At 69.4% G+C, this 41,809-nt stretch carries 36 protein-coding genes and 3 pseudogenes; 15 read left to right on the forward strand and 24 right to left on the reverse strand.

The window, feature by feature from the left end; all coding sequences use genetic code 11:
• Positions 1-1,007: 1,007 nt before the first annotated feature.
• On the reverse strand, positions 1,008-1,790 hold the full coding sequence (locus LBC97_06980; GenBank protein ID MDR2565793.1) for a hypothetical protein: 783 nt from the start codon (positions 1,788-1,790) through the stop codon (positions 1,008-1,010).
• 562 nt (positions 1,791-2,352) lie between these two features.
• On the opposite strand from LBC97_06980, the gene LBC97_06985 reads away from it, so the two are divergent.
• The 6 genes from LBC97_06985 to LBC97_07010 all read left to right on the forward strand — a co-directional run bounded on the left by LBC97_06985 (position 2,353) and on the right by LBC97_07010 (position 7,498).
• Complete coding sequence (locus LBC97_06985) at positions 2,353-3,186, forward strand: DeoR/GlpR family DNA-binding transcription regulator (protein ID MDR2565794.1); 834 nt, start codon at positions 2,353-2,355, stop codon at positions 3,184-3,186.
• 9 nt (positions 3,187-3,195) lie between these two features.
• Positions 3,196-4,428 carry a galactose-1-phosphate uridylyltransferase gene (gene galT, locus LBC97_06990; protein ID MDR2565795.1) on the forward strand — a complete coding sequence of 411 codons (1,233 nt, stop codon included), beginning with the start codon at positions 3,196-3,198 and terminating at the stop codon, positions 4,426-4,428.
• Positions 4,425-5,771, forward strand: a complete 1,347-nt coding sequence (locus LBC97_06995; GenBank protein ID MDR2565796.1) for a galactokinase — start codon at positions 4,425-4,427, stop codon at positions 5,769-5,771. Before galT ends, LBC97_06995 begins: the two co-directional genes overlap by 4 nt.
• A 583-nt stretch (positions 5,772-6,354) precedes the next feature.
• A complete protein-coding gene (locus LBC97_07000) occupies positions 6,355-6,753 on the forward strand; it encodes an ACT domain-containing protein (protein ID MDR2565797.1) in 399 nt (132 codons plus the stop codon).
• A gap of 65 nt (positions 6,754-6,818) precedes the next feature.
• A complete protein-coding gene (locus tag LBC97_07005) occupies positions 6,819-7,067 on the forward strand; it encodes an antitoxin (protein MDR2565798.1) in 249 nt (82 codons plus the stop codon).
• On the forward strand, positions 7,067-7,498 hold the full coding sequence (locus LBC97_07010; protein ID MDR2565799.1) for a hypothetical protein: 432 nt from the start codon (positions 7,067-7,069) through the stop codon (positions 7,496-7,498). Before LBC97_07005 ends, LBC97_07010 begins: the two co-directional genes overlap by 1 nt.
• Positions 7,499-7,833: 335 nt before the next feature.
• Here LBC97_07010 and LBC97_07015 read toward each other — a convergent pair whose 3' ends face one another.
• The 5 genes from LBC97_07015 to LBC97_07035 all read right to left on the reverse strand — a co-directional run bounded on the left by LBC97_07015 (position 7,834) and on the right by LBC97_07035 (position 11,778).
• Positions 7,834-9,066, reverse strand: coding sequence for a HipA domain-containing protein (locus tag LBC97_07015; protein MDR2565800.1), 1,233 nt, complete (start codon positions 9,064-9,066; stop codon positions 7,834-7,836).
• On the reverse strand, positions 9,063-9,365 hold the full coding sequence (locus LBC97_07020; GenBank protein ID MDR2565801.1) for a helix-turn-helix domain-containing protein: 303 nt from the start codon (positions 9,363-9,365) through the stop codon (positions 9,063-9,065). Before LBC97_07020 ends, LBC97_07015 begins: the two co-directional genes overlap by 4 nt.
• 357 nt (positions 9,366-9,722) lie before the next feature.
• Entirely contained in the window at positions 9,723-10,208 is a 486-nt protein-coding gene (locus LBC97_07025; GenBank protein MDR2565802.1) for a GNAT family N-acetyltransferase, read from the reverse strand.
• Complete coding sequence (locus LBC97_07030; protein ID MDR2565803.1) at positions 10,208-10,480, reverse strand: DUF1778 domain-containing protein; 273 nt, start codon at positions 10,478-10,480, stop codon at positions 10,208-10,210. Before LBC97_07030 ends, LBC97_07025 begins: the two co-directional genes overlap by 1 nt.
• Before the next feature lie 101 nt (positions 10,481-10,581).
• Positions 10,582-11,778 carry a hypothetical protein gene (locus LBC97_07035; protein ID MDR2565804.1) on the reverse strand — a complete coding sequence of 399 codons (1,197 nt, stop codon included), beginning with the start codon at positions 11,776-11,778 and terminating at the stop codon, positions 10,582-10,584.
• A gap of 531 nt (positions 11,779-12,309) precedes the next feature.
• Between LBC97_07035 and LBC97_07040 the strand changes: the two genes are divergently transcribed.
• The 5 genes from LBC97_07040 to LBC97_07060 are packed head-to-tail and all read left to right on the forward strand — an operon-like array spanning position 12,310 to position 20,702.
• On the forward strand, positions 12,310-14,133 hold the full coding sequence (locus tag LBC97_07040) for an SWIM zinc finger family protein (GenBank protein ID MDR2565805.1): 1,824 nt from the start codon (positions 12,310-12,312) through the stop codon (positions 14,131-14,133).
• The gene (locus LBC97_07045; protein ID MDR2565806.1) at positions 14,130-15,695 is read left to right on the forward strand and encodes a DUF5691 domain-containing protein; all 1,566 of its coding nucleotides are present in this window, start codon (positions 14,130-14,132) and stop codon (positions 15,693-15,695) included. The genes LBC97_07040 and LBC97_07045 overlap by 4 nt, the downstream gene beginning before the upstream one ends.
• Positions 15,692-16,771, forward strand: coding sequence for an AAA family ATPase (locus tag LBC97_07050; protein MDR2565807.1), 1,080 nt, complete (start codon positions 15,692-15,694; stop codon positions 16,769-16,771). The genes LBC97_07045 and LBC97_07050 overlap by 4 nt, the downstream gene beginning before the upstream one ends.
• A gap of 3 nt (positions 16,772-16,774) precedes the next feature.
• The gene (locus tag LBC97_07055; GenBank protein ID MDR2565808.1) at positions 16,775-19,333 is read left to right on the forward strand and encodes a DUF5682 family protein; all 2,559 of its coding nucleotides are present in this window, start codon (positions 16,775-16,777) and stop codon (positions 19,331-19,333) included.
• Positions 19,326-20,702, forward strand: coding sequence for a VWA domain-containing protein (locus LBC97_07060; GenBank protein ID MDR2565809.1), 1,377 nt, complete (start codon positions 19,326-19,328; stop codon positions 20,700-20,702). Before LBC97_07055 ends, LBC97_07060 begins: the two co-directional genes overlap by 8 nt.
• 223 nt (positions 20,703-20,925) lie before the next feature.
• Here the strand turns inward: LBC97_07060 and LBC97_07065 are convergent, their stop codons facing one another.
• The 5 genes from LBC97_07065 to LBC97_07085 are packed head-to-tail and all read right to left on the reverse strand — an operon-like array spanning position 20,926 to position 26,046.
• A complete protein-coding gene (locus tag LBC97_07065; protein MDR2565810.1) occupies positions 20,926-21,744 on the reverse strand; it encodes an endonuclease/exonuclease/phosphatase family protein in 819 nt (272 codons plus the stop codon).
• Between the two features lie 54 nt (positions 21,745-21,798).
• A complete protein-coding gene (locus tag LBC97_07070; GenBank protein MDR2565811.1) occupies positions 21,799-22,938 on the reverse strand; it encodes an ABC transporter permease in 1,140 nt (379 codons plus the stop codon).
• Entirely contained in the window at positions 22,935-23,846 is a 912-nt protein-coding gene (locus LBC97_07075) for an ATP-binding cassette domain-containing protein (GenBank protein ID MDR2565812.1), read from the reverse strand. Before LBC97_07075 ends, LBC97_07070 begins: the two co-directional genes overlap by 4 nt.
• A gap of 53 nt (positions 23,847-23,899) precedes the next feature.
• Positions 23,900-24,787 carry a bifunctional methylenetetrahydrofolate dehydrogenase/methenyltetrahydrofolate cyclohydrolase gene (locus LBC97_07080; GenBank protein MDR2565813.1) on the reverse strand — a complete coding sequence of 296 codons (888 nt, stop codon included), beginning with the start codon at positions 24,785-24,787 and terminating at the stop codon, positions 23,900-23,902.
• The gene (locus LBC97_07085) at positions 24,784-26,046 is read right to left on the reverse strand and encodes a serine hydroxymethyltransferase (GenBank protein MDR2565814.1); all 1,263 of its coding nucleotides are present in this window, start codon (positions 26,044-26,046) and stop codon (positions 24,784-24,786) included. The genes LBC97_07080 and LBC97_07085 overlap by 4 nt, the downstream gene beginning before the upstream one ends.
• 366 nt (positions 26,047-26,412) lie before the next feature.
• Between LBC97_07085 and LBC97_07090 the strand changes: the two genes are divergently transcribed.
• Positions 26,413-26,850, forward strand: coding sequence for a hypothetical protein (locus LBC97_07090; protein MDR2565815.1), 438 nt, complete (start codon positions 26,413-26,415; stop codon positions 26,848-26,850).
• A 486-nt stretch (positions 26,851-27,336) separates the two neighbouring features.
• Complete coding sequence (locus tag LBC97_07095) at positions 27,337-28,371, forward strand: aldo/keto reductase (GenBank protein MDR2565816.1); 1,035 nt, start codon at positions 27,337-27,339, stop codon at positions 28,369-28,371.
• Positions 28,372-28,429: 58 nt separating this feature from the next.
• On the opposite strand, the gene LBC97_07100 is transcribed toward LBC97_07095, so the two are convergent.
• The 5 genes and pseudogenes from LBC97_07100 to infC form a co-directional block, all read right to left on the reverse strand.
• The gene (locus LBC97_07100) at positions 28,430-29,827 is read right to left on the reverse strand and encodes an Ig-like domain-containing protein (protein MDR2565817.1); all 1,398 of its coding nucleotides are present in this window, start codon (positions 29,825-29,827) and stop codon (positions 28,430-28,432) included.
• Positions 29,828-30,270: 443 nt separating this feature from the next.
• Positions 30,271-31,197, reverse strand: coding sequence for an RNA methyltransferase (locus LBC97_07105; GenBank protein MDR2565818.1), 927 nt, complete (start codon positions 31,195-31,197; stop codon positions 30,271-30,273).
• Between the two features lie 36 nt (positions 31,198-31,233).
• Positions 31,234-31,617 (reverse strand): 50S ribosomal protein L20, encoded by a 384-nt coding sequence (rplT, locus tag LBC97_07110; GenBank protein ID MDR2565819.1) that lies wholly within the window; start codon positions 31,615-31,617, stop codon positions 31,234-31,236.
• A gap of 27 nt (positions 31,618-31,644) precedes the next feature.
• Positions 31,645-31,839, reverse strand: a complete 195-nt coding sequence (rpmI, locus tag LBC97_07115; protein MDR2565820.1) for a 50S ribosomal protein L35 — start codon at positions 31,837-31,839, stop codon at positions 31,645-31,647.
• Between the two features lie 733 nt (positions 31,840-32,572).
• Positions 32,573-33,211, reverse strand: a pseudogene (infC, locus tag LBC97_07120) (translation initiation factor IF-3).
• Between the two features lie 697 nt (positions 33,212-33,908).
• On the opposite strand from infC, the gene LBC97_07125 reads away from it, so the two are divergent.
• Complete coding sequence (locus tag LBC97_07125; GenBank protein MDR2565821.1) at positions 33,909-34,343, forward strand: hypothetical protein; 435 nt, start codon at positions 33,909-33,911, stop codon at positions 34,341-34,343.
• 108 nt (positions 34,344-34,451) lie between these two features.
• Here LBC97_07125 and priA read toward each other — a convergent pair whose 3' ends face one another.
• The 8 genes and pseudogenes from priA to LBC97_07165 form a co-directional block, all read right to left on the reverse strand.
• Complete coding sequence (gene priA / locus LBC97_07130; GenBank protein MDR2565822.1) at positions 34,452-35,183, reverse strand: bifunctional 1-(5-phosphoribosyl)-5-((5-phosphoribosylamino)methylideneamino)imidazole-4-carboxamide isomerase/phosphoribosylanthranilate isomerase PriA; 732 nt, start codon at positions 35,181-35,183, stop codon at positions 34,452-34,454.
• A pseudogene (locus tag LBC97_07135) lies at positions 35,180-35,314 on the reverse strand (imidazole glycerol phosphate synthase subunit HisH). Before LBC97_07135 ends, priA begins: the two are co-directional and overlap by 4 nt.
• 210 nt (positions 35,315-35,524) lie before the next feature.
• Positions 35,525-35,974: pseudogene (gene hisH / locus LBC97_07140) on the reverse strand (imidazole glycerol phosphate synthase subunit HisH).
• Positions 35,971-36,780: a hypothetical protein gene (locus LBC97_07145; protein ID MDR2565823.1), complete on the reverse strand. Its 810-nt coding sequence runs from the start codon at positions 36,778-36,780 to the stop codon at positions 35,971-35,973. The pseudogene hisH and the gene LBC97_07145 overlap by 4 nt, the downstream one beginning before the upstream one ends.
• Positions 36,777-37,376: an imidazoleglycerol-phosphate dehydratase HisB gene (hisB, locus tag LBC97_07150; protein ID MDR2565824.1), complete on the reverse strand. Its 600-nt coding sequence runs from the start codon at positions 37,374-37,376 to the stop codon at positions 36,777-36,779. Before hisB ends, LBC97_07145 begins: the two co-directional genes overlap by 4 nt.
• Positions 37,373-38,470, reverse strand: coding sequence for a histidinol-phosphate transaminase (locus LBC97_07155; GenBank protein ID MDR2565825.1), 1,098 nt, complete (start codon positions 38,468-38,470; stop codon positions 37,373-37,375). Before LBC97_07155 ends, hisB begins: the two co-directional genes overlap by 4 nt.
• On the reverse strand, positions 38,467-39,960 hold the full coding sequence (hisD, locus tag LBC97_07160; GenBank protein MDR2565826.1) for a histidinol dehydrogenase: 1,494 nt from the start codon (positions 39,958-39,960) through the stop codon (positions 38,467-38,469). Before hisD ends, LBC97_07155 begins: the two co-directional genes overlap by 4 nt.
• 95 nt (positions 39,961-40,055) lie before the next feature.
• Positions 40,056-40,565 (reverse strand): hypothetical protein, encoded by a 510-nt coding sequence (locus LBC97_07165; protein MDR2565827.1) that lies wholly within the window; start codon positions 40,563-40,565, stop codon positions 40,056-40,058.
• Between the two features lie 738 nt (positions 40,566-41,303).
• Here LBC97_07165 and LBC97_07170 point away from each other — a divergent pair.
• On the forward strand, positions 41,304-41,809 hold a 506-nt coding region (locus tag LBC97_07170; protein MDR2565828.1), incomplete at its 3' end, for a hypothetical protein.

The raw sequence follows: 41,809 nt of genomic DNA on the forward strand, positions 1-41,809 counted from the left end.
CCAACCGCACCAGCACAATCCGCCGCCTCGAGGCTCTCGCGCAACCCCTCAGCCCCGCCCCTGCCGCCCACTGAGCGACTCCCCACCCCGCCAACCGCGCCAGCACGATCCGCCGCGCCGAAGCCCTCGGCCCCGCCCCGGCTGCCAACCGGGCAGCTCCCCGACGCGCCAACCCCGCCACCAAAGGCCGCCGCACTGAAACTCTCGCGCAAGGCCTCGCCGCCAGCCAGTCCCACCGGGCCCGCCAAAGGCAGGGCCGCAGCCGTCACCGCGCCCACGAGAACGCCCCGCAAACGGCCGCCAAGACGCAGCACTCGGCTTCCTCAAGCCAACCTTGAGACCTGCTAACAAGCCGCATGCTCATACACATATATTACTCCCACGCAGCCTCGGCGTCAATACTCCGAACCAAGAAACCCGGCCCGAAAAGGAGACCCTTCCGAGCCCTCCCGCAGCACGGCCCGAGGAGGGGCCAAAGGGTGACCAGACGGCATCGGCGGACATGTCAACAACCTAAACCAAACCTCTGACAACGAAATGACCAGCCAAAACGCCCCACAACGGAAGCGTCGACGCACGCCACGACCAACCGCACGCCCACCCGCCCCAAGGCCCGCCACACAGTTTGATGCCGACCGGGCGCACAATCCCGACGCGCGGCCTGCCCCACCGCCGCACCAACGAGGAGGCGGCTCCATGAGGGAACCAAAGCACGCCGACGGCCACGGCAGCCAACCTATTCCCCAGGTCTGACAACGAAATGACCAGCCAAAACGCCGCGCCACAGGGTCCCGCGAGTCAGGCGGCGACGCCTCCAAACAGCCCGGCAAGCCCGGCAAGCCCGGCAAGCCCGGCCAGCGCGGCGCGAACCGGCCCAGGGGGCACAAGGGCACAGGGGCTAGACGGGGCCAGTTGCCCCGCTCGGCTCCAAAGCCAGGGAGGCTTGTGCAGCCGATGCAGGAGCTAGACGGGCCAGCTGCCCCGCCCAGCGCCTGATCAGAGCCCGTTCAGCGCTCGTCGGCGGTCAGTTCAAGCACCCCGCGAACCAGCATCAGGCCGCAGCCCGCCAGCATCCCGACCATGGTGACCGCCATCGCGGCAAGCCAAGGCCCCGTCAACGCGATGACCAGCCCCAGCACTCCAGAGCAGACGAGCACAGCCACGCCGGCCCAATACAACCCCGCCCAGTACAGCCCGGATGAATGCCGCCCCGCCCAACGGAGCCCAGCCGACCCCGCCTGGGCGAACCGCCAGTCGTACCCCCGCCGCCTCAGGAAAGCCCCGCTCCCCAGGGCGCCGCAGACCACCGCCCAAGCGGCGCCCGCCGCCATCCAGTTCCCCATGGGGACGGAACGCCCCGCGAACTCGCGCAGCAGGCCCACGTGCATGGCGGACAGCAGCGGCGCGAGCCCGATCAGCGCCCAACTCATTGCGCGCGGCCCACGCGGGCCGCCGGTCAGGAACGACCGCGCGGAGCCCTCCGCGCCGCCGCCCACCGCCACCACCACGCAGAACACTACGACCAGCGACAAGAGCAGCACCGGCAACACCGAGACCATGACCGCCTTCGGCACAACAGTGGCGCCGTGGCCCGCCGCCGCCGCACGCGTCACGATCCGGGTCGGCAAGGTCCCCCATTGAACAACCGACTGCCACACCATGAAGCCGAACCCGGCCACCGCCACGACCAGCCCGGGCACCAAGCCCCGCAAGCGGTCCGCCGCTCCGCTCACCGCGCGCCCCCAAATGGCGCCCCGGCCGTCCGTTCCCGCAGGCGCGAGCCATCGCACACGCAGCCCCTTCATCGAATCCCCCGTTTCCGCTAGAGCTGGCACGTCCCCCGACTTGTGGCTTGGAACGTCCCGCCAGTCTACGCAAGCTACCTGCCCACGGCCGCGCGCCGGCCCGCTTTCCCGCCAGCCGACGCGGGCGACGTCGCCGGCCCCAACGCGACAACCACCGCCGATGCCGACCCCCAACACCCGCACCAACTCGCCAACCGGTCGCCGCCGACCCGCATTTGCAACCCGCCGATACCGACCGGCCCGAACGGTCCAGCCCCCGCGCCCGACCGCCACCCACAACCGGCCTCCCGCCGATGCCGACACCCCGACACCCGCGCCAACTCGCCAACCAGCCGCCCCCGACCCGCATTTGCCGTCCGCCGATGCCGACCCGCCCGCCCCCGCTTCCCAGGCCACCTCCAGCCGGGCAGGCCCCGGATTGGGCTTCTCGCAAGGCAGTCGGTGCCCTACCCCGTGCCCGGTGGAACCACGCCGCGACGGTATCGGACCACAGGCCGCGCGGTTCCCCAATGTGCGATTTTGGTGGGTTCTGTGTTATCCTGTGCGAGTGAGCGCATTGTTGGCCGCGCAGCGCCAGACTCGCATTCTGGACCGGCTGCGGGCCGCCGGGGCGGTCAGGGTGGCGGATCTCACCTCCGAACTGGGCGTCAGCGAGATGACGGTCCGGCGGGACATCGACCAACTGGCGGCCTGGGGGCTGTGCCGCAAGGTCCACGGCGGCGCCTGCCTGAACGCCAGCACCTCGGAGGAGCCGGGCTTCGCGGCCAAATCGGGCGCCAATTTGGAGGCGAAACGGGCGATCGGGCGCGCGGCGGCGGCGCTTGTGCGCCCGGGCCAGGCGGTCGGCATCGGCGGCGGCACCACCACCTACTGGGTGGCTGTCGAACTGGCCCGGCGGCCGGACATAGGCCAGATCACGGTGGTGACCAACTCGCTCCCGGCGGCTGAGGCGCTGGATGACGCCACCCCCGAAGCCCTCCTGGCCACACGCGGCGCCGCCAGGCCCGAAGCCGGGACCGCCGGCGGCCAGGTCATCCTGACCGGCGGGGTCCGCACACCCTCGCAGGCGCTGGTCGGCCCCATCGCGGACCTCAGCCTCAGCCAGCTACGCCTCGACTGGCTCTTCCTGGGCGTCCACGGGCTAGACCCCGAGGCGGGCCTGACCACCCCCAACCTGGCCGAGGCCGCGACGGACCGCGCCTTCATGAAAGCGGCCCGTGCGACCGTGGTCACAGCGGACGCCTCCAAATGGGACGCCACCGCGCTGGCCCAGATCGCGCCGCTGGCGCGGATCACCCACCTAGTCACCGACGCCACCCCAGGGCGAGAAGCCGCCACAGCCGTCAAGCGGCACCACATTGACCTGACCATTGCGACTTGAAAGACAACCATGAGCATCCGCATCACGCCCACCCACCTGGCCGACGGCCGCGAGTTCTTCTATTTCGACGATTCCCCCGGCTACGCCTCGGGGGACAAGACCAGGCGCTTGGACGACCCGCGCCCGCTGGCCGACCGCACGCAGCCGTTCACGGACCCGGCGACCGGCCTGACGGTCAACCCAACCGCGCCGGAAATGCGCCTCGACATGCTCACGGGCGAATGGATCCCAATGGCGTCGAACCGCATGAACCGGACGTTCCAGCCGGCCGCCGACTCGTGCCCGCTCTGCCCCGCGCAGCCCGGCTCGTTCTACCAGGACGGCGAGATCCCGGACATCGACTATGACGTGGTGGTCTTTGAAAACCGCTTCCCCTCGTACTGGCGGCTGCCCGGCGAAGGCGTCCACGCCGAGCGGCTCCAGGACGGCCAAGGGCTCTGGCGCCAGCGCCCGGCGGCGGGCCGGTGCGAGGTGATCTGCTTCTCCCCGTACCACACCGGCCAGGTGGCGACGGTGGGCCCGACCCGCATGCGGACCATCATCGAGGCTTGGGCCGTCCGCACCGACGCGTTGCAGAAGATGGACGGCATCTCGCAGGTCTACCCCTTCGAGAACCGCGGCCCGGAGATCGGCGTCACCCTGCCGCATCCGCACGGGCAGATCTACGGATACCCGAACATCACGCCCAAGACCGAGGCGATGCTCCGCCAAGCCGCCGCCTACGAACACGCGACCGGCCGCCATCTGCTCGCTGACACGGTAGCGGCGGAGGCGTCCGGGCCTCGCGTGGTGGCGGAAACCGAGCATTGGGTCGCCTACGTGCCGTACGCCGCCCGCTGGCCGGTGGAAATGCATTTGGCCCCGCGCGCCGACCACCTTGACCTGCCGTCCCTGACCGCGCCGGAACGCGACGACCTGGCGGTCCTCTACCCCCGCTTGCTGCGCGGACTGGACCGCTTCTTCCTGGACGAGGACGGCAACCCGATCCCCCTCCCGTACATCTCCGGCTGGCACCAGGCGCCAACCGACCCGGCCGTCCGCCGCCTGGGCCGTCTGCACCTCCAGTTGTTCTCGATCCGCCGCGCGCCCGGCAAGCTCAAGTACCTGGCCGGGTCCGAATCCGGCATGGGCGCCTGGATTTCCGACACCACGCCGGAGCGGATCGCCGACCGGTTGCGCGCCGCGTTGGCCGAGTCGGACGCGCTCGCCCAGGCCAGCCGGCCCGAAGGCCGTCAGCCATGAGCGACCCGCGCTTCTTCGAGGCTTGGAGCCCCGCCGAAGGGGCCGCCCGCGCGGATCAGGGGTTCCGCGCCCGGTTCGGCTCCGCGCCCGCCGGCGTTTGGGCCGCCCCCGGCCGCGTCAACCTGATCGGCGAGCACACCGACTACAACGGCGGCCTCTCGCTGCCCATCGCGCTCCCCCACCGCACCTACTTCGCGGCCTCCCCCTCCGGCTCCGACAACGCCCGGCTCACCTCCGCCCAAGCCGCCGATGCCGTCTTCGAGATTCCCATGGCCCGTGTTGCCCCCGGCGCCGTCAAGGGTTGGGGCGCCTACGCCGTGGGCGTCCTGTGGGCGCTCCGCCTCCGCGACCTGCCAGCCCCCGCCCTGACCGGCCACGTCGATTCGTGCGTGCCGCTGGGTGCGGGGCTGTCGTCATCGGCGGCGTTGGAGGCGGCCGTCGCCTTGGCGGCGACCGACTTGGGCGGCGGGTCCGGCGCCGGGTCGGTGGTTGACGGCGTTGTGTCTTCCGCCGGTTTTGGAGGCTTGCCCGATGCCGTGGGGGCGGTTGACGGCATCGGCGGCGTTGGGGTCTTCGCCGCCCGGAGCCTTGGCGGTGCGGGCGGGCCTGCTGGCGGCGAACGCGCGCGGCGGGCAATTCTGGCCGCGGCCTGCGTGGATGCCGAGAACCGGATCGCGGGCGCGCCGACCGGCGGGATGGACCAGGCGGCGGCGCTGCTTGCGGCGGAGGGCCACGCGCTGCTGGTCGACTCGACCAGCGGGGCGAGTGAACTGGTCCCGTTCGACCTGGCGGCGGCCGGGCTGGAACTGCTGGTGATCGACACCCGCGCCAAGCACGCGCTGGTGGACGGCCAGTACGGCGAGCGCCGGGCGACCTGCGAGCGGGCGGCCGCGGTCTTGGGCGTGGAGAATCTGGGCCAACTGCCGGTGGCGGAACTCCCCGAGGCGATAGCGCGCTTGGGCGGAGCGGACGCGGTGGCGGCGCGGCGGGTCAGGCATGTTGTCACGGAAATCGACCGGACCAGGCAATTCGTGGGGGCGCTGCGGGCCGGTGAACTGGCGTTGACGGGCCCGCTGATGGACGGGTCGCACGCTTCCCTGCGGGACGATTACGAGGTGTCCGCCCCGGAGTTGGACTTGGCGGTGGCGGCCGCCCGCCAGGCGGGCGCGCTGGGCGCGCGAATGACGGGCGGGGGATTCGGGGGCTCGGCCATAGCACTGGTCCGGCGGAGCGAATCTGCGACTGTGGCCGCCGCCGTGGCGGCGTCCTTCGCGCGGGCGGGCTGGAAAACGCCGGTGTTCCTGCTGGCCGACCCGGCTGGCCCGGCCGAGCGTTTGCTGTAACCGGCCCGTTTTCGAATCGCCGCCCTCGCATCCGTGCGGGCGTAGCCGCTCCCCGCTCCCGCGCCGCCGAGAGGCGGAATCTGTGCCGCCGGTTCGTCGACTGGTGGGTTTCGTGCCACTCCGACGCCCAGTGGCGGATTTTGTTACACCCCTTTCGCCCAGTGGCGGATTGTGTCCGGGCCGGTTGACGTTTGCGCTGGTCAGAAGGGCGGGCCGAACCGAAAGGGGGACATTATCCGCCACTCGACGCGCCGGAAGGCCCCGGACGGCACAGGAAACGCCATTCGACGTGTTCTGCGGCACAAAATCCACCAGTCGCCGTCCAGTGGCGGATCCTGTCACACCCCTTTCGCCCAGTGGCGGATTCTGTGCCGCTGGCCCCAAGACTGGCGGATGCTGTGCCGCGCAGCCCGCCGAGTGGACGATTCTGTACGGGCTTCCCGATCACCCAGGCCAGCCCGCGCAAGGCACCGCCAGACTTGAAGCGGATTCCTTCGAGGAATGAGCAAGGGCACGGTGTTCTTGCGGGAAGACGCGGCCGGTTCGGGCGAGCGTTTGCTGTGGCCGCATTAAGATTGATGGCATGGAGGCAACGGAGCTGGAAGTCCTGCCGGGACGTTTTTCGATCGTCAAATTGCCGAGTGTGGCCCATGCCGCCATTTTGATTGGGCAGCCTGCGTCCCACCCCGCGTTCCTCGCCATCACGGACAAGGAAATCTCACTGGTCTGCCCCTCGGCGGCGGTGCCGCGCACCGCCGTGGCCCGCGACGACGGCTGGTCTTTGATGCGCCTGCCCGGCGAGTGGGATTTCCGAGTGGTCGGCGTCCTGTCAGCGCTCACCACCATCCTGGCCGAGGCGAAAGTCCCTGTCTTCACCGTCTCCACCTTTGACACCGACTACCTGCTGGTGAAATCCGTCAACTTGGAGCGCGCCGCCCGGGCGCTGAATCAAAGCGGCGTGTCGGTCCACCTCCCAGCCTGATCCGGAACTGTCGCCAACCCAAGGTTGCAGCCGCCTCACGATGCGTGATGCGTTATGCTTGATGCGTGAGAACAACGCTCACGATCGATGACGATGTGCTTGCGGCCGCGAAGGAAATCGCCCACGCCGAGCGCCGAGCCACCGGGGCAGTCCTGTCAGACCTCGCCAGGGGTCAACTCTTGGCACGCAATTCCGGGGGCAACACCGGGCTTGCCCTGCAACCCGGTCCTTTGGGCTTCCCTGTCCTGCCCTCGCGTGGCGGGATTGTGACGAATCAGGACGTGGCCAAACTGCGTGATGAACTGGGCATTTGATGGCGGTCCTCTTGGATGTCAGCGCGCTCATCGCGTTGCTTGACCCCGATCACGCCTCCCACCAGACCGTCAACGACTGGATGGCGATCAACTCCCTCGAACGCTGGGCCAGTTGCCCAATCACCGAAAACGGATATGTCCGGATCGTTTCCCAGCCCAGCTACCCGCATCCCCTCACAATCGGTCTCGCCTTGGCGGCCCTGACCGCCGCGCGCAATTCGCCTCGCCACGAGTTCTGGCCTTGCGACATATCCGTGGCCGACGCGCAAAGAGTTGACACGTCTTTGGTGCTCGGCCCGGCCCAGGTCACAGACACGTACCTCCTGGCGCTCGCGGTCGCGAGACGCGGACGCTTCGTGACTCTGGACAGACGTGCGTCGTTGGCCGCCGTTCCCGGCGCCACGCGGACCAGTGTCGTGCTCCTTGCCTGACAGGCCGCAAGGCGTGGCTCTAACTGACCCTCGCGGCCACAGTCTTCTTCCTGGTCCTAACTCCTGCCACTGGCCTTAGTACGTACTTTGGCGGTCGCGTTGGCGGTCGCGTCGAGGATCCCTTGCGCTTCTCTAATGGTGGGTGGCTGGCCTGAGGCTGGCTGGCCGGGACGCGGCAGACGTGTTCGGGGACGTCGAGTGTGGCACGACAGGTGATCAATGTGGGCCCCTTCGGGGGAAGACGGACGGTAACAAGACCAGCTTCCCGATGGGGGGCCCGCATCCGGTCACGCCACGCCGCGAACCAGCAGGTCAACCCTCCCGATCAAACACGGTCAAAGGGCGCGAAGCGCGGCTGCACCGGCAGTGAAAACAGCCGCGAACCGGTCGCGGCTCTCTGAATCCAGACCGTGCATGGTCGCTGCGGCAACCCATCGGGCAGACGCGGCGGCGACCTCCCGCGCCGTGACGCGGGCCTGTTCAGCGGTTAGGCCGAAGGCCTGGGCGTGCTCCAAGAGCGCGGCGGCGCTGCCCGAAGTGTCGAGGGCACCGCCTATCGGCGTGACCCGCGGCTGGCGCGAATCCGGGGTGGGGTTGATGTCGAACGCCGGCGCCAGCCTCCACCCGGTCCCAGCCCGGAGCAGACCCATGTTCCTGAGGTGGTCATCCGTGTTGTGGACGGCGACCGTGAAGGCGATGCGCCGCCACAGCTCCGCCAAGTCCCGCGACGGGTCCGCGCTGAGGCGGCCCAACGCCTCGGCGACGTCCAGGTAGTCGGCCTGGGCGGCATCGTCCACCGGCACCGCCGTCAACGCGCTGATGTACGGAACGCGGCGGCTGCCCTCCCGGTCGAAGCGGCGGGACAGGAGGACCGAGCGGTCCGCCACGCGCGCTAGGCGTGTCTCGGGGACCTCTATTCCGGCCTCGGCGGCCAGCGCCAGTCCCACCGCTTCCCACGCCATCACGTCCCAGCGGTCGTGCGAATGGGGGAACTTGGCGATCAGCAGATCCCGCCCGTCGCTCACCGCGGCTTTGGGCCGGGCCCCGCCCAGGGAAGCGCTGCCAGCGCTTAGCAGCGCTTTCACCGCATCCTCGGCATCTTCTCCCGTCTGGGTCGCTTGGTCTGCGGCGCGCAACAGCTTGGGCAGTTCGACCAGTTTCGGCACCTGCCGGGCCGGGTGCTGAAACGCGCCGCCCAGGGTGAGCGCGAAGCGGAGGGCCCCCTGGCGGGTAGCGTCCGAGACGCCCAGCAGATAGTCCTGGTCGGTCAAGCGCCGGGTGGCGCGGCCCCCCTTGCGCGCGACGGCGGCCTCCCGCTTATCGATGAGCATCCTGCCCCAGCGGTCCGGCGCCGCGTCGAGCAGCGCGCGGGGCAGCGGCCCGGCGGAAGGCCAAGAGCCAGCCATGAGCGGGATCGCAGGGTCGATCGAGTAAGCGTCAGAGCGTGCCAGGTACGCGGGCTCGTAGCCCAAGACACTGGTCAACCGCCCGCGGCGAACCGAGGTGTAAACAGTGGCTGCCTTCACGTCGCCGCCGCTCGCCGCCAGATAGACGTGTACCTCGGTCATCGGCGCACCCGCTTCGGAAGCGACTGGTCTGCGCGGGCGCGGCCCAGGTCCGTCTCGTACGGGTCCGTCGCAAGCACGATGCCGTCCAGCACTCCCAGCCCCGAGGCCACCGAGAGCACCGCGCCCAGGCTCACCCCCAGGTCGCCGCGCTCCAAACGCCCGAGCGTGCCGCGCGCTATGCCGGCTCTGTCCGCCACCTGCTCGGCGGTCAGGCCGAGCAGCTTCCGCCAGGTGGCGAGTTGCTGCCCAATGTCGCCGGCGGCCTCTCTGACCATGCGGGTGGGCGGGCGCGAGCTCATGGCTGGCTCCTGTCTTAGAGTGCGAATTTACGACCACAGTACCGCTTTAGGAGCGAAATATCGACCCTTGGCGCGGATGGGCGGGGCCTGCGGTCAGAACGCGCGGAGCCCCTCCAGTGCGCGAGGCGGCGCCCCGTCTTGGGTCAGCTTCTCGGGCTCGGGCTCGGGCTTGGGCGGGGCTGTGGCCTGCGGGTTTGCGTTGTTCTGGGGTGTTTTGGGGGCATTAATCTTGGGGTGTGAGACCGCATATTCGGACGGTGAGGACCGCGTCGAGCGCTCGTGCGGTGCAGATCGTGTGGTCCAAGCCGCGGCGCGGCAGGGGCGTATTCGGGCGGAGGAGCCCGCAGAACGCGGGAATCAGTCCAAGCCCAGCGTGCGACGCAGGTCCGGCAGCGTGGCCACGCAGGTGAACCGCCCGCCCATGGCGAACTGGAAACCCAGGCGCTCGCAGAGCGCCGCCGCGCGGTCATTCCTCGCGTGGATCAGCACCGCCCTGACTCCGATCTGGCTGCCCGCCGCCACGGCCCGCCGGACGGCATCGCGAACCAACGACGAGCCGACCCCGATCCCCTGGTAATTCGCGTCAACGGCCAACCGAGCCAGCACGACCACGGGGACCCTGCCCGGCATGTCGCCGGGCTCGACGGACCCGGCCGCCAGAGCGTAGTAACCCGCCAGTTCGCCGGTCCGGGCCGCGGTGGAGACAAAAGTGCGGCTCGCGCCACGCGCGTCGTTGGCCAGGGCCCGCTCGCGCAGCCACGCGTCAAGCTCCGGATCCCCGCAGCTGAAGCCAGCCGTAACATCCGATGGCCGAATTGGCCGGGGTGCCGCGAACGCCGTCATCAAGACACCGATGGCTGTTCCATGAACTCGCGCAGACCTGGCAAGACACGGGCCGGATGGTCGATCGCCTCGTTGAACGCCGCCCATTCATCGGGACTGAGCACTATCCTCTGCCTGTCCGCGAGGACCTGTTCGGCCCGGTCGACCAGGGCAGACACGGAGAACTCAGTCAGCGTTTGGTCGCCCGTCTGGGCAGCGCGTTCGATCAATTGCTTCTGGCGTTTGGTCAGACGCACCGCCAGACGCTCGTCTTTAAGGGCCGCGGTCGACATGGCGCTAGTGTACGCCTGAGCGAACCACACTTCCATTGCGCCAAGTTGCGGCCGGCGCCGCCGATAGTTGATCTGCGAGCCGCGTCCGTTCGCGAGGCCCCTCAGGAGTGTTCAGCCAAGAATCGTTGCATGCTCTCCTCCATCCGGTCGAGTTCCGCCTGGTGCTCAGATATGAACTCGGTCTGGCGGTCTTTCAACGCGGCCGCGTAGCGTTCCACGTAACCAGTCTCTTGACGGCAAACAAAATCGGCTGCCGCGATATCCCGTTCGGCTTGCGACCCGACCAAAGACTGCTGGACCTCGGGGATGTCTTCGCCGTAGTAGGTCCGCCCCACCTCCATTATGAACAATTCACCGTCCGGGCCTGTCGACACCGCGACCTCGAACGCGGTCCGCGGAACGGCATATTTCACATCGACTAAGTATTTAGAAAAGACCTCGCCCATCTCACCGTTGATCAGGCAGTCTTTGAATTCGCGTTTCAGCTCCACGATTTCCGGAAGGTCGTCAACTGACTTCACATCCTCTGCTTCAGACACCACGGAGGAGTCCTCCGATCCACCAAAGCCAACATCCGACGCGCCGGTTGTCCGGCCCATCGCAATCAGCGGCTCCAGGAAGCTCACGTCCACCGAGGCCGCATCAGGGACTTGGGCATAGGCGCGCTCGTAGCAATTCCCCGCGATTGGCGTCGCGCCGGCTTCGTCCTCTTCGGTCAACCCGACAAGCGCCAAATCGTAGGCCTGTCTTGCGGAATCCGACAAAGACTCGTAATACTCACTGTTCTCGGCCTCTCCTTCGAGCGGACCGGGCTCGAACGCCCCGGTGTACTCGCCCATACTCAGAACCCCGTAGCCGACCTTTAGCGTCTCATCCAAAGTGTTGGGAAGCACAGGCACATCCCCAAGCGTGTCACCCGTCAGCGCGTAGGGGCCATACACATCTTCCGACGCCTCCGCAGGCGGAGTCGGCTCCAGCGGAAAGTAGGTGAATCCGGATTCCTTCATGCACTTGGCGATGATTTGCTGTTGAGCCCGATAAACATCGTCCCAAGCAGCCTGTTCCACATCCCGCGCTACCGCGACCACGCGTCGAGCGGCCTCATAATACGGCGCGAACGGCAACTCAACCGGTGACGGCGAATCCGTCCGAGCGATCGGCAACTCAACCGTTCCGAGCACGACCGCCGAACCGCCGGTGTCCGTGGATACCGGAGCATCCACGGACACCGGACCTGTACAGGCCGTCACCAAGACCAGCAAGGCGACAGCCAAGACGACGGCCCGGCCAGAATTCATCGAACCGTCCCAGTATCAGCAATAGTCGGCGCTCCGACCGGGCTTGGGCTCAGACGCCGCATTGTCGCCGCAAGTGGCGCGCGCATCTTCCCTCGCCCCGCACCCGGCACTTGTGCTTGGCCTGAGTCGTGCTCGGCCAATACGGCGATGATGATGATGGCGCTCAGGGCCAGCACTGCGAGGAGCATGGTAGAAAGCCTTTTGAATCTTTTCGTCTAGTGTGATCCGCTCTCGAGAGGACGGGAGCTTCATCGGGTTCTGGCCGGAACCGGTCAAAGCCCGGTCGGCCCAGAGGGACGGAACCAACCAGTCGAAGATTACCGGAAAGGCTGGGGGGTCAACGGGCCGACTAGCGGGGTCGTCTGGCCGGCTTTGGCATAGGTCTCTGCGGGACCTTGCCGCCGTCGCCTTGCACGGGCCAGAAAGGCTTCGTGAAGGAGGCGATGAGAGACTCCACGCCGGGTTCAGACTGTCAGACCGGCGCCATATGGTTGACCCGACTCAGACAAGCGCTCCCCAGGCAGGTGTCCAATGTGGTTCGAAGTCGCCAGCGTTGAGGCGTTGGCCCCCGACCAGGCTTCGCTGAAAGCGGGCCGGGGCCTCGCCTCCGCGTCGCGCTGGCCCGAACTCGGCCACGAGGATTTCGTCATCTGGGGCGAATGCCAGGGGTCCGGCGCGAACCCCTACCAGACCGCCGTCGACACGCGCGACATGGGCTACCGCTGCTCCTGCCCGTCGCGCAAGTTCCCCTGCAAGCACGCGCTGGCGCTGATGCTGATCGCGGCCGGCCAGCCCGAAGCCGTCCCCCAAGGCGCCACGCCCGAGTGGGTTGGGCAGTGGCTCGCCCGCCGCCGCAGCCGCAAGGGCGCCAACGCCACCACCCCGCCCATGCCTTCCGGACCGTCCCAGCCGCCAACCCCCGAGCGCGCGCCAGGCACCCCACCACCGCCGATGCCGTCCGGACCGTCCCAGCCGCCAACCCCCGACCAGCCCGCGCCCGGTACCCCGCCAAATGGCCAGCCAGGCACCCCACCGCCGATGCCGTCCGGATCGTCCCAGCCGCCAACCGCCGATCAGCCCGCGCCCGGGACACCGCCGCACGGCCGGTCGGGCGTTCCTCAGTCGCCTGCGGGGCCGGGTTCGCCCAGTTCGGGTCCGCGCGCGGCCAGCGGCGGCGACGCCAGGGCGGGCGCGGCGGACGCCAAGAGCGCGGCCAAACGGGCGGCGGCCCAGGCCGTCATCGCCGAAGGCCTGGAAGAATTGGACGATTGGGTCGCCGACCAGTTGCGTTTGGGTTTGACCCGGCTGATGGCGGAGGCGCCTGAACGGTGCCGGAGAATCGCCGCCCGGTTGGTAGATCACAAGGCGACGGCGTTGGCTTCGCGGCTTGACGAACTGCCCGCCCGCCTCCTCGCCCTGCCCGCACCCGAACGGGCGCATCAGCTTGTCCGCGAATTGGGCACGGTGGTCCTGTTGGTCCGCGCTTGGCGGCTCGACCCAGACGCGCCCCACATCGCCAGAGCGGTCGGCGCGGCGGAGACACGGGCGTCCGTGCTGGCCAACCCCGATTGCCTGAGAGTCATGAGCGTCTGGGAAGTCCTCGGCAGCCGCGTCTTCACGCGCCGCGACCGCCTGGTCTCGCACGCCACCTGGCTGCTCAACCTGGGCGAAGGGCCGCCGTGGGCGTTGCTGCAGGACTACTACCCGGTGTCGGCGGGGACTCATCCGGGGACCATGCCCGCCGGACGCCAGGTCGCCGCCGAATTGGTCTACTACCCCGGCGGGGTCCCCACCCGCGCGGTGGTCGCCGTCCAAGAACCCATTTCAGAACGTCTGCCGTGGCCGGTCACGGGCCCACCCTTGGCGGCGCCGGAAGCGGCCAATCCAAGCCGGTTGCTTACGGCGCCCGCTCAAAGCGTGATCGCCGCGGATCCGGTGTCGGGGCCTGCCTCCGCCACCGGCCAAGCCGCCCAGGCTCCGGGCGGAGGGGATCCGCTGGCCGATTGCCTCGCGCTTTGGGACGCGGAGCCTTGGGAATTGGAAACGCCGGTCCTGTTGGGGCCCGGCTGGCCTAGGGGCCGGGCGATCGGCGAAGGCGGGCCGGCACCAGCTTCCCCCGGTCGAGCCCAACCCAAGCCGGGCGGCGCCGGCCCGGCCGGGTCTTCTTTTGCGCGGGTGGTTGAAGGCGGGCCCAGCGGGCAGCTTTGGTGGGACGGCGGCCAGGTCGCCTTGCCGCTGGCGCGGGCCCTGCCCTCGCCCCTGGTCGGGTCACCTCTGAACGCTTTCGGCGTCTGGGACGGCGCGCGCCTGGACCTGTTGGCGGCACAGAGCCCGTTTGGGCCGGTGAGGCCGTGAACGCCAACGCCAACCGGCCGCCAGCCGACCTGGGCGGCATGAGCACCAGGTCGGAGAAAGCGACCGCCGCGACCGAATTGGCCAACGCCTATGCCGCCATGGTCGAGTGCTGGGTGGTTGGCGGCGAGGCCCGGCCTCTGGCCCCGCCGGAATGGGTCCGACTCGCAGCCGACCGGGAGCCGGCCGCCGTCGAACGCGGCCTGTTGGCCCTGGCCGCGCAGTTCGCCGCCGTGGCCCTGCGGCCGTCCCTGCCGGCCGGGGCCGCGCTCCGGACTCCGCTGCCCCTGCTGGCGGCCCCCGCGCTGCCGGAGCGCCTCCGGCCCCTGCTCCGATCCGCGCTCGCGGCGTGCCCCAGCCCGCAGGCGGTCATCCGCCTGACGGCCCGGCGCGGGTTCGCGGTCAACCCCGCCGACTGGTTCCCGCCCACTGACGCCGACGGCGTCCCCGGTTTGTACTTGCCCTGGATCGCCTGGGCGCAGGACCAGCGCCAAACGGCAGACGCGGCCCAGAGCGACCAAGCCGAGGCGCCGGCCGGCGCCCGCGACTGGCGCCTCATGGCGCCCGCCGAACTCGAAGCGGCCCTGCGGGAGCTGCGCCGGACAAACCCCGCGGAATCGCGCGCCGTTCTCCGGGATCAGTTCAAGCTTCTGAGCGCGCCGCGCCGGGCCGCCCTCATGAAAGTGCTGGAGGTCAACTTGGCCGCAGAGGACGAAGAGTTGCTCGCAGAGTTGAGCCAGGACCGCTCGGCGGCCGTCCGGAGCCAGGCGGAGTTGTGCCTGGCCCGTTTGGGCAAGGCGGACAATTCGACAACCGCCAACGGTTTGGCGGCCTTCTTCAGGATCACGAGCGCCGGGCTAGCCCGCAAACGGCCGGTCGTCACCGCTTTGCCGCTCAAGATAATCCAGTCTGCCGAACTGCGCGCCGAAATGTTCCAGAAGGTCACGCTGCCTCAGTTGGCCGGGGCCCTTGGGTTCGGGCCGGACGAACTGGTCCGGGCCTGGGACCCGACCCCAGACAAGGGCGAGCCCACGCCCGCAAATGAGGCGGCGAACCGGGACTTCGTGGCGCTGGTGGCCCGGACCGGATCGGACGCGCAGGCCGAGGCTTTGGCGCTGAAGCTGATCCGGCAGAAACCGACCAGCGTCCTGGCCGTGGGACTGCTGGAACGCCTCGACCCGGCCGCGGCCGCCAAGACCGCGCTGGCCAATCTGCGAGCCGCAACCGATGTGGTGGTGACGCTGGCGAGCGCTAACGACCAAGACGTCATCGTGCACGGCGAGGTGGCCAAACTGGTGCCTGGCAAGGACTACCTTGACGGCCTGGCCGGCGTGTGGGAAAGCCGAGACCTGGACAAAACGCGCCGTCTGGCCGCCCTGGGCACCATGATGACGGCCTCGGCCGCCGAACACGCGCTCGAAGACCTGACCGCGCGTGGAGCCCACCGGGCCATGCCCGCGCTGGCCACGCTGGTCCTGAACGCAGCCCTCGCGGGCCAGGCCCAACGAGGCGGCCCCGCCCCGCTTCCGCCCGCCGATCCCTCCAACCAAGGAGCCAATCCATGACCGACATCATCCGTGAAACCCCGGAACAGGCCTACGCCGCCGAACTGGCGTTGCTCCACGCCGCCGACCAGGGCGAACGGCCCACCGGCTGGAAACTGACCCCCAGGGCGGTGCTGACGTACCTGCTGGGTGGCGCCGCGCCGGACGGGACCGCCATCACGCCGAAGTACGTCGGCAGCCGTCGGCTGATGGAGACCGCGGTCGCCACGCTGGCGACGGACCGCGCGCTGTTGCTGATGGGGGTGCCGGGCACGGCCAAGTCGTGGGTGTCGGAGCATCTGGCGGCGGCGATCTCCGGCGACTCGACGCTGCTGATCCAATGCACCGCCGGCACCGACGAATCCCAGATCCGTTACGGCTGGAACTACGCCCAACTGCTGGCCCACGGGCCCAGCGAGGACGCCCTGGTGGCGACACCGCTGATGAGGGCCATGCGGGAGGGCGCCATCTGCCGGTTGGAGGAGTTCACGCGGCTCGGCTCGGACGTGCAGGACACGCTGATCACGGTGTTGAGCGAAAAGGTGCTGCCCATCCCGGAGCTCGGCACGTCCCTGCCGGCGCGGCGCGGCTTCAACGTGATCGCCACCGCGAACAACCGCGACAAGGGGGTCAACGAGCTTTCGTCGGCGCTGAAACGGCGGTTCAACGTGGTGGTGTTGCCCCTGCCGGACTCGTTGGAGGAGGAGGTGTCGATTGTGTCGCGGCGGGTCAAGGAACTCGCCCAAGACCTGGCCTTGCCGGTGCCGCGCGGCGTCGAAGAGCAGATCAAGGCGGTCTTGACCATTTTCCGCGAACTCAGGTCCGGGGCCACGGCGGACAACAAAATCACGATCAAGACCCCGTCCGGCACGCTCTCCACCGCCGAGGCGATCGGAACCCTGGTCGGAGGCCTCTCCCAGGCCGCGTGGTTCGCGGACGGGAAGCTGGGCGCCCGCGAGTTGGCCGCGCCCATGGTCGGGGCGATCGTCAAAGACCCCGTGCAAGACAAAGCCGTGCTGGAGGAGTACCTGGAGACGGTCCTGAAGAAGCGCCGCGCCTACGCGCAGTACTACAGCGAACTGGGCGAGGCCCTTTAGCCCATGACGGTCCACTTCTTCCCGATTCGCCACCACGGCCCCGGATCAGCGGCCAGCCTGGTCAGCGCCCTGGACCAGCTGAACCCGGCAGCGGTGTTGATTGAGGGGCCGTCCGACGCGAGCGACCTGCTGCCGCTGTTGGCCGCCCCGGAGACGGAGCCGCCCGTGGCGCTGCTCGCCTACCCCAAGGGCGAGCCGTCCCAGGCCGTGTTTTGGCCGTTCGCGGAGTTCTCCCCCGAGTACCAGGCCGCGCTGTGGGCGCTCCGGCACGGGGCGGCGGTCCAGTTCATCGACCTCCCGGCGTCTGCGGGTCGCGGCCCCGCCCCGTGCGAGGACAGCGCCCCGGCGCACCATGCCGACCAGCCGCCCTTCCCAAACCAGCCCGGCCCCGCACCGGCGCACGATGCCGACCGGTCGCCTACCCGGAATCAGCCCGGTTCCGCAGTGGGCCACGACAGGGCCCCGTCCCACCATGCCGACCAGCCACCGCTCGCACGCGAGCCCGGCCCCGAACCGGCGCACGATGCCGACCGGTCGCCTTCCCGCGATCAGCCCGGTTCCGCAGTGGGCCACGACAGGGCTCCGTCGCACCACGGCGGCCAGCCGCCATCCCCAGGCCCGCCCGGTTCCGCACAGGGTGGGGACGTCGGCCAAGCGCTCCCGGAAGGGGAGGCTGGGGGCGGGGAGGACGGCATCGGCCAACGGGGCCGGGCGCTGAGGCGCGACCCGATCGCGCGGCTTGCGGCGGCGGCCGGATATGAGGACGCCGAATCGTGGTGGTGCGACCTGGTGGAGCAAAACCCGGTGCCGGGGCCCGTGTTCGCGGCGGTGGCCAGGGCGATGGGCGAACTGCGGGTTGGCCAAGAGCCGGACGAATGGGAGGCCAAGCGCGAGGCGCACATGCGGCTGCGGATCGCGGAGACGGCCCGGGCGGCGGACGGCCCTGTCGCGGTGGTGTGCGGGGCGTGGCATGTGCCAGCGCTTGAAGCCAAGGCGCCGGCAGCGGCGGACCGGCGGCTTCTGACCGGCCTGCCGCGAGCGAAGTGCGTGTTGACGTGGGCTCCGTGGAGCCAGGAACGTCTCGCGTTCGGATCTGGCTACGCCGCCGGGGTGGCCGCGCCGGGCTGGAACCTGCACGTTTGGCGGACTTGGGGGCGGGAAGACTCCAGCGCGGTCTGGCTGACGCGGATCGCGCGGCTGCTGCGCGAAAGCGGGCACCTCGTTTCGACGGCATCGTTGATCGATGCCGAGCGTTTGGCCCTGGCGCTGGCGGCACTGCGCGGCCGGCCCCGGGCCGGCTTTGAGGAGTTGCGAGAAGCGGCCGTGGCCTGCCTGTTTGGCGGCGACGACCTGCTCTGGCGCACCATCGAGGAGGAACTGCTGCTGGGCGGAGAGGTGGGCCGGGCGCCGTCCGGCGTCCCGCTGGCGCCGTTGATCGGGGACGTGGTCAAAGCGCAGCGGGCGGCCCGCCTCAAACCCGAGGCACTGGAGCGGGAGTTGCCTCTTGACCTGCGCAGCGACGCGGGCCAGCGCCGGTCCTTGTTGCTGCACAGGTTGAACGTGTTGGAGGTGCCATGGGGCGTGATCGAATCCGCCGGCGGGTCGCGGGGCACGTTCCGCGAGCGTTGGCGCCTGCGCTGGCGGCCCGAGTTCGCCGTGACCCTGGTCGAGCGGGTCGTCTACGGATCCGACTTGGTTGGCGCCGCTTCTGCCTATCTCACCGAGGGGATGGGGAAGGCTCGCGACCTGGGCGAGTTGGCCGCGCTGGTCGGGCTGGCCGTCACCGCGGGGCTGCCCGCCGCCTGGGCCACCGGCCTTGGACGGCTCGCGGAAAAAGCCGCTCTGACCAGCGACGTGGGGCAGCTGCTCGGGTCGGTGGCGCCCCTGGCGGAGACCGCCCGGTACGGCCAAGCCCGCCGGGTGGACACGGCCCCGTTGGCGGCATTGGCGGAACGACTGGCGGTCCAGGCCGCCTTGGGGCTGCGCCACGCGGCGCGCGGCTTGGACGATTCGGCGGCGGCCGGGCTGGTGGGTTCGTTGCGCTCGGCGCACGGGGGGCTGCGGCTGCTCGAATGCGACCCGGACACGGAACGGGTTTGGTTCGACGCGCTCGAGGCGTTGGCGGCGGACCAGTCTGCGGCCGCCTTCGTGGCCGGCTCCGCCGGCCAGATGCTGTACGCGGCGGAAAGGCTGACCCCCGCCCAAGCTGTGGCGTTGCTGGAGCGTCGGCTCAGCCCCGGCACGCCCATCCCCTGGGCGGCGCGTTTCATTGAGGGGTTCTTGACCGCCGCCACCGCCCGCCTGATCTACGACGCGCCCTTGCGTCACGCCGTTGACCAGTGGATTCGCCGCCTCGACGAGGATGATTTCCTGGCCCATCTGCCCTTGTTGCGGCGCGTGTTCGCGGACCTCGACGCGATGGAACGGGGCCGCCTGCTGCGGGCGATCTTCCGCCCCGCCGGCCAGGACCGCCTGCCCGGAATGATCCCGCTGCCGTTGACCGTGTGGGAATCACACCTGCGGGCGCTGGAGCCGCTGCTGACGGGAGTCCGCGATGCTTGAGCCTGAATCGCTCGATCCGGTGGATTCGACCCCTGGGGATTCGGAGGCGGCCGCGCCGGAGGCCTGCCCGCCTGCGGCTGCTGGGCCCGGTCCCGAGCGCCCCGAACTGACCACACCCGAGGATCGGCTGGCCGCAGAAGCGATGGTCGAGGCGGCGGCTTTCTTGGACGATTCGACGGACGCCCGCGACCACGCGGAAAGACGCTGGAGCTTGGTGCTGGGTTTGGGCGACGGCCTGACCGGCGAAGACGCGCGCCTGTGCGCGGCGCTCAACGCGGTTTACGGCGGTCCCGGCGGCGCTTCGGGAGGCGGGCCGGGCGGGTCTGGCGGCCCCCGGTCCAAGCGCGGCGGCCTGGGCCGCTCCTCGCCCAAGGCCCTGGCGGCCTGGCTGGATGACCTGCGCGGATTCTTTCCACGCGGAGTTGTCCAGGTGGTGCAACGGGACGCTCTGCAACGGCTGGGGTTGACGCAACTGCTGATGGAGCCGGAGGTGCTCGAATCGGTCGAACATGACGTCAACCTGGTGGCCGATCTGATCGCGCTGGGCCAGGTCATGCCGGAGAAGACCAAGGCCGCCGCCAGGGTGGTCATCGGCGAAGTGGTGGCGGAATTGATGGCCCGGCTGGAGCTCCGGATGGCGGAAGCGGTGCGCGGCGCCGTCGACCGGTCGCGGCGGACCAGCCGGCCCCGCCCGGCGGACATCCACTGGCCCCGCACCATCACCGCCAACCTGCGGCACTACCAGCCGGAGTATCGAACCGTCATCCCGGAACGGCTGGTCGGCTTCATGCGGCACCAGCGCCGCCTGGTCGACTTGGACCAGGTTGTGATGTGCGTGGACCAGTCGGGGTCCATGGCGTCATCGGTCATCTACGCCTCGATCTTTTCCGCGGTCATGGCCTCCCTGCCCGCCGTCTCCACGAAGCTGGTCTGCTTCGACACGTCAGTGGTGGACCTGACCGACCAGTTGGCGGACCCGGTGGACGTGCTCTTCGGCGTGCAATTGGGCGGCGGGACCGACATCAACCAGGCGGTCGCCTACTGCGCTGATCTCATGGACCGGCCCAGCAGGTCGCACTTGATCCTGCTGACCGACCTATATGAGGGCGGCGACGAGGAACAACTGCTGCGCCGCCTGGCTTCCCTCACCCGCTTGGGCGTCAACGTGATTGTGCTCCTGGCGTTGACCGACCAGGGCGACCCCGGCTATTCCGCCGAGACGGCGGAACTGGTCGCGGCCCTCGGCATTCCGGTGTTCGGCTGCACCCCCGACCAATTCCCGGACCTGATGGCCACGGCGCTGCGCCGCGAGGACATCGCCGCCTGGGCGGCCAAACAAGACATCCGCCTAATCCGCCCCGCCGCCTGAACCACCCCGGCGCCACCAGCGCCAGGCGCTGGCCCGCCCGCGACCGGCGGCGACCAATCGACCACGGGGCGCCAATCCGCCGCCAAGTCGCGCCCAAACCCCTCCTCAATCCCGTTTGAGCGCAATCCGGCCAAGAACAAGTGGGCCTCATTGACCTCAAACGGGTCCCGCAAGCCGTTCCAGGTCAAGCCGGCCGCATTCCCCGAAGCGGCGGCCGCGCCGCCTACCGGGGCTGGTAGCCCGGCAGGTCGTAGGTGACGGTGAAGGGGGCGTGGTCGGTCCAGCGGGTGTCATAGCGTTCGGCCTTGTCGATCCGGAAGTCGACGGCCTTCCCCGCCAGGTTCGGGGTGGCGATCTGGTAGTCGATGCGCCAGCCGGTGTCATTGTCGAAGGCCTTGCCGCGCCAGGACCACCAGGTGTATGGCCCCTCGCGGTCACCGGCCAGCGCGCGGCCCACATCGACCCAGCCCAAGTCGGCGAACCAGCTGGTCAGTACCGCCCGCTCCTCCGGCAGGAAGCCCGAGTTCTTCAGGTTGCCTTTCCAGTTCCTCAGGTCCGCTTCCCTGTGGGCCACGTTGAAGTCCCCGCTCACCACGGCCTGCCGGCCATCCGCCGCCAGCGCCCGCAAGCGCTCGGTCATCGCGTTCAGGAAGTCAAGCTTGTGCTGCTGGCGAACGGTGCCGACTTCACCGGAATGCACGTAAGCGCTGACCACGGTCAGGTCTTGGCCGTCCGGCAGCACCAGGTCGGTTTCCATCCAGCGCCCGGTGTGGGTGTCCAAAGGTTCGAGCCCGGGCAGTCCCTCGCGGCTGGCGGTCACGGGCAGCAAAGACGACACGGCCACCCCGGAACGGCCTTTGATTCGCGACACGGACTGATGCGTCTCGCGCCCCGGCAAGAACGGCTCCAGCACGTCCGCCGGTGCCCGAACCTCCTGCAAGCACAGCACGTCCGGAGACGCGCCCCGCAGCCAACCGTCCATGCCCTTGCGCATCGCGGACCGGACGCCGCCGGTGTTGAGGGTCGTTATGTCCAAAGTCACTGCCCAAGGGTATCCCGCCCGGAAGCCGGGCCCGCCGCCCGCCGGCAAGCGACCCTACGCCGCCCGGCTGAAAGCCTCTTTGAGTTTGGCTCGCGCGCCGGTCCGCAGGATCGAGTTGGAGTACAGCCGCCCGCCCACCCAGATCGCGAGGACCGTGGTCAGGGCGAGGATCACCAGCGCGGCCAGCGGCTCCCACCAGGCGACTCCCTCCACCAGGATGCGCAACGGCATGGCGATGGGCGAGGAGAATGGCACATACGACAGCCAAGCCACCACGGTCGAGTTGTCCTGGAACGAGATCACCAGAATGTAGGGGATCATCAGCAGCATCATGGTGGGCATCAGCACGGAGCCGACGTCCTCCATCCGGGAGACCATCGCGGCGCTGCCCGCCATCAGTGCGGAGAACATCACAAACGCCACAACGAAGAAGACCAGGAACCAGACCAGCGGGCCGCCCAACAGGTCCATCAGACTGCCGCCCACCCCGGCGGCGGCCGCGAATTCGTCGCCGTACCGGGTCACGTCGCGCAGGCCCCCGCCTACTGCGAAACCGCTGATCAGCGCCACGCCCAGCAGCGCCACCGTTCCCACGGCCAGCACGGCGTTGCCCAGAACCTTGCCGGCCAGCAACACCCTTGCGGGCACCGCCGCCAACAGGATCTCGATCACCCGCGTCTGCTTCTCAATCACGGTGTTGGTGGCCGCCGTCTGCCCGAACATCATCACGATCATGAAGAACACCACCGCGAACCCCACCCCCGCCAGGTACCGCAGCAGACCCGCCACCCGGGGCGGCTCCAGCAACTCCACCGGCGGCGCCACGGTCAGCGCGCCCAGCAGCCCGGACGGCGCTTCGTCCAGGGCGATCAGCGTCACGCCCAGCGGCGGAGCCTCCTGGTCCGGCACCAACGCCGCCTCCACGGAACCTTCCTTGACCGCCTGACGGGCGGCGGCGGCATCGGGCAATTCTTGGACTTCGAAACCCTTCAAAGCGGGCGCCAACTGGGCCGCGTCGCCCACCACGGCGACTTTGCCGTCAGGCTCGTCGTCTCCGCCCAGGCCGGACAGCACGCCGGGCAGCGCCACCCCCAGGAACACAATCAGCGCCATCACCGCGGTCCCGATCAGGAACGACTTGCTCCGCGCCTGCGTCACCACCTCGCGTCTCGTCACCAGCCACACGCGGTTCACGCGACCACCTCCTTGAACACCTCGCTGAGCGGCGGCACCACCCGGCCGAACCCTTCCACCGGCCCCACGGCCACGGTTTCCGCGAGCGCCTGTTGCGCCACCCCCGGCTCGGCGTCGAAACAGATTTCAGTGCCCGATGCCGTCCCCGTGCCCCCAGCCCCGTCCCCCGTAACGTTGACCGCGCCGACGCCCGGGATGGCGGCGATCCGCGCCTCGGCGGCGGCGCCCAGGGCGGACGGCACGGTCAGGCGGTAGCGGGAGCCCGCGTACCGTTCTCTGAGCGCGGCGGTGGCGCCTTGCGCCTTGACCTGGCCGGCCGCGATGATCACCAAGTCGTCGGTGATGCGTTCCACCACGTCAAGCTGGTGGGAGGAGAACAAGATGGGCGCTCCCCGGCTGGCGAAGTCGCGGAGCACGCCCATGACCACGTCGACGGCCATGGGATCCAGGCCGGAGAAGGGCTCGTCCAGGATCAGGGCGGCCGGGTCGTGGACCAGCGCGGCGGCGATCTGCGCCCGCTGCTGGTTGCCCAGCGACAGTTTCTCCACCTTGTCCGCCGCCCGCGCCGTCAAGCCCAAGCGTTCAAGCAGGCCATCGGTGTTCTGCCGCGCCTTCGCGGAGTCCAGGCCGTGGAGTTCCGCGAAGAAGACCAGTTGTTCGCGCACGCCCATTTTCGGGTAGAGGCCGCGTTCCTCCGGCATGTAGCCGAACCCGGACGCGACTTGCGGGCTGGTCGGCCGGCCCTCGAACTCCACCTCCCCCGAATCGGAGGAGAGCACCCCCATGATGATCCGCATCGCGGTGGTCTTGCCGGCGCCGTTGGCGCCCACGAACCCCGTCAATCGGCCCGGCCGGACCTGGAAACTGACCTTGTCCAAGGCTTGCAGCGAGCCGAACGCGCGGCTCACTTCCCGCATTTCAAGCACCGTTGCCTCCAGTGTCGGTTATCTGCTTGTGTTCTTTATCGGCTTGCGGCGGCGGCGCGTTCGGCCGCCTCGACCACGTTGGTCAGGAGCATGGCTCGGGTCATGGGTCCGACCCCGCCCGGGTTGGGCGAGAGCCAGCCCGCCACCTGGGCGACCTCCGGGGCGACGTCCCCGGCTATGGCGAGCTTGCCGTCCGCGCCGGCCACCCGGCTCACCCCCACGTCCAGGACCACCGCGCCCGGTTTGACGTCTTCGGCGCGCACCAGGCCGGGGAACCCGGCGGCGGCCACGATCACGTCCGCCTGGCGCAGCAGGTCCGGCAGGTTCTTGGTGCCCGTGTGGGTCAGCGTGACGGTGGCGTTGATCTCGCGGCGGGTGAACAGCAGGCCGATCGACCGTCCCACGGTGATGCCCCTGCCCAGCACAACCACATGGGCTCCGCGCAGGTCCAGGCCGTTCCGGGCGATCAGGTCGATAATCCCGCGCGGCGTGCACGGCAGCGGCGTGGCGACAGGCGCGTTGACGTTCAGCACCAACGCCCCCAGGTTGGCGGGGTGCAGGCCGTCCGCGTCTTTGGCCGGATCGATGGCTTTGATGATCGCGTCGGCATCCAGCGCGGGCGGCAACGGCAGTTGGACAATGTAGCCGGTGCAGGCGGGGTCCGCGTTCAGCCGCGCCAGCGTGGCCATGACCTGGTCTTGGCTGGCGTCGCCCGGCAGGTCGGCTCGGATCGAGGCGATCCCGACCTCCGCGCAGTCGCGGTGCTTGCCGTTGACGTAGATGACCGATCCGGGGTCTTCCCCCACCAGCACCGTGCCCAATCCGGGCTGGACCCCTTGGGCGCGGAGCGCCGCGACCCTCGCTTTCAGGTCTTCCTTGATTTGGGCGGCGGCGCGGCGGCCGTCCAACACCCGCGCCGTCATTGGGCTAGGCCCGTGTACAGCGGGAAATCGTCGGCCAGCCGGGCGGTGCGGGAGCGCAGGGCGGCCACGTCCGCGCCGTCCCCCTCCCTGAGCGCGGTGGCGATCACGTCGGCCACCTCCGTGAACTCGGCGGGCCCGAATCCCCTGGTGGCCAGGGCGGGCGTGCCAATTCTGAGGCCGGACGTGATCATGGGGGGGCGCGGGTCGTACGGCACGGCGTTCCGGTTGACGGTGATGCCGACCTCTTCCAACAGGTCCTCGGCCTGGCGGCCGTCGAGCGGCGATTCGCGCAAGTCCACCAAGACCAGGTGCACGTCGGTGCCGCCGGTCAAGACCGACACCCCGGCCGCTTTGACGTCTCCGGCGGACAGGCGCTCCGACAGAATCTGGGCGCCCTCAAGCGTGCGGACCTGCCGGTCGCGGAAGCCGTCCGTCATGGCGATCTTGAACGCCACGGCCTTGGCCGCGATCACGTGCATCAGCGGGCCGCCCTGCTGGCCGGGGAACACCGCCGAGTTCAGCTTCTTGCCCCATTCCTCCTGGCTGCGGGACAAAATGAACCCGGAGCGCGGCCCGCCCAGGGTCTTGTGCACGGTGGAGGTGGTGACGTCCGCGAAGGGCACGGGGTTCGGATGCAGCCCGGCCGCCACCAGCCCGGCGAAGTGCGCCATGTCGACCCACAGCCGCGCGCCGACCTCGTCCGCGATCTCGCGGAACGCCGCGAAGTCCAGGTGCCGGGGGTAGGCCGACCAGCCGGCGATGATCACCTGCGGCCGGTGCTCCAGCGCCGCCGCCCGCACGGCCTCCGGCTCGATCCGGTTGGTCACGCGGTCAACCTGGTACGCCGCGACCTGGTACAGCTTGCCGGAGAAGTTCAGCTTCATGCCGTGGGTCAGATGCCCGCCGTGGGCCAGTTCCAGGCCCAGCAGCTTCTCCCCCGGCTCCATCATGGCCGCCAAGGCGGCCGCGTTGGCCTGCGCCCCGGAGTGCGGCTGGACGTTGGCGTAATCCGCCCCGAAGAGCTCCTTGGCTCGAGCGATCGCCAGTTCCTCGGCGATGTCCACGACCTCGCAACCGCCGTAATAGCGCCTTCCCGGATAGCCTTCGGCGTACTTGTTGGTCAGCACCGACCCTTGGGCTTCAAGCACTCCGCGCGGCACGAAGTTCTCCGAGGCGATCATCTCAAGGGTGCGCCGCTGGCGGGCCAGTTCCCCGTCCAGCACGGCGGCGATTTCCGGGTCGACTTCCTCCAGAGGCACGGCGGTCAAATCGGTCGCATCAGTGGTCACGTCTAGGTCTCCTCATCGGTCTGCGCTGTGGGCCCCGGCGGGGCTCCAACGCCAAACGCCGTCCGCCCATCCGTCGACCTAGGCTTTCGCCCAGACCGCCGGGTTCAACGCCCGTTTGGCCGTAGACAATCCTATGACCGCCACCGCCCGATCCCGTCCGGCAACGGGCTATCCGGCCAACCGAGCCGTGTTTCGGGTCCGTCCGGCCCTTGCGGCCCCAAGCCCAACCTGAATTGTCTGCTCGGAGCAGACCGCCTGTACCGTCTGGCGGATTAGCGTGGTTTCAATTCGGCTAGATGCCGCGCAAGCGCGGGAATATGACAAAGGAGGGTACTGATGGAGAAACTACGGAATTGGCTGCTGGCGGGAGCTGCGGCAGTGGTCATGGTTGGGGCGGCCGGATGCGGCGAGGAAGTTCCTGGCGAGCCGATGGCGCTCGAACACGGAACCGCCGTTGTGACCAAAGTCAACGACAACCCCAACACCCGACCACCGGGCCTCAGCTTCGACGATGCCGTGGTCAACGTGCATGTCGCCTACACCGTCAACGACGGTTCGTCCGCCAGTTCCGAAGAACTCTCCGACGAATTGGTGCGCACCAGCGTAGTCGAAGATGCCGACGGCACCGAGATCAACGGTTCTTCAGGGTTCTCTCTCATAAGTGGCGAGGTGGTCGAGGTTATCCTGGCGTTTCCGCTGCCGGACGGTGCCAGCGCCCGCGACCTGACCTTCCGGAACGGCGAATATCAGGTCAAACTCTCCGCGGTGCTCTAGCGGGAGTTTCCCTCTTGTTGTAGGGACGGCCACCCGGCGAGGTTTCCGCTGGTGCGGTTCTTTTCCGCGTGGCCTCCTACGAAAGCTATACCGGCCACCCCCGTGTCCCTCGTGTGGACGACATCCATGACCCGCCTCTCAGCTCCATCTACGATCTGATTCCTGACACAAGCCGGAACGCCCGCGGGAGGCGGCCACGGAACAGAATCGGATTTCCACGCGTGCTCAAACACGGGGCCCTGACCCCCGGCCCGCCGCGGCCACCAGCGAACCTCGTATCGCTTGAGGCTTGTCTGCGCCCAGGATGGCGGGCTGGCGAAGGTCGGGGCGGGGCCCGCCGCGAACTCCGCCGTCCCGGCCACCGCATCCAGCGACCGGACGGCATCGGGCAACACCGCTGGTCAGGGCGCTGGTAGCGGTTCCACAGCGCCGGGGCTAGGATTAAACACGACCTATTCTTCGCCCAAAGACCCCCAGGAGTCGCACATGCTTTACACCCATCTTGGCCGCATCGGCCTTAAAGTCTCCCGACTGTGCCTCGGCACCATGAACTTCGGGCCGCAAGCCGACGAGCCGACCGCCTATCGCATCATGGACGCCGCGCTTGACGCGGGGCTGACGTTCTTCGACACCGCCAACGTCTACGGCGGCTGGGGCGGCAAGCCGGAGGCCCACTCGGGCTGGACGGAGGAGATCATTGGGCGCTGGTTCGCCCTTGGCGACGGCCGCCGCGAGAAGGTGGTGCTCGCCACCAAGCTTCACGGCGCCATGAATAATCCGCTGGACGGCCCCAACGACCAGCGCGGCTACTCCGCCTACAAGATCAAGCGGTCCGTCGAAGCCTCGCTGAGCCGCCTCCAAACCGACCACATCGAGCTCTACCAGATGCACCACATCTACCCCCACGCTCCGTGGGACGAGGTCTGGGGCGCCTTCGAGGACCTGGTCGCGGCGGGCAAGGTGGTCTACGTCGGCTCATCCAACTTCGGCGCCCGGCATCTCTGCTGGGCTCAGCAGGCCGCGCAGTCCAGGCACTTCGTCGGCCTGGTGTCGGAGCAGCACAAGTACTCGCTCCTCACCCGCCAGCCGGAACTCGAGGTGCTCCCGGCCGCGCTCGAACTGGGGCTCGGCGTGATCCCGTGGTCGCCGCTCGGCGGGGGGCTCCTGGGCGGCCACGCGCTTGACGGCCAAGGCGGCGAACGTTCGTCCAACGCCGCGGCACAGTTGGACGATGCCGTGCGCGCGCGTTTGGCCCGCTTCCACGAGTTGGCCGCCTCCGCCGGCGTCAGCCCCGCGAATCTGGCCCTGGCCTGGACCTTGGCCAATCCGGCCGTGACCGCGCCGATCATTGGGCCAAGGACCACGGAACAACTGGCGGAGACCCTGGCGGTGCCGGAGATCAAGCTCGACACGGACCTGCTGGCGGCCCTGGACGAGGTCTTCCCCGGACCGGGAGACCCTGGCACGGGCGCCGATCCGGGCGCCCAGCGCGCCACCGCGCCTTGGGCTTACGCCTGGTAGGCCGCTTGACAAAACCGACGCCCCCGTGCCATCCGGCACGGGGGCGTCGGCGCGTCTGTCACGTGTCGCCGGGCGGCGCCTGGCCCTCGAAGGTGACGCCCTCGACATAGAGGCCTGACGTCCACGTGTTCCCGGACCCACCGGAGGCGGAGGGAACCACCGCCACACGGGAGATCGTGCGGGCTGTGAAGGTCAAGTCGGAATCCTGCCACTCCCCGCCGGTCATGGTGAAACTGCCGATCTTCTCCCAGCCGCCGGAGGTGCCGGACACGTACACGTCGAAGCTGCCGTTTCTGAGCTCGTTGAGGAAGGCGCTGGTGGACGCGGTGCCCACTCCGTAGGAGATGCTCAGGCCGGCGACATTCGGCACCGCCGTGTCGAAGACCAGGGGCGTCACCTGGTAGGTCGTGCCGGGCATCTCCACCGGGCCGTCTGCGGCTTCCGCCCGGTACGGGTTGGAGACGTGAACCTTCAGCACCGACTCCGGGCCGTCCTTGGAGGTGATCGTGATGTCCACGGAATAGTTGGAGTAGTCGTCCCAGACCGCGGTGACCAGGCCGGTTGAGTTCACCAACGCCGAGGTCGGGTCGTCGGTCTTGTAGGTCAAGTCCTGGTAGGTGGCGTCGCTCGGCTCAATCGCGGCGTCGATCTGGTAGGTCTCGCCTGGTTTCAAGTCGACGCTGTCCGTCGGCAGGTTGACGGACTGGACCAGCCGGTGGGCGTCGATCTCGATCTCCTGCGCGATGTCGCCGCTGACCACCTTGATGGTCGCGGCGCCTGTCTCATGGGCGGTTATGGCGCCGTCGGCGCTGACTGAGACGATCGCCTCGTCGCTGGACTCGAAACCTATCGGATAGGTCGATTCGGCCGGTTCCAGGACGGGCTCCAGTTCGTAAACCTCGTCAATGTCAAGGATCAAGTCGTCCGGCAGCCCGGTGATCGCGGTGGGCGGCTCCGACACGATGAACGAATAGGTCTTCTTGACGTGGCGCTGCGAAGATTCGACGGTCAGTTTCGCCTCCCCGGCCTTGACGCCCTCGATGGTCGTCTTGCCGTCTTTCTCGCTCACCCGCAGCACGCTCGGCCGGTTCGAGGTCAAGCTCAGCTTGTCCAAGAGCAGGGTCTTCGGATCGCTGAGCAAGCTCACACCGGCCTTTTGGCCGGGCGCGATCGCGAGCAGGTCGCCAACCGACGCGAGTTTGCCGAAATCAGCGCCGACCGACTTCGCGGTCATGGCGTTCAGGCCGAATCCGGCGCCGGCGCCAAGGACCAAGGCGATCGCCGCCGCCAGGATGATGGTCAGCGTCTTGGGCCGGTATCCCTTCTTACTGGGTCGGGCGAGTTCCTGGGTGGCCCCAAGCGCACCGCCGGCCGTCGCCCCAGCGACCGTCTCTCCGCACACGCCGCATTGAGCGGCGCCGGGCACCAATTGCGAACCACACTTATCACAGAACATGACCGCTGCTCCCCTTCCGTACAACGCTGTTGGCCAGCTGCGTTGCCAGCCTATTGGCCTGGACTGACCAGACGGTCTGCTCCGCGCAGACAATTCGACCCGATCCGCCGACGGCTGATTTCCGTCCCCCGGCTTCCGCCAGCCCCGCTCCAACCTTTCGCGAAGTCTCGCCCGCGGCCGCCGGTGTCCATGCCTCCCCCAACATAGGACCCCGGCCGCCCTTGGTGCAACGGGCCGTTAATCGTCCGCACTGGTCCCCTGCCCATTCCCGTGGGAAAAGGCACCGTCCGCCATTTCCGGCGGCCCTGGGGCCAACCGCCCAATACGCGCACGGGGAGTCCCCGCCCGTTCCCGTGGAAATAAGTACCGTCCCCATTTCCGGCAGCCCTGGGGCCGACGGGCCGGTACGCGCCCGCGCGGGTCCGCCGCCCGTGCCCGGGGACCTAGGTACCGTCCCCATTTCGGAGCGCTTCGGCGGACGCGTACAGGCACAAGGTCGCGGCCATGGCGACGTTCAGCGACTCGGCCCGCCCGTAAATCTCGATCCGAACCGATTGGTCTGCGGCCGCCCGCGCCGCCGCGCTCAAGCCCCGCGCCTCGTTTCCAAAGAGCCAGGCGGTGGGCTGGCCCAACGCCGCCCGGTCCAATGCCTCCTCGCCCGCGCCGTCCGCCGCCAGAATCGCCAACCCGGCTGGCCTCAACTGCTGAACCGCCTCTTCGACGGAGGCGGCCTGCGCCACCGGCACATGAAAATAGGAGCCCGCCGAGGCCCGGATCACTTTGGGGGCCGCCGGATCAACCGACTGGTCGGCGAAGACCACCAGGTCCGCCCCGGCCGCGTCGGCCGCGCGGATCACGGTGCCCGCGTTCCCCGGGTCCCTGAGCTGCTCAAGCACCGCCACCAGTTGCGGCGCCGACTGCCCGCCCGGCGGATCCGGGTCCACTGCGCCGCCAAGGCCCGGCTCGGGCAACCCGCAGCCAGCCGGATTCAGGCCCCGCCGACCCGCACCGCCCAGACCGGCGTCTGACTCTGGCGCCTCCCGGCCTGCCACGGCGCTGGACACCGTCCAGCCCGCCCAAGGGTCGCGGGCGCGAGCCGCCACCCCTTGCGCGTCGGGTGAGATCGCCCGCACGTATTCGGCGGACGCCTCATGCGGGTGCCCGCCCGAGGCGAGCGTGGCGGCGATGATCTCGGGATGCCGCCCGGCGGCATCGGCGGTCAGGTAAACGTCCAAGACCAAGCCGGCCAAGGCGGCCTCGCGGCACGCCTGCGGACCTTCGACCAGCAACTCGCCGGTCTCCAGACGCGCCGAACGCCTGGCCAGACGGCGGACCCGCTTGACCCTCTCAGAGGCCACGTTGGTCAGCACGTCAGCGCCAGGCGTTCGGGACTGGCGAATTCGCGGTCAGGCCGCGGCCGGCGCGTTCACGTCCGCCGGCAACGCCTCCTTGGCCTGCGCCACCAACTGGGCGAAGGTGTCCGGGTCGGTGACCGCGATCTCCGCCAGCATGCGGCGGTCCACTTCGATCTGCGCCAAGTGCAGACCCTGAATGAAGCGGTTGTAGGTCATGCCATTTGCCCTGGCGGCGGCGTTGATCCGCTGAATCCACAGGCGCCGGAAGTCGCCCTTGCGGGCCTTGCGGTCCCGGTAGGCGTAGTTGCCGGAATGCTGAACCTGCTCTTTGGCCTTGCGGTATAGCCGCGAGCGCTGCCCGCGGTAACCAGACGCCTTCTCGAGGACGGACCGGCGCTTCTTGCGCGCGTTGACGGACCTCTTTACACGTGCCATTTCCTTAGCTCCTCTACCCTCTAGCCCTCAGCGGCCCAGCAGTCGTCTGACGTTCTTGCGGTCGGCCTTCGCCAGGACCTTGTCCTCGGACAGGCGGCGCGTGCGGCGCGACGACTTCGATTCGAAGTTGTGCCGCATGCCCGGCTGTTCGTGCATGATCTTGCCGGTTCCGGTGATCCGGAAGCGCTTCTTCGCACCTGAGTGCGTCTTGTTCTTCGGCATGGCCTTAGCTTTCCTTGGTCGTTTCTTCTGCTGATCGCGTCCGTCCCGAGTGGGTCGAACGTTGTCTTGACGGTCGCGCCTTGGCCGATCCGGGACCTGGCCGCGCGGCGGCCGCTTTGACGCTGTTGGCGGCCGCTTCGGCCGTTGGGTTGGCGGCGCCCGGCTGCGGGCGGGGCGTGGGCTTCGCGCCGGGCCTGGGGGCCGGCGCTGGTCTGGGCACGGGACTCGGGCTCGGCCCCGCCGGTTTCGGAGCCGCTTTGGGCGCTGGTTCGGCCGGCCTCGGGGGTGCTTGGCCAGCCTGTTCGGCCGGTTTCGGCGCCGCACTGGGAGGCGTTTCGGCCCGCGCCGCCGGCGCTCCGGAGGCGGCTGGCGGCGCTGCGGGAGAAGGGCTCGGGCGGGAGGAGGCCGTGCTGGTGCGGGCGGAGGCCGTGCTCGGGCGGGCCGGGGCCTCGGCGTCCGCGCCGCCCACGGCTGCGGCGTCACGACCCTTGTCGGTTTCTGGCGCGTCCGCTTCCGCAGTTGGCGCGCCGCCGGCGGCGGCGCGCACGGCATTGTCTTCGTCTTCGGCCTGCTCCGGCGCGGCCGCGCCCGTGACGCTGGCCGCCGAGGCGGCCGGCTGGGCGGATGTGGCCGGAGCCGGAGCGGCGGCGGCAGCAGTGCCGGTGGTGTCGGCAGTGCCGACGACGTCAGAGGCTGAGGTGCTGACACTGGCGGCGGGCGCGGGGGCGCTCGGCGCGCTCTGAGCGGGCTCCGGAGCCGATTCGACTTCCTCGTCTTGGCCGGGCGCGGCGGTTGACGGCTGGGCCGAAGCCTCCGGACCGCCGTCGCGGGTCCGCTTGCGGGTCTGCGCGCGGGCGGCCTTCTTTTTGACCGGCGCGAGCACCATGACCATGTTGCGGCCGTCTTGACGGGGAGCCGACTCGACGGTCGCCAGTTCGGAAACCTCTTCGGCCAGCCGTTGCAGCAACCGCATGCCCAATTCCGGGCGCGATTGCTCGCGGCCGCGGAACATGATCATCACCTTGACCTTGTCGCCCTGGTTGAGGAAGCGCTCGACGTGCCCCTTCTTGGTCCCATAGTCATGCGGATCGATCTTGAGGCGGAAGCGAATCTCTTTCAACACCGTGTTGGCTTGATTGCGCCGCGCGTCGCGGGCCTTCTGAGCCGACTCGTACTTGAACTTGCCGTAATCCATGAGCTTGGCGACGGGCGGCCGCGCGTCCGGGGCGACTTCGACCAGGTCGAGGTCGGCCTCAGCCGCGAGGCGCAAGGCCACGTCAATCTTGACGATCCCGACCTGCTCCCCGCCGGGGCCCACAAGGCGCACTTCGGGCACCCGGATTCGGTCATTGACTCGAGGTTCGCTAATAATCTGCTCCTTTGGCGCGTGGTTCGTTGGCGCGCGCGGAGGCAGTAACCTCGTTCAACCCAGCCCCCTGTTGGCAAGGGCCTAGCGGCCCGTGGGTGCTCGGGTGGGAAGCCAGCGGCCTCCGCTTACGCCCCGCCCGCCTGGGCGCAGCCCAAGCCGACGGTCGGTCCCGGCCATAGTACCAGCTTGATTCCCGGCCACGCCGCCCCCGTCGGCAGCCGAAGTGCGAGCGAAACAACGATCCTGATCCACCGCTGGATCAGGAAGAGCCCGAAGGTTGCATCCGGGGCCGGAAACCGGGCCCAACCCCGCCCAAGCGCAACCCAGACCACGATCCTGATCCACCAGCGGATCACGAAGAGCCCCAAAGTCGCACTCGGTGTCGCCAGCGGGGCCGGCGGCTTGAGGCCGATCAGACGTTGCCCGTGGGCGCGAAGGCGCCGAGGTCAACTCCTGCTAGGCATTCTGTTGGCCACCGTCAACACAGTCGGAATTTGATGAATTCGCACCCCTCACAATGACGGATGCGCAGATAGCGGACTTTGCAGCGAAGGGCGCGGCAGCGTCGCGGGACAAATTCTCCGCGCCTCGCCCAATCCGCGTTCGGACGCGCCTCACGAGCACGGCCCGTCTCCCGAGTGGTTCAGTAGGCTGCCGGCAGCGGCGGCGCCAATCCGCCCACCACGAAGAAGGGTCGACAATGAGCGAAACAAGGGCAGCCCGCAGCCATTCCCGCCTGCGGCCAAGGCTCGGCCGCAGGCTGGGGGACGCGTCCGCGCCCCAGGGCGGGACCGCGAGTTGGCGCGACAGTTCCGCGCAGATTCTGGCCGGCGCTGACGCCGGACGTTACCTGCACGTGAACGTCAACGATGGGCAGACTTTCGGATGGGAGCTTTGGTTCCAACCCGAATCAGGGCCACCCCGATTGCTGGCCGCTCGCCCTTCGACGGACAACGCCGTCGAGTGGCTGGCCAAGGCGGGCGTGGACGCCGAGGTCCCCGTGGCCGCTTTGGCTGTGAGCGTGCCGACTCCGCCGGCAATAGCCTCGGCGTCCCAGGACGCCTCGTTTCCGCTGGCCACCGACATGCCCAAATTGCGGGGCATGAAATGGGGCGTGAAGCGGTCGGGACGGTAGCGGCCCGCCAACCAGGCCGGCCGGACACAGGTCGCGGCGAACCATTCCGGCTGCCGACGCTGACCCGAGCGCCCAGCCACTCGGCCGGAGCGGCCGGCGGCCGGCCGGCTACTGCGCGCCAGTCACCGCCAGCGCCTCGGCCAGGGTGAACGCGCCCGCGTAGAGCGCTTTGCCGACTATGGCGCCTTCAACGCCCAGGGGGACAAGTTCCCGCAGCGCGGTCAGGTCCTCCAGGCGCGACACCCCGCCGGAGGCCACCACCGGCGCGTCGGTGCGCGCGCAGACCGCCCGCAGCAAGTCCAGATTCGGTCCCGTCATAGTGCCGTCCCGTGAGACGTCGGTGACCACATACCGCCGGCAGCCGTCCGCGTTCAATCGGTCCAGCACGGACCACAGGTTCCCGCCGTCCTCGGTCCAGCCTCGCGCCGCCAGCGTCTCGCCGCGCACGTCCAGCCCAATGGCCACGCGGTCCCCGTATTCGACCAGGATTCGGCGGGTCCACTCCGGGTCTTCCAGGGCGGCGGTCCCAATGTTGACCCGCCGCGCGCCGGTCGCCAACGCCCGAGTCAACGATTCGGAGTCGCGGATCCCGCCCGACAATTCCACCTCGACGTCCAGGGCCGCGACCACCCCGTCCAGCAGGCAGGCGTTCGAGCCTCGGCCGAACGCCGCATCCAGGTCGACCAGGTGGACCCAGGAGGCGCCGCCGCGCTGCCAATCCATGGCGGCGGCGAGCGGGTCGCCGTAAAACGTCTCGGTGCCGGCCTCGCCGCGCACCAGGCGGACGGCTTGGCCGTCCGCCACGTCAACGGCGGGAAGGAGTTCAAGCGGGGGTGTCATAGGGTCCTAATCCAGTTCTCGAGCAGGTGGGCGCCGGCGTCGCCGGACTTTTCGGGATGGAATTGCGTGGCGCAAAGGGGGCCGTTTTCGACTGCGGCCACAAAGGGGCCGCCGTGATCGGCCCAGGTCACCAGCGGCGGGGCCAGCGGCGAAGGCGGGTGCCCGCCCCGGACGGCGGCCGGGGCGCGGCCGGGTCCGTCGCCGGCCCAATCGCCGGATGGCGGCGCGACGGCGCGAATAGGGCCCTTGGACGGTGCCTGACCTGAGCCGCCCGCCGCCGCCCCCAAACGGTCCGGGCCAGCGTTCCGGACCGAGCCGACGGCACCGCTCAACAGGGGAAACTCTTGGGCGGCGTACGAGTGGACAAAGTAGAACCGCTCACCCTCGACCCCGCGAAACAGGACCGTCTCAGGCGGCGCCGCCACCGGCGACCAGCCCATGTGCGGCACAACAGAAGCCCGCAGGCGGGTGACCGCGCCGGGCCATTGGCCCAGCCCCTCGGCCACCACGCCGTGCTCTTCGCCGCGCTCGAACATGACCTGCAGCCCCACGCAGATGCCCAGGACGCCGCGGCCGCCAGCCAATCGCCGGTCGACCAACTGCGGCCCCCGCACGCGGCGCAAGCCCTCCATGACGGCGGCGAACGCGCCCACGCCGGGCACAACCAGGCCGTCGGCCTCAAAGGCCGCGACCGGATCCGCCGTCAGTTCGACCTCGGCACCCGCGCGCCGCAGCGCCCGCACCGCGCTCCGGACGTTGCCGAAGCCGTAGTCCAAGACCACAACCTTCATTCGGTTCCCCCCGGAGCTCCCGGGCCCGGATCCGGCGGCGGATCCTCCGCGCCGCTGAGACCCCCTGGACCGCCCGGGCCATCGAAGCCGCCCGACCCCCCCGACCCGCCGGTGCCAGCCTGGTCGCCATGGTTCGCCACCCGGCGTCCCCGCCTCGCCTTGCGGGCGGCGCTGACCGACCGCCCGATGATCCCGATCGCTTCCGCCGCGGACACTTCCGCCACGCTGACCGCTTTGGCGAGCGCGGGGGCCGCCGCGTCCGGGTCGATCAGCAGGTCTTCTAGCAGTTGGGGCGAGTCGGCCAGCACCAGACCGGGCGAGACCCGTTGCACTTCTCGCCCGTCCAGGTAGACCGAAGCCTGAATGTCCCCGGCGGCCGGGTCCGCCGATTCGCCCCGCCGCATCAGCAGCAACTGCTGGCCCCGCAAGGTCGCCGATGCCGTCCGCGCCGCCTCAGCGGCGGCCTCTTCCGCCGCGTCGTCCAAGACCGCCATGCCCATCCCCTCGGCGGCCAGCGTCCGGGCCGCCAGTTGCGGCCCTTTCAGCAGGGCGGCCAGCAGCCACTGGTCGCCCACGCCGAACACCAGCACCGCCACCTCCGGCGCTGACTCGACGGGTTCGAAGACGGCACCCGCCGTCCCGCCGGCCGCTTCGCTCGGATCGCCGGGGCCCGCCCCCGCGCCACGCCCATCGCCGCCGTGCCCGCGCCCGCCACCGCCGTCCGCTCCGGCCGAGGGCGCCGCCTCGGTCGCCAGGAGATCGGCCAGCGCTTGGTCCCAGTCGGGAGGGTCAGGGGTCGTGGTCACAAGGATCCTTTGGTCGACGGCACTCCGCTGACCCTTGGATCTGGCTGGACGGCCGCCCGCAAGGCCCTGGCCAGCGCCTTGAACTCGGCTTCGACAATGTGGTGCGGGTCGCGGCCGCCCAGCACGCGCATGTGCAAAGTCAGACCGGCGTTCAGTGCCAGCGACTCAAACACGTGGGCCGCCAGCGAACCGGTGAAATGGCCGCCGATCAGCGCGAACGCCAATCCGTCGGGTTCGCCCGTGTGGACAAAGTAGGGCCGTCCCGACAGGTCGATCACGGCCTGGGCCAGGGCCTCGTCCAGCGGCACGGTCGCCTCACCGAACCGCGCGAGGCCCCGCTTGTCCCCCAAGGTCTCCTTGAGCGCCTGGCCCAGGACAATGGCGGTGTCTTCGACGGTGTGGTGCACGTCCACTTCTAGGTCGCCTTTGGCGGTCACCACCAGGTCAATCAGCGAGTGCCTGGCGAGCGCGGTCAGCATGTGGTCGTAGAACCCCACCCCGGTGTCGATTCGCGATTCGCCCGTCCCGTCCAGGTTCAAAGTCACCTGCACCGACGATTCGCCGGTTTCGCGTTTGATGGTTGCCTTGCGACTCATTGAAGTTCCTTTCGGATGTCGGCCAACGCCCTCAAGAATGCGAGCGTCTCGGCTTCGGTGCCCACTGAGACCCGCAGCCATCCCGCCGGCCCCACCTCGCGGATGACCACACCCCGCGCCAGGAGTTCCTCCCACACCCTGTGTCTGTCCGAAATCCGCCCGAACAGCACAAAGTTGGCGTCCGATTCGGCCACCTCGAAGCCCATGGCCGCCAGCGCCGCCGCCAGCCGGTCGCGGCGTTCCCGCAGTTCGGCCACCCCGCGCAGCATCAGCCCGGCGTGGTCCAACGCGGCCAGGGCGGTCGCCTGCGTGATCGCCGAAAGGTGGTACGGCAGCCGCACCGTGCGCAGGTAGCCGACCAGTTCCGGGTCCGCCACCAGGTAGCCGAGCCGCACGCCGGCGGCGGCGAACGCTTTCGACATGGTCCGGCTGACCGCCACGTGCCGGTGTTTTTCCAGCAGTTTCAGCGCGCTGGGCCGCCCGACCCGCCGGAATTCGGCGTAGGCCTCGTCCACCACGACCACCGCTTTGCCTTCGACGTGCGCGGCGATCGCGTCGATGGCGGCCAGCGGCAGCGCGGTCCCCGTCGGGTTGTTGGGGCTGGCCAGGAGCACCACCGTCGGCGTCACCCGGTCGATATGCCCGATGCCGTGCGCCACATCCAGCGTGAAGTCCGCTTCCAGCTTCCCCGGTTTCCAGGCTGTGAAGGTCCCGCGCGCGTATTCGGGGTACATCGAATAGGTCGGCTCAAAGGCGGTGGCGGTCCGGCCGGGTCCGCCGAACGCCTGCAGAACGTGCATCAGGACCTCGTTCGAGCCGTTCGCCGCCCAGACCATGTCCGGTCGTAGGTTCACCACGTCTGATTCCCTGATCAGGTAATCGGCGAGGGCCGACCGCAATTCGGAGAAGTCCCGGTCGGGGTAGCGGTTGATTGAGCCCGCCGCCGCCCGCACCCGTTTGACAATGCTCTCCACGACTTCCGGCGGCGGGGCATACGGGTTCTCGTTGACGTTGAGCCGCACGGCGACCGGCGGATGCGGGGCGCCGTACGGCGCCGCCGCCGCTATCTCCTTGCGGACGGGCAGCCCTTTCATCGGCCGTCCTCCAAACCCTGGCCCGGCGTGCCAGTTCCGGATGGCGTCGCGGCGGGTCGGCCGTCCTCCCGCCCGGCCGCGGGCACGACGGCATCGGCGTCCTCGCGGGCGGCGCGGTGGCCCGGCGGCGGGGACACGGCCCCGGCGGGAGCCGGACCGCTGGGCGCGGAGGGCGACCAGACGGCATCGGCGTCCTGGCGGGCGGCGACCGACTCGCCGTGGGCGGGCAGATCCTCGGCTTGGGCGAAGGCCTCGACCAACGGCGCGACCTCGGCCAACGCCTCCGCGGCGTACTCGATCTGCTGGACCGACTTGAGGAAAGACGCGACCCCCAGGGCGGAGGCGAACCGGGCCGTGCCGCCGGTCGGCAGCACGTGGTTGGAGCCCGCCAGGTAGTCGCCCAGGGGAACCGGGCTGGACGGGCCGACGAAGATCGCGCCGGCCGAGTGGATCCTCTCCGCGACCGCGGCGGCGCCGGCGACCTGGAGTTCGAGGTGCTCGGCGGCGTACGCGTTCGCCACGTCGACGGCCTGTTCTAGGTCTTCCACCAGCACAATCCCGCTTTGCCGACCGCCCAGGGCGGTGGCGACCCGTTCGGAGTGCTTGGTGGCGCGCGCGCGCCGGGCGACCGCCGCGCGGACCGCCTCCGCCAGTTCGGGCGAATCGGTGATCAGCACGGAGGCCGCCAGCGGGTCGTGCTCGGCCTGGCTGACCAGGTCGGCAGCCACGAATTCGGGGTTCGCGGTCGCGTCCGCGACAATGGCGATCTCGGTGGGACCGGCTTCCGCGTCAATGCCGACGCGCCCCAACACCAGCCGCTTCGCGGCGGCCACGTAGACGTTGCCGGGCCCGGTGATGACGTCGACTTTGCGCGCCAAACCGGGCACGCCGAAGGCGAACAGGCCAATGGCGGAAACGCCGCCGGCGGCGTAGACCTCCTCCACGCCCAGCAGGGCCGCCGCCGCCAAGATGGTCGGATGGGGCCAGCCGCCGAAGTCCTTTTGCGGCGGCGAGGCCAGCGCCAGTTCCCCGACCCCGGCTTCTTGCGCGGGAACCACGTTCATGATGACCGAACTGGGGTAGACGGCCAAGCCGCCCGGGGCGTACAGCCCGACCCGGCGGACGGGGATCCAGCGTTGGGCGATGACCGCGCCGGGCGCCACCAGCACGGCCCCGTCCGGCGGGACCTGGGCGGCGTGCACCCGCCGGGTCCGCTCAATCGAGACCTCCATCGCCCGGCGCACGGCCGGGTCGAGGTCCGCCAACGCCTGGCGCAGGCGGTCTGCCGGCACGCGGGTTTGCGGCGGCGCCACCGCGTCGAACCGGACGGCCTGTTCCGCCAACGCCGCCTCGCCGCGTTCGGCTATGTCCTGAAGGAGCGGCCGGACCCGGGCGATGGCCGCGTCAACCCCGAGTTCCGCGCGCGGTAGCGCCGCCGCGAGCTCCTCGCTGGTCAGCGCCACGCGCCCGCGCAGGTCGATTGTGCGCATCACGAGGCCCAAGTCTATTGGCTGTACCCAGCGCCGTTTCGGCCGTCCGGCCGTTGTCCCGCCTCCCGGCCGCCCTTTGCGCCGCGCTGGGCGGCCTATTTGTAGACGCCGTAGGCGACGATCTGGTCCGTGGCCCCGTCGTATTCCGGCTCGGTGAGCATGACGTCGAAGACCAGGTAGAAGCAGCAGATCTCGCCCACCTGGGGCACATGGCCGGTGAAATCCGGGAAGACCTTGTAGACGTACTCCTGGCCGTTCAGGTCCTGCTTGATGCGCCAACTGTCGCCTTCCACCCCCAGGAACTCGCCGCGCACTTTGCGCGGCCCGTAATAGCCCTCCGGCACAGGAATGCCGAAGTCGACCGGATCTTCCTGTGCGGCGGGGGAGGGTTTGGGGCTCGGGGGCGGCTCCGAAGGCTCGCCTTCACCGGCGTCCGCCGTTTTCGAAGCCTTCGGCGTTGGGGCGGGCTTGGTGGATTTGGCCGGCGTGGTTTCCTCCGTCGCCGCCGCCCCTTCCCCGTCCGGGGTCTTCTGCCCGCACCCGGCAAGTCCCGCCGCCGCGAAGGCGACCAATCCGGTCAGAAAGACCGCCAAAGCTTTTTTCATGACGCGTTCTCCTTGTCGCCAACCTGTCCGCCCACGCTGGCGGACACCCGGGGAATGCTTTTCGCCGATTCTAGCGCCCAACGCCTTCGGCGCCCGGCCCCCCACAAGGCTATTCGTGCCGTGGCCGCCGGGCCGCGCTTCTTGAGCGCCGGCAGCAACTCGGCGTGAGCTGTCGTCAGATCGACGCCCAGTTCAACCTCCGACACTGGTCCAAACCTGAGTCCAACGGCGATTGTCCTCCCAATTGGCGCAGTGCGCGAAATGGCTGGCATTATCTTGCCAGTATTCGGGTCGCCCGTTCGCTCAAGGAGCCCCGACATGAGAGATTTCCCCGGCACCGATCAGCCAACCAAGCCATTTGGCGTAACAACCGTCACCCGCACCGCCAACTCGTCGTCAAACGCTGGTTGGTCGCGGCCACCGCCGTAGCGGTCGCCGCTGCCACAGTTGCGCTGTCCCCCGCTGAGTCGGCGGCTTTGCCGCCGGACGCAAACGAGGTCCCGCGCCTCTTGACGGCGGAAACGCCGCGCCGCCCGGTCTGGTCCGCGTGGCGACGAGAACACCGGCACCAAGTCCAACTCGCGCATTATCACCGCGGATCAGAAGACGGAGTCAGGTAGTCTCGTACATCTGCGACCTAACTCTGAAGGCACGGCTCCGCCAGTGGTGGCGCGGGGCTTACTCATCGCGTTCTGACTGGGATCCTGCGCTTCCAGTCCCAGTTTGAAGGAGGACCTAGTGACTCCCGGTGCCACAGATGCCTCGGACTGGTCTCCGGGTCAGTTCGTAAGGGTCGACAAGTCGGATCCGGCGCCGCCCGAGCTCTGCTTCAATGGCCAACGAGTGCCGTTGTTGACCAGGGATTGGGCCACGCCCGAGGGACCGGACAAGTTCTATCCGGAGGAGACCTTCAGTTCGCTCGAACTCCCTGCGATCGACGCGTCACTCAGCGGCGGCCTGAAGATCCATGTCAGTTCTCAAACTGTGCCCTTGACAGTCATTGTCAAGGCGTTTGACGCGATCAACCAAGATGGCATACCGACCCATGAGGCGGGGCTGTACATTTTCGACTCTCAAACTCACGATTTGGACGTAGCGACAGGCAGTGATGGCCTGGAAATTCAGCTAGACGAGGGTCTTGCTCGGGAGGTTAGCGTAGTCGTTGTGGAGCTAAGTTACGGGCTTTCAGCCAGTGATTTGAGCCGGATGCCCCAATACGACATGAGCTGGCGCAATCGCGCCTC

The organism is Bifidobacteriaceae bacterium, from assembly GCA_031281585.1.
Lineage (GTDB): Bacteria > Actinomycetota > Actinomycetes > Actinomycetales > WQXJ01 > JAIRTF01.

Coding starts and splice junctions, on each gene's coding strand:
- LBC97_07020 (MDR2565801.1), bottom strand. CDS start 9,365: ATGAGCTCGCGCCCGCCCACCCGCATGGTCAGAGAGGCCGCCGGCGAC.
- LBC97_07050 (MDR2565807.1), top strand. CDS start 15,692: ATGACCGACATCATCCGTGAAACCCCGGAACAGGCCTACGCCGCCGAA.
- LBC97_07090 (MDR2565815.1), top strand. CDS start 26,413: ATGGAGAAACTACGGAATTGGCTGCTGGCGGGAGCTGCGGCAGTGGTC.
- priA (MDR2565822.1), bottom strand. CDS start 35,183: ATGACACCCCCGCTTGAACTCCTTCCCGCCGTTGACGTGGCGGACGGC.
- LBC97_07155 (MDR2565825.1), bottom strand. CDS start 38,470: ATGAAAGGGCTGCCCGTCCGCAAGGAGATAGCGGCGGCGGCGCCGTAC.
- rplT (MDR2565819.1), bottom strand. CDS start 31,617: ATGGCACGTGTAAAGAGGTCCGTCAACGCGCGCAAGAAGCGCCGGTCC.
- LBC97_07095 (MDR2565816.1), top strand. CDS start 27,337: ATGCTTTACACCCATCTTGGCCGCATCGGCCTTAAAGTCTCCCGACTG.
- LBC97_07125 (MDR2565821.1), top strand. CDS start 33,909: ATGAGCGAAACAAGGGCAGCCCGCAGCCATTCCCGCCTGCGGCCAAGG.
- LBC97_06995 (MDR2565796.1), top strand. CDS start 4,425: ATGAGCGACCCGCGCTTCTTCGAGGCTTGGAGCCCCGCCGAAGGGGCC.
- LBC97_07010 (MDR2565799.1), top strand. CDS start 7,067: ATGGCGGTCCTCTTGGATGTCAGCGCGCTCATCGCGTTGCTTGACCCC.
- LBC97_07025 (MDR2565802.1), bottom strand. CDS start 10,208: ATGACGGCGTTCGCGGCACCCCGGCCAATTCGGCCATCGGATGTTACG.
- hisD (MDR2565826.1), bottom strand. CDS start 39,960: ATGCGCACAATCGACCTGCGCGGGCGCGTGGCGCTGACCAGCGAGGAG.
- hisB (MDR2565824.1), bottom strand. CDS start 37,376: ATGAGTCGCAAGGCAACCATCAAACGCGAAACCGGCGAATCGTCGGTG.
- LBC97_07035 (MDR2565804.1), bottom strand. CDS start 11,778: ATGAATTCTGGCCGGGCCGTCGTCTTGGCTGTCGCCTTGCTGGTCTTG.
- LBC97_07015 (MDR2565800.1), bottom strand. CDS start 9,066: ATGACCGAGGTACACGTCTATCTGGCGGCGAGCGGCGGCGACGTGAAG.
- galT (MDR2565795.1), top strand. CDS start 3,196: ATGAGCATCCGCATCACGCCCACCCACCTGGCCGACGGCCGCGAGTTC.
- LBC97_07040 (MDR2565805.1), top strand. CDS start 12,310: ATGTGGTTCGAAGTCGCCAGCGTTGAGGCGTTGGCCCCCGACCAGGCT.
- LBC97_07030 (MDR2565803.1), bottom strand. CDS start 10,480: ATGTCGACCGCGGCCCTTAAAGACGAGCGTCTGGCGGTGCGTCTGACC.
- LBC97_07080 (MDR2565813.1), bottom strand. CDS start 24,787: ATGACGGCGCGGGTGTTGGACGGCCGCCGCGCCGCCGCCCAAATCAAG.
- LBC97_07055 (MDR2565808.1), top strand. CDS start 16,775: ATGACGGTCCACTTCTTCCCGATTCGCCACCACGGCCCCGGATCAGCG.
- LBC97_07000 (MDR2565797.1), top strand. CDS start 6,355: ATGGAGGCAACGGAGCTGGAAGTCCTGCCGGGACGTTTTTCGATCGTC.
- LBC97_07165 (MDR2565827.1), bottom strand. CDS start 40,565: ATGAAAAAAGCTTTGGCGGTCTTTCTGACCGGATTGGTCGCCTTCGCG.
- rpmI (MDR2565820.1), bottom strand. CDS start 31,839: ATGCCGAAGAACAAGACGCACTCAGGTGCGAAGAAGCGCTTCCGGATC.
- LBC97_07060 (MDR2565809.1), top strand. CDS start 19,326: ATGCTTGAGCCTGAATCGCTCGATCCGGTGGATTCGACCCCTGGGGAT.
- LBC97_07100 (MDR2565817.1), bottom strand. CDS start 29,827: ATGTTCTGTGATAAGTGTGGTTCGCAATTGGTGCCCGGCGCCGCTCAA.